The sequence below is a fragment of the Pseudomonas sp. NPDC096950 genome (assembly GCF_044762525.1).
Lineage (GTDB): Bacteria > Pseudomonadota > Gammaproteobacteria > Pseudomonadales > Pseudomonadaceae > Aquipseudomonas.
Window position 1 is genome coordinate 46162 of record NZ_JBIWEL010000006.1, and the last position, 57395, is coordinate 103556.

42 protein-coding genes and 1 pseudogene are annotated in these 57395 nt (G+C 60.1%); 22 read left to right on the forward strand and 21 right to left on the reverse strand.

Annotated features, from left to right (window positions below; translation table 11 throughout):
- Window positions 1–1748 (reverse strand): hypothetical protein (locus tag ACIQY3_RS12640; RefSeq protein ID WP_403019743.1); only part of this gene is annotated, 1748 nt, incomplete at its 3' end.
- 455 nt (window positions 1749–2203) lie between these two features.
- Here ACIQY3_RS12640 and ACIQY3_RS12645 point away from each other — a divergent pair.
- Complete coding sequence (locus ACIQY3_RS12645) at window positions 2204–2569, forward strand: DUF6124 family protein (protein ID WP_403019744.1); 366 nt, start codon at window positions 2204–2206, stop codon at window positions 2567–2569.
- Window positions 2570–2684: 115 nt separating this feature from the next.
- Here the strand turns inward: ACIQY3_RS12645 and ACIQY3_RS12650 are convergent, their stop codons facing one another.
- Window positions 2685–3044, reverse strand: a complete 360-nt coding sequence (locus tag ACIQY3_RS12650) for a PilZ domain-containing protein (protein ID WP_403019746.1) — start codon at window positions 3042–3044, stop codon at window positions 2685–2687.
- A gap of 256 nt (window positions 3045–3300) precedes the next feature.
- Window positions 3301–3687 (reverse strand): tol-pal system YbgF family protein, encoded by a 387-nt coding sequence (locus ACIQY3_RS12655; RefSeq protein ID WP_403019748.1) that lies wholly within the window; start codon window positions 3685–3687, stop codon window positions 3301–3303.
- Window positions 3688–3844: 157 nt separating this feature from the next.
- On the opposite strand from ACIQY3_RS12655, the gene pyk reads away from it, so the two are divergent.
- Window positions 3845–5296, forward strand: a complete 1452-nt coding sequence (pyk, locus tag ACIQY3_RS12660; protein WP_403019750.1) for a pyruvate kinase — start codon at window positions 3845–3847, stop codon at window positions 5294–5296.
- A 154-nt stretch (window positions 5297–5450) separates the two neighbouring features.
- Entirely contained in the window at window positions 5451–6743 is a 1293-nt protein-coding gene (locus ACIQY3_RS12665; RefSeq protein WP_403019751.1) for a delta-60 repeat domain-containing protein, read from the forward strand.
- Between the two features lie 121 nt (window positions 6744–6864).
- On the opposite strand, the gene ACIQY3_RS12670 is transcribed toward ACIQY3_RS12665, so the two are convergent.
- Genes ACIQY3_RS12670 through ACIQY3_RS12680 form a run of 3 tightly spaced genes read right to left on the reverse strand, consistent with a single transcriptional unit; the run spans window position 6865 to window position 9680 of the window.
- Entirely contained in the window at window positions 6865–7614 is a 750-nt protein-coding gene (locus ACIQY3_RS12670; RefSeq protein WP_403019753.1) for an enoyl-CoA hydratase-related protein, read from the reverse strand.
- Between the two features lie 31 nt (window positions 7615–7645).
- On the reverse strand, window positions 7646–8581 hold the full coding sequence (locus ACIQY3_RS12675) for an iron-sulfur-binding ferredoxin reductase (RefSeq protein WP_403019755.1): 936 nt from the start codon (window positions 8579–8581) through the stop codon (window positions 7646–7648).
- Window positions 8574–9680: a GGDEF domain-containing protein gene (locus ACIQY3_RS12680; protein ID WP_403019756.1), complete on the reverse strand. Its 1107-nt coding sequence runs from the start codon at window positions 9678–9680 to the stop codon at window positions 8574–8576. Before ACIQY3_RS12680 ends, ACIQY3_RS12675 begins: the two co-directional genes overlap by 8 nt.
- 447 nt (window positions 9681–10127) lie before the next feature.
- Between ACIQY3_RS12680 and ACIQY3_RS12685 the strand changes: the two genes are divergently transcribed.
- From ACIQY3_RS12685 to ACIQY3_RS12730, 10 genes are all read left to right on the forward strand, one after another.
- Window positions 10128–11651 carry a fumarate hydratase gene (locus ACIQY3_RS12685; RefSeq protein ID WP_403019758.1) on the forward strand — a complete coding sequence of 508 codons (1524 nt, stop codon included), beginning with the start codon at window positions 10128–10130 and terminating at the stop codon, window positions 11649–11651.
- A gap of 229 nt (window positions 11652–11880) precedes the next feature.
- A complete protein-coding gene (locus ACIQY3_RS12690) occupies window positions 11881–15294 on the forward strand; it encodes a Tc toxin subunit A (RefSeq protein ID WP_403019761.1) in 3414 nt (1137 codons plus the stop codon).
- A 181-nt stretch (window positions 15295–15475) separates the two neighbouring features.
- Window positions 15476–20344, forward strand: coding sequence for a neuraminidase-like domain-containing protein (locus ACIQY3_RS12695; protein ID WP_403019763.1), 4869 nt, complete (start codon window positions 15476–15478; stop codon window positions 20342–20344).
- A complete protein-coding gene (locus tag ACIQY3_RS12700) occupies window positions 20341–24978 on the forward strand; it encodes a SpvB/TcaC N-terminal domain-containing protein (protein WP_403019764.1) in 4638 nt (1545 codons plus the stop codon). Before ACIQY3_RS12695 ends, ACIQY3_RS12700 begins: the two co-directional genes overlap by 4 nt.
- Window positions 24975–27851, forward strand: a complete 2877-nt coding sequence (locus tag ACIQY3_RS12705) for an RHS repeat-associated core domain-containing protein (protein ID WP_403019765.1) — start codon at window positions 24975–24977, stop codon at window positions 27849–27851. Before ACIQY3_RS12700 ends, ACIQY3_RS12705 begins: the two co-directional genes overlap by 4 nt.
- Before the next feature lie 75 nt (window positions 27852–27926).
- Entirely contained in the window at window positions 27927–29687 is a 1761-nt protein-coding gene (locus ACIQY3_RS12710) for an ATP-binding protein (protein WP_403019767.1), read from the forward strand.
- The gene (locus ACIQY3_RS12715) at window positions 29687–31021 is read left to right on the forward strand and encodes a sigma-54-dependent transcriptional regulator (protein WP_403019769.1); all 1335 of its coding nucleotides are present in this window, start codon (window positions 29687–29689) and stop codon (window positions 31019–31021) included. The genes ACIQY3_RS12710 and ACIQY3_RS12715 overlap by 1 nt, the downstream gene beginning before the upstream one ends.
- A gap of 300 nt (window positions 31022–31321) precedes the next feature.
- Window positions 31322–32644 (forward strand): MFS transporter, encoded by a 1323-nt coding sequence (locus ACIQY3_RS12720; protein WP_054045084.1) that lies wholly within the window; start codon window positions 31322–31324, stop codon window positions 32642–32644.
- A 440-nt stretch (window positions 32645–33084) separates the two neighbouring features.
- The gene (locus ACIQY3_RS12725; RefSeq protein WP_403019772.1) at window positions 33085–33318 is read left to right on the forward strand and encodes a hypothetical protein; all 234 of its coding nucleotides are present in this window, start codon (window positions 33085–33087) and stop codon (window positions 33316–33318) included.
- A gap of 254 nt (window positions 33319–33572) precedes the next feature.
- Window positions 33573–34202 carry a flavin reductase family protein gene (locus tag ACIQY3_RS12730; protein ID WP_403019774.1) on the forward strand — a complete coding sequence of 210 codons (630 nt, stop codon included), beginning with the start codon at window positions 33573–33575 and terminating at the stop codon, window positions 34200–34202.
- Here ACIQY3_RS12730 and ACIQY3_RS12735 read toward each other — a convergent pair whose 3' ends face one another.
- Together ACIQY3_RS12735 and ACIQY3_RS12740 are read right to left on the reverse strand one after the other, a co-directional pair.
- Window positions 34203–34433, reverse strand: a complete 231-nt coding sequence (locus ACIQY3_RS12735) for a hypothetical protein (RefSeq protein ID WP_403019775.1) — start codon at window positions 34431–34433, stop codon at window positions 34203–34205.
- A gap of 41 nt (window positions 34434–34474) precedes the next feature.
- On the reverse strand, window positions 34475–34828 hold the full coding sequence (locus ACIQY3_RS12740; RefSeq protein ID WP_054045091.1) for a putative quinol monooxygenase: 354 nt from the start codon (window positions 34826–34828) through the stop codon (window positions 34475–34477).
- A 335-nt stretch (window positions 34829–35163) separates the two neighbouring features.
- Between ACIQY3_RS12740 and ACIQY3_RS12745 the strand changes: the two genes are divergently transcribed.
- Window positions 35164–36093: an AraC family transcriptional regulator gene (locus ACIQY3_RS12745; protein WP_054045094.1), complete on the forward strand. Its 930-nt coding sequence runs from the start codon at window positions 35164–35166 to the stop codon at window positions 36091–36093.
- A 210-nt stretch (window positions 36094–36303) separates the two neighbouring features.
- Here ACIQY3_RS12745 and ACIQY3_RS12750 read toward each other — a convergent pair whose 3' ends face one another.
- The 6 genes from ACIQY3_RS12750 to ACIQY3_RS12775 form a co-directional block, all read right to left on the reverse strand.
- Window positions 36304–37359, reverse strand: coding sequence for an ABC transporter ATP-binding protein (locus ACIQY3_RS12750; protein WP_403019776.1), 1056 nt, complete (start codon window positions 37357–37359; stop codon window positions 36304–36306).
- Window positions 37360–37375: 16 nt separating this feature from the next.
- Window positions 37376–38224, reverse strand: a complete 849-nt coding sequence (locus tag ACIQY3_RS12755) for an ABC transporter permease (protein WP_054045098.1) — start codon at window positions 38222–38224, stop codon at window positions 37376–37378.
- Window positions 38221–39132, reverse strand: coding sequence for an ABC transporter permease (locus tag ACIQY3_RS12760; RefSeq protein ID WP_403019777.1), 912 nt, complete (start codon window positions 39130–39132; stop codon window positions 38221–38223). Before ACIQY3_RS12760 ends, ACIQY3_RS12755 begins: the two co-directional genes overlap by 4 nt.
- 195 nt (window positions 39133–39327) lie before the next feature.
- Window positions 39328–40431: an ABC transporter substrate-binding protein gene (locus ACIQY3_RS12765; RefSeq protein WP_054045101.1), complete on the reverse strand. Its 1104-nt coding sequence runs from the start codon at window positions 40429–40431 to the stop codon at window positions 39328–39330.
- A 217-nt stretch (window positions 40432–40648) separates the two neighbouring features.
- Window positions 40649–42097, reverse strand: a complete 1449-nt coding sequence (locus tag ACIQY3_RS12770; protein ID WP_403019778.1) for an aldehyde dehydrogenase family protein — start codon at window positions 42095–42097, stop codon at window positions 40649–40651.
- Entirely contained in the window at window positions 42094–43731 is a 1638-nt protein-coding gene (locus ACIQY3_RS12775; protein WP_403019779.1) for a 5-guanidino-2-oxopentanoate decarboxylase, read from the reverse strand. The genes ACIQY3_RS12770 and ACIQY3_RS12775 overlap by 4 nt, the downstream gene beginning before the upstream one ends.
- A 159-nt stretch (window positions 43732–43890) precedes the next feature.
- Between ACIQY3_RS12775 and ACIQY3_RS12780 the strand changes: the two genes are divergently transcribed.
- Window positions 43891–44772, forward strand: a complete 882-nt coding sequence (locus tag ACIQY3_RS12780; protein WP_054045108.1) for a LysR substrate-binding domain-containing protein — start codon at window positions 43891–43893, stop codon at window positions 44770–44772.
- Window positions 44773–44857: 85 nt separating this feature from the next.
- On the opposite strand, the gene ACIQY3_RS12785 is transcribed toward ACIQY3_RS12780, so the two are convergent.
- Together ACIQY3_RS12785 and ACIQY3_RS12790 are read right to left on the reverse strand one after the other, a co-directional pair.
- Window positions 44858–45472: an NAD(P)-dependent oxidoreductase gene (locus ACIQY3_RS12785; protein WP_403019782.1), complete on the reverse strand. Its 615-nt coding sequence runs from the start codon at window positions 45470–45472 to the stop codon at window positions 44858–44860.
- 184 nt (window positions 45473–45656) lie between these two features.
- On the reverse strand, window positions 45657–46538 hold the full coding sequence (locus tag ACIQY3_RS12790) for an MBL fold metallo-hydrolase (RefSeq protein WP_403019783.1): 882 nt from the start codon (window positions 46536–46538) through the stop codon (window positions 45657–45659).
- Between the two features lie 115 nt (window positions 46539–46653).
- Here ACIQY3_RS12790 and ACIQY3_RS12795 point away from each other — a divergent pair, with 115 nt between their 5' ends.
- Both ACIQY3_RS12795 and ACIQY3_RS12800 read left to right on the forward strand, forming a co-directional pair.
- The gene (locus tag ACIQY3_RS12795; RefSeq protein ID WP_403019784.1) at window positions 46654–47559 is read left to right on the forward strand and encodes a LysR family transcriptional regulator; all 906 of its coding nucleotides are present in this window, start codon (window positions 46654–46656) and stop codon (window positions 47557–47559) included.
- 238 nt (window positions 47560–47797) lie between these two features.
- Window positions 47798–47974: a hypothetical protein gene (locus ACIQY3_RS12800; RefSeq protein WP_185058301.1), complete on the forward strand. Its 177-nt coding sequence runs from the start codon at window positions 47798–47800 to the stop codon at window positions 47972–47974.
- 9 nt (window positions 47975–47983) lie between these two features.
- On the opposite strand, the gene ACIQY3_RS12805 is transcribed toward ACIQY3_RS12800, so the two are convergent.
- On the reverse strand, window positions 47984–48880 hold the full coding sequence (locus tag ACIQY3_RS12805; RefSeq protein ID WP_403019786.1) for a helix-turn-helix domain-containing protein: 897 nt from the start codon (window positions 48878–48880) through the stop codon (window positions 47984–47986).
- 188 nt (window positions 48881–49068) lie between these two features.
- Here ACIQY3_RS12805 and pobA point away from each other — a divergent pair, with 188 nt between their 5' ends.
- Together pobA and ACIQY3_RS12815 are read left to right on the forward strand one after the other, a co-directional pair.
- Window positions 49069–50253: a 4-hydroxybenzoate 3-monooxygenase gene (pobA, locus tag ACIQY3_RS12810; protein WP_403019976.1), complete on the forward strand. Its 1185-nt coding sequence runs from the start codon at window positions 49069–49071 to the stop codon at window positions 50251–50253.
- A gap of 78 nt (window positions 50254–50331) precedes the next feature.
- On the forward strand, window positions 50332–51849 hold the full coding sequence (locus ACIQY3_RS12815; RefSeq protein WP_403019788.1) for an MDR family MFS transporter: 1518 nt from the start codon (window positions 50332–50334) through the stop codon (window positions 51847–51849).
- A gap of 120 nt (window positions 51850–51969) precedes the next feature.
- On the opposite strand, the gene ACIQY3_RS12820 is transcribed toward ACIQY3_RS12815, so the two are convergent.
- The 4 genes from ACIQY3_RS12820 to ACIQY3_RS12835 form a co-directional block, all read right to left on the reverse strand.
- Complete coding sequence (locus ACIQY3_RS12820) at window positions 51970–52818, reverse strand: cache domain-containing protein (protein WP_403019790.1); 849 nt, start codon at window positions 52816–52818, stop codon at window positions 51970–51972.
- A 260-nt stretch (window positions 52819–53078) separates the two neighbouring features.
- Entirely contained in the window at window positions 53079–53918 is an 840-nt protein-coding gene (locus tag ACIQY3_RS12825; RefSeq protein WP_403019792.1) for an ATPase, read from the reverse strand.
- A 119-nt stretch (window positions 53919–54037) separates the two neighbouring features.
- A complete protein-coding gene (locus ACIQY3_RS12830) occupies window positions 54038–55030 on the reverse strand; it encodes an NAD-dependent epimerase/dehydratase family protein (protein WP_403019793.1) in 993 nt (330 codons plus the stop codon).
- A 54-nt stretch (window positions 55031–55084) separates the two neighbouring features.
- Entirely contained in the window at window positions 55085–55978 is an 894-nt protein-coding gene (locus ACIQY3_RS12835; protein WP_403019794.1) for a LysR family transcriptional regulator ArgP, read from the reverse strand.
- A gap of 96 nt (window positions 55979–56074) precedes the next feature.
- Between ACIQY3_RS12835 and ACIQY3_RS12840 the strand changes: the two genes are divergently transcribed.
- The 3 genes and pseudogenes from ACIQY3_RS12840 to ACIQY3_RS12850 all read left to right on the forward strand — a co-directional run.
- A complete protein-coding gene (locus tag ACIQY3_RS12840; RefSeq protein WP_403019796.1) occupies window positions 56075–56476 on the forward strand; it encodes an ACT domain-containing protein in 402 nt (133 codons plus the stop codon).
- A 6-nt stretch (window positions 56477–56482) separates the two neighbouring features.
- On the forward strand, window positions 56483–57085 hold the full coding sequence (locus ACIQY3_RS12845) for a LysE/ArgO family amino acid transporter (protein WP_111451963.1): 603 nt from the start codon (window positions 56483–56485) through the stop codon (window positions 57083–57085).
- Window positions 57086–57262: 177 nt separating this feature from the next.
- A pseudogene (locus ACIQY3_RS12850) lies at window positions 57263–57395 on the forward strand (hypothetical protein); the annotation flags it as partial.

Consider the following 57395-nt stretch of genomic DNA (forward strand, 5'->3'; position numbering starts at 1 on the left):
ACCAGGGTGATAGCGGGTTTGCCAGGCTTCACTTTCAACGTGACCAGATCGCTGGCGTCCGACGCCACGCCGCCCACCGTTTGCACGACCTTGACCATCTGCTCGCCCGGTGGCGTCCAGGAGGCTGTCGGTGTGAAGGTGCGCGTGGTTCCACTTCCCGAAAAAGTGCCGGCCACCGCCCCACCAGCCCCCGTCTGCAGGGTCAACGTGACGGTGCCCGCGGCTACGCCCGTGATCGTCAGCGCATGACGCCCTTCTATCGGCTGGGTAATCGGAGTAATGGCAGGTTTGGGCGGCTTTACTTTCAACGTCACCACATCGCTGGGGTCCGAAGACACTCCGTTAACCGCTTGCACAACCTTGACCGTCTGCGCGCCTGGAGGCCAAGCCTCAGTGGGCGTAAAGGTGTAACCGCCACCCGATACCGGGCTATAGGCCCCGTCTATTCTTACCCCCGCGCCTGTCTGCATCATCAGGTTGACAACCCCCGGCAGCGCGCCGGTAATCGTCAGCGCATGACGCCCCTCTATCGGCTGGGCAATCGGGGTGATGGCAGGTTTGGGCGGCTTTACTTTCAACGTCACCACATCGCTAGGGTCCGAAGGCACTCCGCCAACCGTTTGTACGACCTTGACCTTCTTCTCTCCCGGTGGCGTCCAGGCCGCGGTCGGTGTAAAAGTGCGCGACGCCCCACTTCCCGTAAAGGTGCCGGCCACTACCCCACCGGCATCTGTCAGCATCGTCAAGGTGACGGTGCCCGCGGCTACACCTGTGATCGTCAGCGCATGACGCCCTTCGATGGGCTGGGCAATCGGAGTGATGGCGGGTTTGGGAGGCTTCGGGTCGATGATGGTGAACGACAAATTGTCTGACCAGTCGGAGTCACTTCCGCTGACCGGTGCAATCTGCCGGGTCGTAATGGTGTACTGGCCCACTAACCAATCACTGGTGGACGCAACTTGCCAGGTGCCATTGCTCATGACAGTGGCAGCCATTAGAACACCACCCCCGCCACCGGCATTCCAGACTTCAATCCTCGCCCCTGCCAATCCGCCCGCGCCAACCACAGTGGGTTTCAACCCGGCCATCACGACATTGGCGATAACCGGTTTGAACAGCACCGGTACCCGAACTTCCTTAGTCCACTTAAGTTCGCCGTTAAGTGAATGGAGGGCAACAAATGTAAATGGATCAGCTTGCCATAGTGGATTTATAAAACTGGTGAACTTCCACAAACCCAACGTATTGACGGTGCCATCCCCCAACGGCAAGTGCCCCATGTTCGCGTGATACAAGGTAACCTTGGCCCCAGGTGAGCCGCGCCCCCAGAATTCGTGAAGCTTGGTGCGCACGATCCCGTCTATCGCAGGATCGACGATTTCAGGAGTGGGCATGGTAAGCACACGCGTCTCGTTCCAATTGCTCCATCCACCGTTCGAGAGAAAGTAGCGAAAAGCGAATTGAAAGGTACCTAAGCCAATGGCGCCTTCTGGAACATCAAATCTGACTGAGTCCCCCGCGCCGAACGTTTTATTAATATTGGCGCTCCCCCAGAACTTCAGCTCCCATTGCAGCGCGCCTGCATATCCAGGCATCACTTCCGCTCTGACATAGAAATTGGTCGGTCGGATCGTTGCCCGCCAAATAATCCTCGGCCAATAATTCGCCGTCACAGATCCACGACTGAAACTCTCAAGCGCATCTTCTAATTCATTGTCTTCATCTTCTAACTCATGGTCTTCGGACATGATGTTCTGACTCCACGCAGCTCGACCGTTATAAGGGACTCTGACTACAGTTCTACCCCACTCGAAACGCTGCGAACTACCTGTAATAACTGACAGTTCAGACGAGCGGTCCTACGGACTTTTCCCACGTTTTTTGAGGCCTACGCAGTCTTGCGCCATTGCCTACAAGTCCGCCAGAATCGGCCGGCTTGTGCACTTTTGGCCTGCCCCGTAATTTGATCCGTGTCGCTGATAGGCAGCGATCGGGTTTAGTCGCCCGGGGGTAGAAATAATGTGCACTGCGCTCCAGACGGTTGGGTTGTCCCTATCCCCCTTCCTAAACGTTATGGTGGCTGTGCGCAGGGCGCCCTCGGGCGCGCCGGTTTTATTTCTCCCCCGGTCGACTAACCTGCGTACAGCCGCCACCCATCGTTTAGTCGCGAGTCGGTGGTAGCTCCTTACTGGGAGAAATAAATATGTTCAAAGCAACACCCAATCCGCCGAAAACGGACTCGTTTTCGGCCACCCTCGATGCAAAGAAATTCCGCGAGGCCGCCGACCGCGCCCTCGATCACTACCTCAAACCCAACGCCCACCACTTGCACGCGCCAAAGGATCGAGCCATGCAGATGTTCACCGTCTCCCCTGAAGCCAATCTCAAGGCCATTACCATCCAGACCTATGAAACCTTTTCTTCGGTCAACATCCTGCTGCTCGACCTGGCCGAAAGCCTGGACGACAAGCCACGACACCTGGCGATGGCGATTTATCAGTTGAGTGAGATGGGGATGTTGCTGGTGGAGAAGTCGCTGGAGAGTGAGGCGGCGGTGACTGGGGTCTAGCCTTTAGATTTCGGCTGGCTATGTTGACGCTTTCGCGAGCAGGCTCGCTCCCACAGTTGGAATGCGTTCCCCTGTGGGAGCGAGCCTGCTCGCGAAGCTTTTAGCGGTTCAAAAGTCACGCCGAAGCAGGCAATGGCTGAAAACTGAAGTACTGGCGCAACGCACTTACCAGTTGCCCATATTCCGGCGGTGCCCGTTGCAGGCTGAACCCGGCGTCATAGTGGTGGGGAGTGGCGTCTTCATGGCACCACAGACAACTGGCCCGCAAGTCGATGACCTGCATGCACCCTTCGCTGGCGGGGATTTTCAGACGCAAGTCAAAGTCCGCGCCAATCATCATCGGCAACTGGCTGATGAGCATCATCCCGTCTTCTGAAACATTGCCCAGAAAGCCGATGGGTTTGTCCGTAATACTGTTGAACACTTTCAGAAAATACGGCAGTTGATGCCGCTCGATCCGGCGGTCAGTAAACATGCTGAATTCGCTACGCAAGGCCCTTAAGCAGAGCCGCACTAATGCTTCGGAACGGGCCTTCTTCTGTTCTCTGTCTCTATATAGAAAGAAGTGACACGCTCTCCCCGCTTCCGGTGTGACAGTCCATGCAAATCGCTGCCACTTCTACCGCTGCCAGTCGCAGGTGTTGCGTCAGCTTGAAGGCAAGGCTCCAAGCCGATTTATTCGACTATAGCTCAACCTATACAACCGGCCAGGCTTTGTATGAGATCTATCATCAGAAGCGAGTCGGCCGCACCACCGCCGCTGCACTGCGAGTCGGGTAGTGGCCAAGGGACTCCAGGGTTTCCAGCCGCGCGCGGGCACGGTAGGCGTATTCACTTTGCGGATACGCGGCAATGATGTACTGGTAGGTCTGGGCCGCGTCGATAAACAGCTTCTGCCGTTCCAGGCACTGGCCGCGCATCATCGACACTTCCGGTCGCACATAAGGCCGGGCGCGGCTGGCGCGATCGACCTTGGACAGTTCGAGCATCACCTGCTCGCAATTGCCCCGGTCATAGGCGCTGTAGGCATTATTCAAATGATGGTTCATCGACCAACGGGTGCAGCCCGTGACGCTGAGGGCACCAAGGGCAAGGACGGCAATGAGCGCAAATCGCATGAGGGTTCTCCTGTCTTGAGCTCTGTATCGACCCGTTGGCGGAAATCTTCAGGAATGTTCGTTTAAAGATAAAAGCGAATAAGTAGTGCACATGAACAATGACTACAACCAGAGAGCATAGTAGCCTCACTCAGCGCTTGAACTCAGGAGTCTATGCATGTCCGTCCGTCGCACCAAAATCGTCGCTACCCTTGGCCCGGCCAGTAACTCGCCGGAAGTTCTCGAACAGCTGATTCTGGCTGGCCTGGACGTCGCCCGCCTGAACTTCTCCCACGGCACCCCCGACGAGCACAAGGCTCGCGCGAAGCTGGTGCGTGACCTCGCCGCCAAGCACGGCCGCTTCGTTGCCCTGCTGGGTGACCTGCAAGGCCCGAAAATCCGTATCGCCAAATTCGCCGGCAAGAAGATCGAGCTGAAGATCGGTGACCAGTTCACCTTCTCCACCAGCCATCCGCTGACCGAAGGCAACCAGCAAGTGGTCGGCATCGACTACCCGGACCTGGTCAAGGACTGCGGCGTGGGCGACGAGCTGCTGCTCGACGACGGCCGCGTGGTGATGCGCGTCGATACCGCCACCGCCACCGAACTGAATTGCACCGTGCTGATCGGCGGTCCGCTGTCGGACCACAAAGGCATCAACCGTCGCGGCGGTGGCCTGACCGCGCCAGCCCTGACTGAAAAAGACAAGGCCGACATCAAGCTCGCCGCCGAGATGGAAGTCGACTACCTCGCCGTGTCCTTCCCGCGCGACGCCGCCGACATGGAATACGCCCGTCAACTGCGCGACGAGGCCGGCGGTACTGCCTGGCTGGTGGCGAAGATCGAACGCGCCGAAGCCGTGGCCGACGACGAGACCCTCGATGCGCTGATCAAAGCGTCCGACGCCGTCATGGTTGCCCGTGGTGACCTGGGCGTGGAAATCGGCGACGCCGAGCTGGTGGGCATCCAGAAGAAAATCATTCTGCACGCACGCCGCCACAACAAGGCAGTGATCGTCGCGACCCAGATGATGGAGTCGATGATCCAGAACCCGATGCCGACCCGCGCCGAAGTGTCCGACGTGGCCAACGCCGTGCTCGACTACACCGACGCCGTGATGCTCTCGGCCGAAAGTGCTGCCGGTTTGTACCCGCTGGAAGCCGTGCAAGCCATGGCGCGCATCTGCGTCGGCGCTGAAAAGCACCCGACCAGCAAGACCTCCAGCCACCGCATCGGCAAGGTCTTCGAAAGCTGCGACCAGTCCATCGCCCTGGCGGCCATGTACACCGCCAACCACTTCCCGGGCGTGAAGGCGATCATCGCTTTGACCGAAAGTGGCTACACCCCGCTGATCATGTCGCGCATCCGTTCCTCGGTGCCGATCTACGCGTTCTCCCCGCACCGCGAAACCCAGGCCCGCGCGGCCATGTTCCGTGGCGTCTACACCGTACCGTTCGACCCGGCCTCGCTGCCGCCTGAGCAAGTCAGCCAGGCTGCGGTGGACGAGTTGCTCAAGCGCGGCGTGGTCGAGCAAGGCGACTGGGTCATCCTGACCAAGGGCGACAGCTACCACACCATCGGCGGCACCAACGGGATGAAAATCCTGCACGTTGGCGATCCGATGGTCTGAGTGACCGGTTGCTGAAAGTCAAAAGCCCCGCCATGTGAATGGCGGGGCTTTTTTGTGTCTGAGGACCATCCGTCTGAACTGTTATTTCTAACAGCTACCCCCTCGCCCACCTCCCTGAAAGACTTGTCCCTCCACTTAATGAGAAGGGACCGCCATGAACCCGACAATCGATATTCCAAGTCACCCCGGCAAGCTTGATCCAAGCTTTGGTGATGCGGGGGAAGTCATTTTTAAACCGCCTGTCGATGGGCATTTCGATCCCGCTTACATGGCCCTTACTCCCGCAGGCCAAAGCTTGATTTGCGGCACACTGGTCACTCAAAACAACCCTCTTTACGCCTGCATCGCCCTGAAACCCAATGGTAAGGTCGATACCGGATTTGGGGATAACGGCTGGGTGTTCGGTCTTTACAAAAACGAGCCCACTCCCTTCTTTAACAGTTCCCATGCAGAAAACGTCGCTGTTCTGCCAGACGGCAAAATCCTGCTCAGCGGTAACTGCTTCTTCGCTGAAAACCCTCTTGCCTACTATGGCGTAGCGCGCCTGAACGCTGACGGCTCCTTGGACAAGAGCTTCGGAAAGAACGGCACCGTCATCGTGGATCAACCCGGTCATTCCCGAAAGGGCAGGCGCCCACGGTTTGCTCCATCGGCCTCCCTGACTTTGTCCAGCACCGCCGGTGGTCGAAGAATGTGCGTGCTGGCCGATGGTCGAATCGTACTGCTCATAGAATTCGAATCCACCTTGCCGATCATCTATGGCCTGGCATGCCTCATGCCCGACGGTAGCCTGGATAAGCAATTCAATGACACGGGGTATGCGCAGATCGACAATGCCGGGCTCGAGCAGGTTTTGTATGAAGGTGTGATTGCTGCGCATGACGATACAATCTCCGTCTGTGGCAGCGGTTTGGGCGACGGTTATTACACGGCCATCCTGAATAAATTCACTGGCAAAGGCGTACTGGATAAGTCATTTGCCAACAATGGCGTATTACTGTTCCCAGACTCCAAACCGGAATCCGACTTCCTCTTCATGGGAATGGCCGTTCAACCTAACAAGCGCCTGTTGGTAGCCGGCCTCAATGGCGAAGCGCAAGCGTTGTTGCTTAGCCTTGAGCCTGATGGCAAGGCAAATATTCAGTTCAATAGAGGTCAACCCCTGCAAGCCAGGATCGACGACGCCCCCTCGATGTGGTCATGGGCAATGGTCAGCCAGCCTGAGGCCAGGATTTTTGTGGTGGGTGCAACGATGGATAACTATGACTTCACGCTCACTCGCCTCCTCAGTGACGGCAAGCCTGATGAATCGTTCAGCAATGGCAAGGCGGCATTACGTTACAACGTCCGCAATTACAAAGCTGTGGCGCCCGTGCAAATCCAAGGCAATCGGGTCTACTTCATATCCCGCCCCAATTTGTACTGTGGGCTGCTGCCTGGAGTCTGAGTGAGCGGACCTCTGAAAACCAAAAGCCCCGCCATGTGAATGGCGGGGCTTTTTGGTTTCTGACCCTGGGGATGCGTTGTCTGAGCTGCCGCCTTCGCGGGCAAGCCGCATCACCGCACAATCAATGCCGGTTGATAAACCCCGACAACGCAGCCATCGCTTCCGGCGAGCGCAGCCGCTGGGTGAACAACGCGCCCTCTTCTTCGATCACTTTGCGGAGCAATTCACGATCCGGGGCTTTCATCAATTGCTTGCTGATGCGTACCGCTTCGGTTGGCAGCGATTCAAAGCGCAACGCCATCTCCCGCGCCTTGGCTAATGCCGCTTCGCCACTGCCCAGCGCTTCGGTGGCAATGCCCCACGTGGCGGCTTGCTCGCCTGTGAAACCTTCGCCGAGCAACAGCAACTCTGCCGCTTTCGCTTGGCCGAGCAAACGCGGCAGGATCAGGCTGGAGCCAAATTCCGGGCATAACCCGAGGTTGACGAACGGCATGCGCAACCGCGCATCGCGGCTGATGTAGACCAGATCGCAATGCAGCAACAGCGTGGTGCCGATGCCCACCGCCGCGCCGGCCACGGCCGCGATCACCGGTTTGCTGAATTCGAGCAGGTTGAGCATGAAATGAAACACCGGGCTGTCGAGGCTGCTCGGTGGTTGCTGGATGAAGTCGGCGATGTCGTTGCCGGCGGTGAAGCATTCGCTGCTGCCGGTGATCACCACGGCATTGATTTCCGGATCGCTGTCGGCCTGTTTCAGGGCTTCGGCCAAGCGGCTGTACATCGCGCGGGTCAGGGCGTTTTTCTTGTCCGGGCGGTTGAGGCGCAATGTCAGCAGACCGCGCTCGCGTTCAAGTTGGATGGCATCGGGCATGGCAAGTCTCGCGTCGTTAAACGGTCAGCGCTCAACCACGGGGCAGGAAGACGTCGGCCAGCAGTTGATTGCGCGGCAGTCCCGCCAGGTACAGGCGCCGGGCAAAGGCGTCGACGCTGTCGGGGCCACCGCAGAGTAAGGCCAGGGTTTGCCGGGAAACAGGCCGCAGTTGCGCCAACGCCTGCGGCAACTCGGCCGGGGTCCAGAGTTCGACCGTGAGGTTGTCCCGGCCAACGGCCATGGCTTGCAGGGGTTTGGCGAGGTAATGCTCGCTGGCGTCATGGGCCAGGTGAATGACGCGGATGGCGCCCTGGTGATCCTGGCGCAAGGCTTCGCGCAACACGCCGAACAACGGGCCCAGGCCGGTGCCGGCCGCCAACAGCCACAGCGGTCGAGTGTGCCAGTCGGCGTCGTAATGCAGGGCACCGCCGCGCAGTTCGCCGAGGCGGATCCCATCACCGATCTGCAACTGGCGCGCCCCATCGCTGAATTCGCCGGGCTGGCGACAATCGAGGTGAAATTCCAGGAAGCGGTCTTCATCCGGCAGGCTGGCCAGGGAATACGGGCGCGCCACGTTGCCGGCCCACAACACCAGGTGCTGGCCGGCGCCGTAGCGCAGTGGGCGTTGGGTGATCAGGCGCAGGCGCAGCACGTTAGCGCTGAGCCAATCGACGGCGGAGACCTCGGCTGGGCTGCCGTCCCGTTGCGGGTCGAAGGTGTGCACCTGCAAGTCTTCGACCACCGAACACTGACACGCCAGGCGCCAGCCTTGCTGACGCTGGTCGGCGCTCAAGGCATCGGGGCGGCTGTCGTTGGGCAGGCCTTGCACGCATTGAACGAGGCACGCATGGCAACTGCCGGCGCGGCAACTGTAAGGCACCGACACACCGTTCTGATTCAAGGCATCGAGCAGGTTGCTGCCCGCCGCCACCGACCACTGGCGTTCGCCGACTCGCAACTCAGGCATCGACGTTCTCCCAGGCCGCCGCGCAACGATTGCGACCGTCGCGCTTGGCGCGGTACAGCGCCTGGTCGGCCCGTTGCAGGGCGTCGTCGAGGTCGTCGCCCAGTTCCAGGAGTGTCATGCCGGCGGAGAGGCTGAGGTTGCTCACGCTCAGGCCGAACAATTCGACATCGGTAAAGGCAATGCGCAAACGCTCGCAACAGGAGGTCAACCGCTCGGCATCACAGTAAGGCAGCAACACTACGAATTCTTCGCCGCCATAACGGGCCAGCACATCGCCCTCGCGCAGGCAGGCCGTGGCCACCCCGGCGAAGGCTTGCAGCACCTGATCGCCGGCGGCGTGGCCGTGTACATCGTTGATGCGTTTGAAGTGATCGAGGTCGATCAGCGCCAGGCCATGTACCACGCCCGGTTCCATGGCGTTGAGCTCACGAGAGGCCAGGCGCAGGAAGTGGCGGCGGTTGAACAGGCCGGTGAGTTCGTCGGTGGCGACCAGGTCTTCAAGCTGGCGCATCATCCCGCGCAGGGTGTCCTGATGTGCCTGCAACGCGAAGCGACGCTGGCGCATGAGCTGGCGCGAGGCCTGGACGTAACGGGCGTAGAGCACCAGCCACACCAGCACGATAAACAGCACGCACACCTGCAACAACGCCAGGGCCGGGTCGGGCAATTGAAAGTGGTAACCCTCCCACAGCGTAATGGCACTGAAACTGAAGAACACCAGCAACGAGCAGCGCACAAAGGCGCGGCGTGAGAGGTGGAACAGGCCGAACAGCAGAATCAGGATATAGAAGACCAGGAACGCGCCACGCGCCTCGTCCAGATGAAAGATCAGCCAGGTTTGCCAGCCCAGGCCCAGCAATACCTGGACTTCGGTCAGGCTGGGGTCGGCAAAGCGCAGGTTGCAGCCGCTGTAGAACACCGCGAACAACGCCGCCTGACAGATGACCACCAACGCACTGCCAATCGCGACACTGGCCAGCGGCGCCGCGTAGTGACCGGTGAAAAACGCCAGCCACAGCAGCAGTAATGCCAGGGCATAGGTGCCGGCCGCAAGGGCAAATCGTTTGAGCAACAGGCGCTGGATGGCGTTATGGGTCAATCGATGACTCACCGAAGGAAAAGAGGCTGAAAGAGAATCCTACTCTACAGGCCGATTGCCACTTTAGTGGCGCGACCGATAAATGACCATTCAATTTTGGGAGCGGAAAAATGACGTCAAAAGCATGGCCCACGATATAAAAATGTTGCACACAACCCTGTGGGAGCGGGCTTGCTCGCGAAGAGGCCGTATCAGTCGATATCCATGTTGAATGACACACTGCCTTCGCGAGCAAGCCCGCTCCCACCCAAAGCAGTCCGCGCCCTATACGACCAACGATTGACTGCCGGCGCGTGTACCCGCCAGCGAGGCGCGTTATACTGCCGCGCCTTTTTAGCGTCGCGCCAGCAGCCCCGGCGTGCCTTGTAAAGGTGCTTGCAACCGACCGATGCACCCAAGCTGCAAGCACCTTATTGAATGTTCCCGTCTTTTAGAGGAGCGCGACTCATGACCGTGATCAAGCAAGACGACCTGATTCAGAGCGTTGCCGACGCCCTGCAGTTCATTTCTTATTACCACCCCGTTGATTTCATCCAGGCGATGCACGAAGCCTACCTGCGCGAAGAATCGCCAGCGGCCCGTGACTCGATGGCGCAAATCCTGATCAACTCGCGCATGTGCGCCACCGGCCACCGCCCGATCTGCCAGGATACCGGCATCGTCACCGTGTTCGTCCGTGTGGGCATGGACGTGCGTTGGGATGGCGCCACCATGAGCCTGGACGACATGATCAACCAAGGCGTGCGCCAGGCTTACAACCTGCCGGAAAACGTCCTGCGTGCCTCGATTCTCGCCGACCCGGCGGGCGCTCGTAAAAACACCAAGGACAACACCCCGGCCGTCATCCACTACTCCATCGTTCCGGGTAACACCGTGGAAGTGGACGTGGCGGCCAAGGGCGGCGGTTCCGAGAACAAGTCGAAAATGGCCATGCTCAACCCGTCCGACTCGATCGTCGACTGGGTGCTGAAGACCGTTCCGACCATGGGCGCCGGCTGGTGCCCACCGGGCATGCTCGGCATCGGCATCGGCGGTACCGCCGAGAAAGCCGCGGTCATGGCCAAGGAAGTGTTGATGGAATCCATCGACATCCACGAGCTGAAAAAGCGCGGCCCGTCCAACCGTATCGAAGAGATGCGCCTGGAGCTGTTCGAGAAGGTCAACCAACTGGGCATCGGCGCCCAGGGCCTGGGTGGCCTGACCACCGTGCTCGACGTGAAGATCATGGATTACCCGACCCACGCCGCTTCGTTGCCGGTGTGCATGATCCCGAACTGCGCCGCCACCCGTCACGCGCACTTCGTGCTCGACGGTTCTGGCCCGGCCTCGCTGGAAGCGCCACCGCTGGACGCCTACCCGGAAATCGTCTGGGAAGCCGGCCCGTCGGCCCGTCGCGTCAACCTCGACACCCTGACCCCGGAAGATGTGCAGAGCTGGAAGCCGGGCGAAACCGTCCTGCTCAACGGCAAGATGCTCACCGGTCGCGACGCTGCGCACAAGCGCATGGTCGAGATGCTGAACAAGGGTGAAACCCTGCCGGTGGACCTGAAAGGTCGCTTCATCTACTACGTCGGCCCGGTTGATCCGGTGCGCGAAGAAGTGGTTGGCCCGGCCGGCCCGACAACGGCCACGCGGATGGACAAGTTCACCCGCCAGATCCTCGAGCAAACCGGCCTGCTGGGCATGATCGGCAAATCCGAGCGCGGCCCGACCGCGATCGACGCGATCAAGGACCACAAAGCCGTGTACCTGATGGCTGTCGGCGGCGCGGCTTACCTGGTGGCGCAAGCGATCAAGAAATCCCGCGTCGTGGCCTTCGCCGAGCTGGGGATGGAAGCCATCTACGAGTTCGACGTGAAAGACATGCCAGTGACCGTTGCCGTTGATAGCAAGGGCGAGTCGGTACACATCACCGGTCCTGCCATCTGGCAGAAAAAGATCAGTGAAAGCCTGGCGGTAGAAGTGCAGTAAGCGCTTCGCCAACTGGCAATAACAAAAGGCGACCCGATGTTCGGGTCGCCTTTTTATTTCAAGCGTTATTGCAGACAGGCATAAACGGCCGTTTTCGTCAGCACTTTAAATCTAAAAAAGCCCCACTGAACTGTCATATCTGACAGGTTACGTCAGCTTATTTAATCGCTAGTTTAATCCTGCCGGGCAAACCCCTTTCGCCCTCTCCCCAGGCAGGAGTCCTCTTTAAATGGACGAGCACACTCAGCCTTCACTGGCCTCGCTTATCGACATCAACGCTACCGCCAAAAAGGGTCGCGTGACGTTCAAGACTGCCATGCAGCAGATGGGTTTGACGTCGGTCTTCGACATCATCCGTTTGCCCAAAGCGGTGTTCGCCCGTCAACTCGGGGCCTTGAGCGACGCTGATGGCCGACTGGCGTATGACAATGCCCTGTCTTATGCCGTGCAGATCGCGCGCTTGTATCGGGAGCACCAGACGTCGTCAGGACTAATGGGCACCGATAATCGAACCGGCGTGCGCTCGCTGGTCAGCCTTGGGGCTACCTATCAGAACCTGTTCAAGGAAAACTGGGATGACTTCTGTTCGGTGGGCGCGATTGCCGCCATTGATTCGCCGGTGGCGTATGCCAGCCGGTTGTACAACTTCATCGGGGAAATCGAACAGCTGACGAATCCGGGGAGCGGCACGACGGATACCCGGGCGTTATTGGACAAACGCCGCCCCGACCTCAAGAACCTGGTGATCGACGAACAGAGCACGTTCACGCCCAGACCGATGCTGGATATCGTGATCGAGGTCCTGACCAATAGCGTTCGCACTTATCTGAACACCCTCCCGGAAGACGGAACTAAACCGCTCTACGAAGTCATGGCTGAGCGGCGTTATCCGTTCGAGTTCCCGTACAACTTTTATCACCAGCAATGTTTGCTGGGCCTGGCGCCGCCCAAGCCAGGGCTGGGGGAGTTGAACTACCGCATCAGCCGGTTATTGCCGTTGTTTCAGAGCCCGGACAATCGCTATGGCAAGGTTTCGGCTAACAGCGCACAGGCCCAGCGTCTGTTATCGGGGTTGAGTCCGCAGCAACAACAACTGTTGACCGCGCCCGCGTTGTTTACGACGTTCTACCTCACCAGAAATGAAATCTCGCAGCAGCGCAGGAAAAGTATTGGCACTGCAACAGTGCGACCAGACAAAGCCTTTCGGACGGCTTACGTTATTCCGGAGCAACCGTCTGTGGTTGAAGTGACACCAGCCGCCAATGCGCTCAAAACGGCTTCATCAGCGGGCACTAACATCGCTACGTTCAAATTTAATAAAGTCGATGCCGCGGACATCACGCTAAATCTGGAGATCAACAGCAGTACTCTTATATCCAGTTCTGTCTGGCTACTGAATTACCTGCATGCCACTACTAGTGTCTACCTGTCTGCCACTGTTGGGCATTTCACAGCGAGTAACGGTAACCAACCTTTACCCACTACCGAAGGCTACAGCACCCGTTTCTACCTGCTTGTCGCGACCAATCTTGATGCGAACAACATCATCCCCTTGGGTCTTTCCAAACTCAGCTATACGCTCACCCTGGACGAGCACTACACCTTCACACCTGAGCAGCAAACCTTCTTTCAGCAGCATTACGGTCGCTTGGTAACCTCCCCCGAAAAAATGGCCCTGGCCGAGGTCACGACCTTCATGCAGCACACCGGCCTGAATGCGCTACAGGTGGAAACGCTGCTATCCCAGCGCAGCCAGTTTCCGCGCCTGTCGGCCAATGTGCCCAGCACCAACCCGCACAGGGAAGGCATCACCATTGATAACAAAAAGGTCCTGCCCTACCCGCACTCTTCCCACTACGGGGCCTGCTACGTCAACGGTAATGGCTCGGGGAACTACGACAGCCTCGATATACCCACCGTAGCGTCGATTCAAAAAGACCAGTTCGACAACGCCATGACCCTGGAACCCTACAAGTCCGGTGAACTGGATGGCTGGCGCATCACCAAGACCTCGCCGGACCGCTTCGACCGTCTGCAACGAATGGTCCGCCTGCAACGCTGGACGGGCATTCCGTTCGCCGAACTGGACACGTTGATCACCGCCGCCATCCGCGCCGAAGGCGAAACCAACGTGGGGATGGAGTTGAACCTCAACACCTTGCGCACCCTTGGTGTGTATCAATACCTCAACCGCCAATACACCCTCGGTGCCGAAGAGTTTGCGGCCTGCCTGCATTACCTGAGCCCCTATGCCACGGGCAAGCGCCTGCCGTTGTTCGATCAAGTGTTTAACCAGGTGCAATTGTTCGACACACCGTTGATCCTCGATCAAACCGCCTTCACGGTGGACAACCCCAACCCCGCTGCACAACGCACCCTGTTGCAACTGTGCGCCGGCCTGGGGCTGCAACCCAGCGAGGATTCGCTATTGCTGCTGGCCCGCCAAACCCTCAAACACCTGGGTGCGTTGTCTCGTGACTTGACCACCGTGTCATCGATTTACCGCCAGGCCCGGATCGCCCGGATGTTCGGATTGTCCGTCAGCGACACCCTGGATCTGGCCGGCCTGCTGGGCGGCGAGACGTATCAGCGGCACCTGTGCACCGGCAAACTGACGGCCCACGGCGACACGACGGACGATGCACCTGACCTCCTTGATGTGTTGATGCAAATGGATTGGGCCGTGGCGTGGCTCAAGGACAGTGAATTGACCGTCGGGCAATTGCAGCGCTTGCTCGGGGTGACCGTCGACAAATCACCGATGCCGCCGCTTGTGCTTGAGCGACTGCTTCGCTTGATGACGGAAAGCGCTGCCAGTGTTGTGACCGAGCAACAACTCAGTGCGCTTGGCCTGCCAGCCAAGGAAGATGATCAGGCCGTCATCGATTGGTTCAAGGTGTTGCTGGACGAAAAAGGAGCCGCCGCCAAGCAACCGCTGATTGATGCAGCAGGCCTGGTATTACCCTTGTCACTGGACGAAACCAGCGACGCGACATCAGCCTTTCAGAGTCGGCTGACAGTCGTCGTCGAGCGTTTGAAATTGCAGGCTCCCGGCCTCAAGCAACAAGTGGTGGAAACACTCCAGGGCCAGATGCTGAGCGCACAGGATCGTCAAGCGTTGCTCATCAGTGGTTTGCTTCACGACACCGTCAAACTGCAAAAAGAACGGGGGGCGGCGGTGCTCGCGTGGGCCGGCACATCGGTTTACGCCTTCCTGAGTGAAGCCCTCAAGGTCGCCGATGCACCTTCTCCGGTCCTGATCACGCTTTACCAAACGGTGGCCCGTTACGCCGAGGCCGCGCAGACACTGCGCATCAGTAATACGTCCCTGACGCTGTTCCTGCTCAACCCTGAGTGGCTGAGTGCTGAAGACTACGTGCCCGCGACGCCCCTTCTTGCCGGTTTCTACCTGCTGGAGCGCTTCAGTCACTGGCACCGCGGCCAGAGCCAGCCCGAAGAAAACCTGTTGGGTTACTTCAACCTCGCCAACCCCTCCGCCGCGCAGCTGAAGAACAAAGCGTTGCGCCTGATCGCCGGCGACAACGCCAATGCCGCGCTCGCTCAACTGCTGGATTGGGATGAACAACAAGTGGCTTCGCTGACAGCGACATTACCGGACAACCGCGCCACGACTCTGGCGTAAGTGGACTGGGTGCGACGCTGTCAGGCCGCTTGCCTGGCCAGCGGACTGTCCGCCAACAGCCTGTTGCAGGTCACTGCGCTAAATACGACCAGCACCTTCGCCAACTGGAAAACAGCCGGGGAATCTGTCGTGGCAGCGAGCCGGTCTTTCGAATCAGCGCCTGTGTAAACGAGGAGCGATCATGTCCACTTCCATCGAAAAACAACTCAATGAATCCCGGCGTGACGCCCTGTTGGCGATGTACCTGCACGAGGTCGTCCCCCAGGACGAGACACTGAGAGAGCTGGACCTCAGCAACCGGATCGAAACAGCCAACGATGTCTACGAATACCTGCTGCTGGACGTGCTGGTCAGCCAGGACGTGCCGACCAGCCCTGTCGCGTGCGCCATTGCCAGCATGCAGCAATACATCCACGGCATTTTGCTGGGCATGGAGCCTGGGCAAACGGTTTTTGACCTGTCCGATGAGCAGTTGAGTCAGTGGAAGCTGGAAATGAATCAGTACCCGTTATGGGCGGCGGTGCAACAACTGCATTACTTTCCGTCGATCTACATGGACCCGACATTGCGCCTGACCAAGACCGACAACTTCGAGCAGTTCGAAAACGATATCAACCAGAACCAGATCCAGCCCGACACGGTGCAGACTGCCGTATTGGCCTACCTGGCACGCTTCGAGGAAATCGCCAATCTACGCGTCGTGAACGGGTACATCGATGGCGAAGACTTTGCCAATAGCACTTACTACTTTGTCGGCAAATCACCGGCGGAAAATGCCTATTACTGGCGCACGCTGGACATGGCCCGGCGTCCGGCCATCGGGCCGGCTCCAGACCCGGCGAAACCGCCCCACAAATATGACAAGCCACTGCCCGACGCCTGGACTGACTGGAAAAAAGCCACCGTGCCGATTTCCACCAAGGCCCTCGAACACACGATTCGGCCGGTGTGGTTCAACAAACGCCTGTTTGTATTCTGGGCAGAAGTCACGACCACCGACAGCGACGCCATGCCACCCGCCTCGCCTCCCCCGGAAGGCCAGCAACCGCCACCCAACACCCAAACCAACCCGATGTTCAGGCTGTACGGTTCGTATAAAAAATACGACGACACCTGGAGCACGCCGCAGGTGTACATCGAGAACTACAGCACCACCCGGGAATTGCGTGAGATGGACCCGCACCTGCTCGAGCAGGGCACCGATACCATCGCAGTCTTCGACCACTCGACCACACCGGAGTCGTTGTTCCTGGCGATCTATGCCAACCACCACCATGGTGGTGCAGACAACGGTACCCAGGACAGCTACAGCTTGTTGAGAACGGTGCGTATCGACAAGAACTTCCTCATCACGCCCTTGTTTCCTTCCGTGGGCTATGTTGAAGGCACCAAAGCGCAAGCGCCCGGGATCAGCAACATCGAAGAAGGCCATGTGCGGATGGTCTGCCATCTCTTTGCCCATGAAGCGGCGGGGAAAGGCCGATTCCAGTATTGGCTGCCGACCGGGAGTCATGAGTTTGGAAACGTGACCGCGGCATCGCCCACGACTGAAAAAGACACTTGGAACTTCATGGATTGGCAACCGTTAATCAAGGACTCGAACAGTTCGACTGTTTCTTATGATCGAAGCAGTTCTAGAATCTCTATTACTTCGTGGCTGACGGATAACTTTCCATCCACTACAAAAATAACGATTTCGCTTAGAGACTCGATTAAGGAATTGATAGAAATAATCCTGGTGGTGCATGCCTATGAAACAGGCAAATGGATAAAACTGCTTGACGGGTCTCAAATCAAAGCCACAGACACCGAATTCCTTAACAATAACTCTCCGGAGACCACATTTATAGGCAGTCCGAATAACGTCAAATGTCTAATCGTTGACGAAGATAAAAAGGAAACCTTTTACCACGACCCTATCAATACAGGACAAATCGGACTCATCTCAGGAAAGTTCATATTAAAAGAATTACTCGACACCATTATCAATGAGCCCAGCAGCATACAAATTGACACCCTATTTAAATACTCTTCTGGTCACACACCTCCAAAAACGCTGAGCATTGCATCTACAGCGATCACCCTCGACGGCCCGTATTACTTCAGGCATGTCATCCTGCATCCAATGGATGTCACCACCACGCCAGTTTCTTTCACCCAAATGCGTGTGTTGCATGAGTCGGCCATAACGCCATTCATCAACAGCCAGAATACGTTGACCTTTGAAATCCCGATCAACCAGAAAACCCTGCGCCCTGATACCTGGCCAGTCACATGGCCCGGTGAAGACGTCCACGTATCGATTCCTTTGATCCATGGCATAACGGTTTATAAAAGAACTCCCGGCGTGGTTATCGGCACCTACTATTACGTAGGCAGTGCACTCAAAACAGTTTCAGTCGGCTGGATAGAAAACCCGGATGTCACGCCGCAAATTGCCCCCTGGATCGATCACATGGAAAGCCCGACCCTGGGCAACGCCGAGTTCATCGATTTTTACGGTTCATCCATCAGTAACAACGATGCGGATAATGAAGAACGTGCGCCGATCCGCATGAATACCACCTTCGCCCGCAACCTGATTCAGCGCGCCGAAGCCGGGATTGACGTACTGCTCGACTGGGATACCCAGCACCTCAGCGAACCGCCCATGGCTCCTCACTTGAGTGAAGAGCCCATGGACTTCAGTGGCGCCTATTACCTGTATTTCCTCGAGCTGTTTCTGTACATGCCGTGGCTGGTGTCGTACCGGTTGAATCAGGAACAGCAATATAACGAAGCAGAGCGCTGGCTGGCCTACCTGTTCGACCCGATGCGCCAGAAAGGCGAAAAGGGTCATCCGCCCTATTGGAATGTCGTGCCGATTGCCCCTGAAGAGGCAAGCACCACCGGGGTTGAAATGAGCCATGCCACCCTGTGGCCGAATGATCCACACCAGATCGGCCTGAGCCATCCGGTGCATATCCGTAAGGCGCTGTACTTACTGCTCCTCGATATCAAGCTCAACCGGGCAGACCACGCTTACCTGCAACTGACCCCCGACAGCTTGAGCGAGGCCAAGCTGCAATACGTTCAAGTGCTGGATTACCTGGGGCCACGGCCAGATGTGCGGCAGGTCGATTCGTGGGAGCCGATCACCCTGCAAGCCCTCAGCACCACCAAAAATACCGGGTTTAGGGTATTTGAAGATCGCTTGCTGACGTTCAACCAGCAACAAATCGACGATCCGTTGCCGGACTTCGGCGGCCCTCATCCCGAGGCAGTGCCTCTACTGTGCTTGCGTCCTTTTGCCGAAGACCCGTCCTTGCCGACGGTCGACAATCCCTATCTGCGCCTGCCCTTCAACCCTGAATTGATCATGCGTTGGGACCATGCGGAAGGTCGCCTGTACAACTTGCGGCACAACCTCGACCCCGCTGGCAAACCGCTGCACCTGCCCTTGTTCGCCCCACCGTTGGACCCACGCGCCCTGCTGGCGGCTTATAACCAGGGACTCTCTGGCGCGGGCCTGAACCAACTGCTGAACCCGCAAATTCCACCGTACCGTTTCAGCGTGATGTATGCCCACGCTCTGAATTTGACTCAACAGGTGATCGAGTTTGGCACCACCCTGCTGTCGCTGATCGAACGCAAGGAACAGGCGCAATACCTGGAGTTGCAGCAACAACACGCCTGGACCCTGGCGCAAGACGCCCTCAATGTGCAGCGTCAGGCATTGCAAGTGGACGAGAAGAATCGGGCGGCACTCATGGCCAGTCGACGTGTCGTGCGAGGACGCCTGGACTATTACAGCCAACTGGCTGATGAATTCATGAGCCCACTGGAACTGACCGCCAGCTATTTGCCATTGAGCGCGCGCGTACTGGCGGGCGTGGCAGGTGTTGCCCTGTCAGCCGCTTCAGCCACCAAAACGGCGCCCAATGTGGGTGGTCTATTTGCCGCCGCCGGAGTTGGATTTGCCACAGGGGCAGTATTCGGCGGGGGTCAACGCCTGGAGGGTCCGCAAGAGTCAGCGGGTACTGCGAATCTGAGCCTGTCTGACGTGACCAACTCGGTCAGTCAGAGTCTGCATCAAACCGCAATTTACCAACGCCGCCAACAGGAGTGGACCCAGGCGCGCAATCAAGCCGAACTGGAACTGGCGCAAATCGACGCACAGCTCGATGTTTATACCGAGCAACACAAAGCCACGCTGCTGCAGGTCTCCATGGCCCAGACCTCGCTGAACCAGGCCCGGAAAACCTACGAGTTCCTCACCCGCAGCGACCGTTTCAGCAAGGCCCAGACTTACGACTGGCTCAACGGTCAGTTCGCGACGTTCTACTTCAACGCGTATTCCTCAGCCCTGTCGTTGTGCCAGGCCGCCGAAGCGTGCTGGCGTTACGAAGAGGCGGATTACCATCGGCCGCCGGCGTTTACCGGCGGCACCTGGAATGCCACCTATCGAGGGCTGGGTGCCGGGGAATCGCTCAAGCAAGGGTTGCTCAAATTGCAGGCCGACCACCTGTTGCAGGATGTGCGCGAACTGGAGATCCGCAAAACCGTTTCACTCGGTCAATTGAAAGGCAAGGACCCGAGTTCGACCCTCAACAAGGATTGGACGGGTATTCAAAAAGACCTGACGGACAACGGTGCCTGCGAGTTCGAACTGACGCAAAAAATGTTCGATGACGATTACCCCGTGCACTACCGGCGTCGCATCAAGAGCATCAGTTTGACCCTACCGGTGACCGTCGGCCCCTATGAGGACATCCGGGCGATCCTGAGCCAGACCTATAGCCGGGTAGAAATGTCGCCGACTCCCGGTCAGACGCCCAAGGACAATTTGCGCTCCAGCCAGCAGATCGCCCTGTCCACCGGTGTCGATGATTCAGGCATGTTCATCCTCAACTTCCAGGATGACCGTTACCTGCCGTTCGAGTACACCGGCGCCGTGTCGAAGTGGCAGTTGCGGTTTCCCAATCACAACAACCAGGCGCACATCATTGAATCCGCCACGGACATCATCTTGCATGTGTCGTACACCGCGGTGGACGGAGGGTCGCTATGAACGAGCAAGCCTCCGGCACCCTCGACATCGCCGCCCCCTCCCTGCCCAAGGGTGGCGGTGCCATTCAGAGCATCGGCAAGGGCTCGGCCGGCGTCGGGTTCACGGGTTCCTTAGCGGAAGGTTTGGCCCTGCCAATCAGCAAGGCCCCCAACCGTGAATGGGTCCCGCCGCTGGGCTTGAGCTACAGCAGCGACGTGGGCAACAGTCCCTTTGGCATCGGCTGGAAACTGACCACCAATGCCATCACCCTGCGCACCAGCAAGGGCGTGCCGACCTATGACGGCAGCGACCAGATCGTGGGCCCCGGCGGCGATGTGTGGATGCCCGAAAAAAGTGACGATGGCCAGATCATCTCCAGAGAGGTGGCCAAGTACAGAACCGTCGATATTGCCCGGCATCGTGTGGTGCGTTACTGGCCGCGGGTCGAAGGCGCCTTTGATTTGATCGAGCATTGGACCCTGGTCGAGCAGCCGCAGAATCCGCAAGACCCAACCTACAACCCGGCCGGTTTCTGGTTGATCCACGGCGCCGACGGTAGCTTGCACCTGTACGGTAAATCACCGAACGCGCGCCGGGCTGATTCAAACGACAAGACCCGCGTCGGTGTATGGATGATCGATGAAAGCCTCAACCTTCGCGGCGAACACATCGTGTACGAATACATCGCGGAAACCGACGCGCCCACCGCGCCGCAATTTCGTGATTACCGCGCCCAGCGCTACCTGTCGCGGGTGCTTTACGGCAACCAGAGGCCCGAGGCGAATCTCTATGCCTGGAGCGCCACAGGCTGGACACCCGAGCACTTCTTCTTCCATTTGCGGTTCGACTACGGCGAGCGCAGCACCGACCTGACACAAACGCCAACTTATGGCGGGGAAGACGAATGGACGGTACGCTCGGACCCGTTCTGGAACTACGCCTACGGTTTCGAACTGGGCACCCGGCGCCTGTGCAAACAAGTGCTGATGTTCCACCACTTCCCCGCCGAATTGGGGCCCAACCCGGTACTGGTCCAGCGCCTGTTGCTGGAACACCGCCAAAGCCCGTTGGGCTTCAACCACCTGACGGCGGCGCACATTCAGGCCTGGGACAATCAGGGCCAGGTCGAAAACCGTCCCCCCGTGGAATTAGCCTACAACCCGTTCGAGCTGGATCCCGGCCATCCGGGGTATAGCAAATTCCCGGACATGCCCGGTCTCAACGATGGCCAGCAGTATCAATTGACCGACCTGTACGGCGAAGGCATGCCCGGCGTGCTGTTTCGCAGTGACAAGGCCTGGTACTACCGCGAACCCGAGCGGGGCGAAAACGGCGCTGATCATGTGCGCTATGGCGACTGGCACCTGTTGCCGCACATTCCCGTGGCGGACAGCCGCATGCCCCTGCGCCAGTCCCTCAGCGACCTGACCGGCGACGGCAAGCTCGACTGGGTGATCGCCCAGCCGGGGCTCAGCGGGTTCTTCACGCTGAACCCGGACCGCAGTTGGTCCAACTTCGTGCCGTACAGCGCTTTTCCCAACGAGTTTTTCCACCCTTCGGCGCAATTGGCCAACCTGGTGGGCGACGGCCTGAGCGACCTGGCGCTGATCGGCCCGCGTAGCGTGCGGTTGTACGCCAACCGTCGCGAAAGCGGATTTGCCGCTGGCGATGATGTGCCCCACGATGACGATGCGCTGCCGTTATTGAGCAACAGCAAAACCGAACTGGTGGCCTTCAGCGACGTGCTAGGCAGTGGTCAGCAGCACTTGATCCGCATCCGTCATAACGAAGTCAAATGCTGGCCGAACCTGGGACGCGGACGATTCGGCAAAGGCTTTGTGCTGTGTGCCCTGCCTTTCGACTACGCCACGTTCAACGCCTCGCAAGTCCTGATGGCGGATCTCGACGGCTCCGGCGCCACGGACTTGATCTACCTGGAATCCGACCGTCTGCGGGTCTTCATGAATCGCGCCGGCAACGGCTATGCCGCCGAGTCGCAAGACTTGCCGTGGCCCCCGGGTGTGCGCTATGACCGGCTCTGCCAGGTGAGCACCGCCGACTTGCAAGGGCTGGGTTGCTCCAGCCTGATCCTGACCGTGCCACACATGTCACCGCGCCACTGGCGCTACGATTTTGTGCAGGCCAAGCCTTATCTGTTGAACGCCAGCAGCAACAACATGGGCGCCGTCAGCGGGGTGACCTATCGCAGTTCGGCCCAGGAATGGCTGGACGAAAAAGTCGAGTTGCTCGCGGCCGGCAAAGCCCCGGTGTCCAGCCTTCCGCTCACCCTGCACCTGGTCAGGCAAAAGACCAGCCTCGATGAAATCACCGGCACTTGCCTGACCGAAGGTTACCGCTACCGCCAGGGCTTCTACGATGGCGTCGAGCGCGAGTTCCGTGGCTTTGGCCTGCTATTGCGCACCGACACCGAAGCGACGGCCGTCGAGCGCGCCAGCCTTGGGTTCACGGCGCCGATCCTCAGCAAAACCTGGTTCCACACCGGCAAAGCCGTGGACATGCGTGACGAGGGTTATTACAACCGTGACCCGTTAGCCGTCCCGCTGGGCACCACCTTGCTGCACGAATACCACCTCAATGACGGGGTGGGCCGTGCGGTGGTTCCCGACGAGGATCTGGCCCGGGAGATGGCCCGCGCCCTCAGTGGCTCGGTGTTGCGCACGGAGGTGTTTGCCGCCGATGACGACCCGGACACTGCCGTGCCTTACTCGGTGCAGGAAAGCCGCTTCCTGGTGCGCGAACTCAAGCCCAAGGGCAACCACCAACCCTATGCGGTCCTGCAACCGCTGGCCCTGGAAAGCATCGCCTACCAGTACGAACCGCAAGTCCCCGACGACCCGCTGTGCCAGCACACCCTCAACTTGCAGTGGAACAAATATGGCGTGCTGACCCATGGGTTCACCGTTCACTACGCCAGACGCCGCGAGCCCGGTGTCGGTGACCCGCCGTTCATCGTCTGCGAAGCCGGTGACGACCGTGATGAATGCCATGAAAACACGTGGTGGGCAGACGCCCACGATCCGGCCCAGCAGAAGTGGTACCTGAACCAGGCCAAGGCGCAGGTCTATGATCTCGAAACGCCGCAAGAATGGCGTCTGGGCTTGCCTTATCGTCAACGCGGCAATGCGCTGGTCCTGGAAAAAGCTGAACTCAAGCCCCAGGACATCAACTACGAACACTTCCTGGAACGGAGCGATGACAAGGGCCCATGGGCGGCGAAAGCCGTGCTGACCGGGCTGTCCTTGCAGCGGTATCAGAATCCCGCCAACGGCGAGCTGTTGGACCCGGCCCCCGAGAAGAATGCCATCGTCTTCGAAGCGCTCCCCGACTACCTGGAAACCGCCGAACTGGACGCCACCGCCCTGAGCGCCTACGACAAACTCAAGGACGCCCAGGGCAACATGCCGTTCAATCTGAAGGAAAAACTCGAATCCCCCGAGGTGGGTTACCACATCATGGACGAGTTCCTGCCGAACGCTGAACCCGGCGAACCGACCGACCCTTCGGACGCGAAAAACTACCTGTGGTCGCTGCGCAAAGGGTTTCCCACCTACCACACGCTGGCAGGCTTCTTTAACGTCAAGGCGTTCCGCCAGACCCAGAGTCACGGCATCACCGAGGTCACTTACGACGAACCTTACTGGTGCCTGTCCACGGCGGTGAAATTGCCGGACGGCTGCATCACCCGCACCCTGAACACCGACTATCGTTCGTTCCTGCCGGCGGCCATCGAAGACCCCAACCAGAACATTCAGGAAGGTCGCTACAACGCCTTTGGCGAAGTGTTGGTCACCAGTTTTCACGGAACGGAGCTGGGCGAAAAAGTCGGTTTCAAGGCACTGACCGATTACCGTCCGCCCGCCGACCGCAGCCCTGACGCCGCGATCGCCGGCCCCAATGCGGCCATCGGCGACTACGCCACGGCCACCTTCAGCGCGCCTTTCAGCTGGATGGGCCGGGTTTCACAGACGACGCCCCCCGGCGCGCCCTGGCTGGCGTGGGCGCGGGATAACGGTTATGTGCTGCCCGGCGGTCACCTGTGTACCCGCGCCCGGTGGCACCTCCAGGATCTGGAAACACCATCAGCGGACGAGCAACTGCTGAAAAAGTATGTCGATGAAGCCCATCGCGAACCGGTGCATGTCGCCACGTTGCAAGCGGATCGCTACCCCGGCGACCCGGACCTGCAAATCCGGATCGCCATCGCCTGTTGGGACGGATTCGGCCGACCCCTGCAAGCCAAGCAATTGGTCGAGCCGGGAAAAGCCTGGGTGGCCGGGGAGCACGGCGAGTTGCAGCTCAATCCCGACGGCACGCCGAAAGAAGAGCATGCCGAGCAGCGCTGGCGAGTCAGTGAACCGGTCATGTACAACAACAAGGGCGAGACGGTATTGATCTGCCGGCCGTACTTTTGCAATTCATACCGGCGCATCAACGACCGGGCGATGTTCAAGTTCGGCTACTGCGACCAGCAGTTTTATGACCCGCCCGGCCGGCCCACCCGCACTCTGCTGGCGAAAAAGCCTCTGCGCCGGGAAGTGTGGTATCGCACTTGGTACACCATCGCCTTCGATGAAAATGACACCTATGAACAAGCCATGGCCGAGATGCGGGCGTCGCAGCAGGCGGAGCAATGAGCACAACCATTGATCGACGCACTCCGACGCTGACGGTCAGTGACAGTCGTGGGCTGGCGGTGCGGCAAGTGGCTTATTACCGAGGCAATGTCAGCGCCAGTGCGCAGCCGCGCATCAACGCTCAGACCTACGACGCGGCCGGGCGCCTGGTGGCCAATCGTGATCCTCGACTGCAGCAAACGCCGGCCGCGCGGGCCAACCTGCTGACGATCTACAGCCTGTCCGGGGCAGTCTTGAGCAGCGACAGTGTGGACGCCGGATGGCGCCTGAGTTTGTCCGGTGAGGCGCAACAAGCGCTGGAAAACTGGGATGGCCGGGGCAGTCACCAGCGCAGTGAATACGACGTGCATCTGCGCCCGGTCGCACGGTACGAATCGCTGTCCGGGGAACCGGCACGTACCGTTGAACGCTTGAGCTACGCCAATAACACCGCCGAGTTCGCGGCGCGTAACCAGTGTGGTCAATTGCTGCGCCATGACGACCCGGCCGGCACGTTGCTGTTCAATCAACAGGCCCTGACCGGTGAAGTCATCAGCCAGACCCGGCGCTTCCTGCCCGATGAACAAGCTGCCGACTGGCCGCTGGACATCGCCGCACGCGATACCCTGCTCGAACCCGACAAACGCTACACCACCCTTCAGCGCTACAGCCCCGTGGGCGAATGGATTGTCCAGACGGATGCCGGTGAGCACCAACAACGTCGGTTCGTCGATTGCGCCGGTCAGCTCAAGGGCGTTGCGTTGACCCTCAAGGGCAAGCCGTTCCAGCCACTGCTGACCGCCACGCAGTACAACGCCGAAGGCCAGCTGCTCAGCCAGACCGCCGGCAATGGTGTGGTGACCACGGCGACGTTCGAAGCCAGTACCGGTCGGTTGACGCGCCTCAACGCTGCGGCCCCTGGCAAAGGTGTACTGCAAGACCTGAGTTACGAATACGACCCGGTGGGCAATATTTCCCGGTTGCAGGATCACACGCAAGCGGTGCGTTTTTTCGCCAATCAACGGGTCGTGCCGGAAAACACCTACACCTACGACAGCCTTTACCAACTGATCAGCGCCACCGGCCAGGAAGCCGTCGGGGCAAGCATCCGCCCCGGCCTGCCGGACCTGATCAGCCCCATCGACTCCAACCTGTTGCTCAACTACACCGAGGAATACGAGTACGACGCGGGCGGCAATTTCGCCGAATTGCGCCACCGTCGCGAAGGCAACAACTACACCCGCACGATGCGCGTAGCCCAAGGCAGCAACCGCGCCTTGCCCGGAGAAACCGACGGCCCGGCACCGGAATTCGAGCGCCAGTTCGACGCCAATGGCAACCTGCAAACCCTGGTGCCCGGCGCACAGCCGATGGTGTGGGACGGGCGCAACCAGTTGCAAAAACTGACGACCGTCAACCGTGCCGACACGGCCAGTGATGGTGATGGTGAGTACTACCGCTATGACAGTGGCGGTGCACGGGTGCGCAAGGTCAGTTTGGCCCAGGCTAGAACCGTGGCCCATCAGCGGGAAGTGCGTTACCTGCCGGGCCTGGAAATCCGCACGCTGGATGCCAGCGAAGAACTGCAAGTCATCAGCGTGGCGCTGGGGCGTGGCAGTGTCCGCTGCCTGCACTGGGTGACCGGAAAACCGGCCGACATCGAAGCGGATCAAACCCGCTATAGCCTCGATGATCACCTGGGTTCGTGCAGCCTGGAACTGGATAAAACCGCCGGCGTCATCAGCCATGAAGGCTATTACCCCTATGGCGGTACGGCGTGGTGGGCCGCGCGTTCGAAGGTAGAAGCGGACTATAAAACCATTCGGTATTCAGGCAAGGAGCAGGACGCCAGTGGATTGGTGTATTACGGGTTGCGATACCTGGCGCCGTGGTTGGGGCGGTGGGTGAATCCGGATCCGTTGGGGGCGGTGGACGGGTTGAATTTTTATCGGATGGTGCGCAATAACCCGATAGGGTTTGTGGATGACACGGGGGGGATGCCGACAGAAACCACTGTAAATATCGGAACTCCACCGCCATCCCCTACGACGTCAGCGCGAGCATCAGCATCAGCATTAACCAGCTCATTTCGCAGAGAGGAAACAACATTCTCAGTCATCGAGAACCCCCAGTTCCGCAAAGACCACAGGTTTCCCCCGCCAATGCCTGACAGCTGGGAGGTCTGGCGTAGCAACTGGGCGAGTACCGAAGTCAGTTGGAATAGCTTCAAGTCAGGAATGAAGAACATCCTCTTGCCAATAGTTGATTCCCGTGTCGGGTTAATCGCATTCCCTACCGGGGGCGCAAGTCCAGCCGCATCGGCAATAGCATCGTTTATTGGAGTGGCTTTAAGCCCGCTCCTTACAAACGAACTTCATCCTAACCCCGCCGCGACGCCTTACATGCATATTCCTGGCATGCCAACAGACTCAGAGGGCATATTCCAACGCACCCAAGAGATCCATCAAATACATAACAGATACGTCATTGCCGCAACTGCGGCGGGAGCGTCACTTGGGCCATTGAGCATGGTCATCAACAGCTATGTTGACGAACTCAGAGGCACGAAGGCAAAAGTAGAGAAAAAAGCCGAGGCGGCAGATCTGATGACTAACTTGAGCAAAGTAATCCTCGACCTGAAAATGCGACCAGCCGGCACAGTATCAGCGCACGAGCAAAACACGCTGATCCAGCAGATCCTCAGAATGGAGGGTTTGAGTGCGATCTCGCCAAGGTCAGTGAGAATGCTTGAGGACACGCGAGCGCTAGGACCTCTCTATGGGTATTCGCAAGATGAAACGGATCCCGACGTGACGGTCTCGCACTCTGAATGGACTACCCCACCCCCACCTGAACAAGCACCAGTAGCCCGCAGGAGAATCACTCACCGTTAGAGAGCTATGACGGTCTCCCCCGGCGGGCCCACCATGCTATGGTGCCCGCCCGACTTCCGACCTGTTTGCGCCCGCATGCTGCCGACTTCCCGTACCTTGCGTTTGTCGTTGTACACCCTGTTGATCCTTGCCGGCGCAGTTCTGGCGGCGGGTCTGGCCATGCGCCACGCCGAACGCCAGGCCCTGGAAGACGACGCCGCCCGCGCCAATCAACAACTGGCGCTGTACGCCAATTCCCTGCACACCCTGATCGACCGTTACCGCGCCCTGCCCGCCGTGCTGGCGCTGGACCCGGAATTGCGCTCGGCCCTCGACGGTGCGGTCAGTCCTGAACAGCAGGACTTGCTCAACCGCAAACTGGAAAAGATCAACGGTGCCGCGCAGTCCTCGACCCTGGAATTGCTCGACCACACCGGCCTGGCCGTGGCCGCCAGCAACTGGCGTTTGCCCAGCAGTTACGTCGGGCACAATTACGGCTTTCGCCCCTACTTCAGCCAGACCCGCACCCAGGGCACCGGGCGTTTTTATGCGGTGGGGGTCACCAGCGGGATTCCCGGTTATTTCCTGTCCAGCGCGGTGACCCGGGACAACGGCGAGTTCCTCGGCGCCATGGTGGTGAAACTTGAATTCCCGGAACTGGAGCGCGAGTGGAGCCAGGGCACCGACACCCTGCTGGTCAGTGATGCACGCGGGATTATCTTCATCGCCAATCAGCCGGGCTGGCGTTATCGGCAGTTGAAACCGCTGAGTGACAGCGACCACGCCGAACTCAAGGCCACCCGCCAATACGACAAGCAACCGCTGACGCCGCTGAAGTACCAATCGGTGCGGCGCTTCGACGACAACAGCGATCTGGCCCGGGTCGATGGCCCCGACGGCACGGCGGATTACCTGTGGGAATCCCTGCCGCTGCCCGCCGAAGGCTGGACCCTGCACCTGTTGCGGCGTCCGCAAATCGCTTTCGAAGACAGCCGCAACGCCGGCCTCGCCGCCGCCGGGTCGTGGCTGGCACTGGTGTTTCTGTTGTTGTTCCTCAACCAGCGCTGGCGCCTGGCGAAAATGCGCCAGCGCAGCCGCGAAGAACTCGAACAACTGGTGGAAGAACGCACCCGCGACCTGCGCACCGCCCAGGACGGTCTGGTGCAATCGGCCAAACTCGCGGCGCTCGGGCAGATGTCGGCGGCTCTGGCGCATGAAATCAACCAGCCGCTGACCGCGCAACGCATGCAACTTGCAACGCTACGCCTGCTGCTCGATCACGGCCGCATCGATGACGCCTACAAAGCGCTGAAACCGGTGGACGACATGCTGACGCGCATGGCGGCGCTGACCGGCCACCTGAAAACCTTCGCCCGCAAAAGCCCCAGCGGCCTGCGCGAACGCCTGGACCTGGCGGCAGTGGTCGATCAATCCTTGCAGTTGCTCGACGCACGCCTGCGGGACGAAAACGTCAGCACCGTGCTGCATCTGACGCGCCCGGCGTGGGTGCGTGGCGATGCGATCCGCCTGGAACAAGTGCTGATCAACCTGCTGCGCAACGCCCTCGACGCGGTGCACGACAAACCCTGCAAACGCCTCGAAATCCGCCTCGAAGCCGATGAGCAATTGTGGCGCCTGAGCGTTTCCGACAACGGCGGCGGTATTGCCGAAGAACACTTGCCGAACGTGTTTGATCCATTCTTCACCACCAAACCGGTGGGCGATGGTTTGGGCCTGGGGCTGGCGGTATCGTTTGCCATCGCCCACGAAGCGGGTGGACGCCTGTCGGCCGACAACCACGATAATGGCGCGGTGTTTACCCTGACCTTGCCGATCGATCTGGAGGTGCCTGTCTGATGCTGAATTCGGTGATCGTGGTCGACGACGAAAGCAGCATTCGCAGCGCCGTCGAACAGTGGCTGAGCCTGTCGGGTTTCGAGGTGCAGTTGTTCAGCCGCGCCGATGAATGCCTGGCGCAACTGCCGGCGCATTTCCCCGGGGTGATCCTCAGCGACGTGCGCATGCCCGGCATGACTGGCCTGGAGCTGTTGGCCGAAGTACAGCGCCGGGATCCCGACTTGCCGGTGATTTTGCTCACGGGTCACGGTGATGTGCCGATGGCCGTCGAAGCCATGCGCGACGGCGCCTACGACTTTCTGGAAAAACCCTTCAGTCCGGAAACCTTGCTTGGCAGCCTGCGTCGGGCGTTGGAAAAGCGCCGGTTGGTCCTGGAAAACCGGGCGCTGCATGTCCAAGCCGACAACCGCGCCAAACTCGACGCCACCCTGCTCGGCGTGTCCCGAGGCTTGCAGACGTTGCGTCGGCAAGTGCTGGATTTGGCGACGTTGCCGGTCAACGTGTTGATCCGTGGCGAAACCGGCAGCGGCAAAGAGTTGGTCGCCCGTTGCCTGCACGATTTCGGCCTGCGTGCGGACAAGCCGTTCGTGGCGTTGAACTGTGCGGCGATTCCCGAACAGTTGTTCGAGGCCGAGTTGTTCGGGCATGAGAGCGGCGCGTTCACCGGCGCGTCGGGCAAGCGCATTGGCAAGCTTGAGTACGCCGATGGCGGCACGCTGTTTCTCGATGAAATCGAAAGCATGCCCCTGGCCCAGCAGGTCAAGTTGTTGCGGGTGTTGCAGGAACAGAAGCTGGAACGGCTGGGGTCGAACCAGAGCATTCGCGTGGACTTGCGGATCATCGCCGCGACCAAACCGGATCTGCTCGACGAAGCCCGGGCCGGGCGCTTTCGTGAGGACTTGGCCTATCGCTTGAACGTCGCTGAGTTGCGCCTGCCACCGTTGCGCGAGCGGCGCGAAGACATTCCGTTGTTGTTCGAAACCTTTGCCCAGAACGCCGCCGAACGCCTGGGCCGGACCTTCCCGCCGTTGAGCGGCCCGCAACTGAGCCATCTGCTGAGTCATGACTGGCCAGGCAATGTGCGGGAACTGGCGAACGTGGCCGAGCGCCAGGTGTTGGGGCTGGGTGAGCCGGAACCGGTGGGGATTGATCCTGGCCAGTCGTTGGCGGCGCAGCAGGAAGCGTTTGAAGCCCATTGCCTGCGCGCGGCGTTGACGCGGCATAAGGGTGATGTGAAATCGGTGCTTGAAGAGCTGCAACTGCCGAGGCGCACGTTTAATGAAAAGCTGCAGCGGCATGGGCTGACTCGCGAGATGTTTTTGCAGGACAGCTGATTGTTGTAGTGACTGCACTGGCCCCTTCGCGAGCAAGCCCGCTCCCACAATGGATCGGCGTACACAGGCCAAATGTGGGAGCGGGCTTGCTCGCGAAGAGGCCGGAACAGACAAAGCAATTGCCTACTTGGATGAGCAATTATCCGCTCACCCGCCGCATGCAATAAGCGGATTTCCGCTCATTAAATGCCGCTACCCCCTCTAAACCGGCCCTCCTCCCCTTGGCACACCTCCTGCTATAGCCCCTGCAGGCTGCGTTAACTCGCGCTCCACAAAAACAATTAAACGAAGGATCCTTCAATGGATAACTCCAACGCCCTGCCCCTCGGGTCGGCCGTCGCGCCTGCCAAAGAAAGAACCACCGCCAGCCGGATCAAATCGATCTTCAGCGGCTCGGTCGGCAACATGGTCGAGTGGTACGACTGGTACGTCTACGCCGCGTTCTCCCTGTACTTCGCCAAATCGTTTTTCCCCGCCGGCTCCTCCACCGCGCAACTGATGAACACCGCCGCGATCTTCGCCGTGGGCTTCCTGATGCGTCCGATCGGTGGCTGGTTGATGGGTCTCTACGCCGACCGCGCCGGTCGTAAACGCGCGCTGATGGCCTCGGTGTACCTGATGTGCTTTGGCTCGCTGCTGATTGCCCTGAGCCCCAACTACGAAACCATCGGCATCGGCGCGCCGATCCTTCTAGTGTTCGCCCGCTTGCTGCAAGGTCTGTCGGTCGGTGGCGAGTACGGCACCTCGGCAACCTACCTCAGCGAGATGGCGACCAAGGAACGTCGCGGCTTCTACTCCAGCTTCCAGTACGTCACGCTGATCTCCGGTCAGCTCATCGCGTTGGCGGTGCTGATTGTGCTGCAACAGGTGCTGACCACCGAACAGCTGTATGCCTGGGGCTGGCGCATCCCGTTCGCCATCGGCGCGCTGTGTGCGGTCGTGGCGCTCTACCTGCGTCGTGGCATGGAAGAGACCGAGTCGTTCAACAAGGTCAAGAAAGAGAAGAAAGAAAGCGCCATGCGCACGTTGATGCGCCATCCCAAAGAGCTGATGACCGTGGTCGGCCTGACCATGGGCGGCACCCTGGCGTTCTACACCTACACCACCTACATGCAGAAATACCTGGTGAACACCGTCGGCATGAGCATCACCGACTCCACCAGCATTTCGGCGGCGACGCTGTTCCTGTTCATGTGCCTGCAACCGATCATCGGCGGCTTGTCGGATAAGGTCGGTCGCCGGCCGATCCTGATCGCCTTCGGCGTGCTCGGTACGCTGTTCACCGTGCCGATCCTGACCACCCTGCACACGATCCAGACCTGGTGGGGCGCGTTCTTCCTGATCATGGCGGCGCTGATCATCGTCAGCGGCTACACCTCGATCAACGCGGTGGTCAAAGCCGAACTGTTCCCGACCGAAATCCGTGCACTGGGCGTTGGCTTGCCATATGCGCTGACCGTGTCGATCTTCGGCGGCACCGCCGAATACATCGCGCTGTGGTTCAAGAGCATTGGCATGGAAACCGGTTACTACTGGTATGTCACCGCGTGCATTGCCGTGTCGTTGCTGGTGTACGTGACCATGAAAGACACCCGCAAGCATTCGCGGATTGAGACAGACTGACCGCAAGATTTGTATTGGCTGTACTGGCCTCTTCGCGAGCAAGCCCGCTCCCACATTTGAACGGTTTACGCCGATCCACTGTGGGAGCGGGCTTGCTCGCGAAGGCCGCACCTCGGTCTCAAACCAGTCCCTCCCCCCGCTAAATCCCCTCCAGCAAAAATCTTTCGCCACCCGGCGCATCCATCTCCCCGTGCCACCCGTATATCCATTGCAGCCCCCAAAACCACCAACGCCTGGGGACATGAAAAAACTGTTATCCGGGATTAATCACCGGTTAATGCTCGAAACACATCCTGACCCTGTCTGATCGATTAACCGCGATTCGCCCGCTCAAGCCCTGAAAGCGCGAACATTTGGCGGCCTTAACATCTAATTAATCGATGCTTTTTAGCTTGAAGTTGTAGTTTTAAATCAACTTTAACGAATTTGGAGTCATTATCATGAAAACCAAACTGTTCCTCGCCCTGGCCCTGACCGTACTGGCAGCCAACACCTATGCTGCGGATGGTTCCGACAAAACCGGCACGGCGGACTTCATCTCCGGCGCCACGGCTGCCGTCGAGCACACCCACTCGACCGCTGTCGCCTCGGATGGTTTTGACCACACCGGCACCGCTGGCGCGATCGCTTCTGACGGCTTTGATAAAACCGGCACCGCGGGTGCTATCGGTTAACACCTTGAGGGATTGAATAGCTCGGCTTCGGCCGGGCTTAGTCGTTTTTGGGGATTAAGAAAGTCTGAAGGCATGTGAAGAACCTGTGGGAGCGAGCCTGCTCGCGAAGACGGCAGCACATTCAACATCAATGCGACAGATAGACCGCTTTCGCGAGCAGGCTCGCTCCCACAGGGATCTTCGTCCGACTGGAAATTACCGGCGTGCCCTTGCACTATGACTGCCACCCGAACACCGCCCCAGGAACCCCAGACATGCCCGACGACATCCACTACTACGAACCCGCCAACGGCCACGGCCTGCCCCACGACCCGTTCAATGCCATCGTCGGCCCGCGTCCCATCGGCTGGATTTCCTCGCAAGACGCCAACGGCCACCTGAACCTGGCGCCCTACAGCTTCTTCAACGCGTTCAACTACATTCCGCCAATCATTGGGTTTTCCAGCGTCGGGCGCAAAGACAGTCTGAACAACATCGAGCAGACCGGTGAGTTCGCCTGGAACCTCGCAACCCGCCCCCTGGCCGAGCAGATGAACCAGAGCTGCGCCATGGTCCCGCCCGACACCAACGAATTCGAGCTGGCCGGGTTGACGCCCGCCGCGTCGAAAATCATTCAGGTGCCACGGGTCGCCGAAAGCCCGGTGTCCTTCGAATGCAAGGTCACGCAGATCATTCAGTTGCAGCGCGCGGATGGGGATGTGGTGCCGAGCTGGCTGATTCTCGGCGAAGTGGTCGCCGTGCATATCGCCAAGTGGCTGTTGAAGGATGGGGTGTACGACACCGCCGCGGCAGAACCGATTCTGCGCGGCGGCGGGCCGGCGGATTACTTTCAGCTGGGACCAGAGGCATTGTTCAAGATGTATCGCCCAGGGGCGAAAAAATAACTACCAGAGCAGGTCAGCGTCTTCTTTGACGTCTTTTAGGCGGGTCAGCTCTTTGGCGGCGGCCAGGTCGGCTTCGTTGGCCGTCTTGAAGACCTGATCTTCAAGCACTTTGTGAAAGCGTGGCGCGCCGGTGCCACCGATGGCTTTGACGGCGATCGCGGCGTGGTAACCACCCTCGCCCGGTACTACAGCGGAAACAGCTTCGAAATGATCAAAGGCTTTGCGTGCCATGTCGCACATCCTGGTTAATTGAGAATGCAGCCATTAAACCCTCAACCGACCAGTTTGTGCACCTGTGCTTTGGTCTGACCCAACGCCTGGGCCGCCGAGACGTCCTTGAAGGTGTGGAAATCCAGGCTGTTGACCACCAGGTCTTGCACCAGATCGGCGAAAACCTGCATGGCGGGGGTGCTGAAGTACGCGGTCATGGCCTGTTGATGGGTCCAGAAGCCGGACACCAGCCACAAGTCGGGATCGCATTGCGAGTGTTGCAGGGCAAAGCTCAGGCAGCCGCTGGCGGAACGGGATGGCTCGATCAGTGCGCTCAGGCGTGCACCGAGTTCCGCCGAACGCCCGGCGCGGGCACGAACGAAGGCCATATGGCTGACGGGAATCTGCGTAGACATGTTCAACCCTCCCAAGGAGTTGCGAGGCAGCCAGGGACGGGCTGCGACAGGATCCAAGGTTAGGCGGCGCGACGGGCTGGCCGTTAGTCGATTCCTGCCAGCTTGTTGCACAATCCTGCGAGGATGCCCGAATAGCTCTGAAACATCGGTTTACATATGTCTCAGCGATGACACAGCGATTTCAAGCAAGTTTTCCCCCGTCGATGCTGCTAGTGCAACGCCGCGAAACAACCCAGTGCAGAATCAGGCAAGCATCAGGCAGGATGTGTCTACCGCTCTCGATTGCACAAACTTAAGCTCTGCCCATCCACAACGCCTCAACGAGGAGTCCCCGCATGTCGTCGTTCGATCACTTTGAAGCCCCGCTGGACGCCGACATGGAGAAACAGCGCGAGGAACTGGCCGCGATCATCCGCCGCAACACGACGGAGGATGGCAATTATGCGACTGCCGTCGGCTCGCTGTTCATGTCGCGCTACAGCCAGACCCACCAGTTTTCTCCGGGACTGGCGCAACCGGCGCTGTGCATCATGGCTCAGGGGCGCAAGGAAGTTCGGCTGGTCGACGAGGTCTTCACCTACGACCCGCTCAATTACCTGGTGGTCTCGGTGTCGATGCCGGTCAGCGGGCGCGTGGTAACCATTACCTCCGAAGAGCCAATCCTCGCCGTACGCCTGGACATCGACCCGGCGGAAATCACCGCGCTGATCGCCGACGCCGGCCCCATGGGTGTGCCGACCCGCCCCACCGGGCGCGGCTTGTACGTTGAACGGCTGGACGCCGCGATGCTCGACGCGGTGCTGCGCCTGGCCCGTTTGCTCGACACCCCGAAAGACATCGCCATGCTCGCGCCGTTGATTCGCCGGGAGATTCTTTATCGCCTGCTGCGCAGCCAGCAGGGCCATCGCCTGTATGAAATCGCCATCGCCAATAGCCAGAGCCATCGCATCAGCCAGGCGATCAAATGGCTCAACGGCCACTATGAACAGCCGCTGCGCATCGATGATCTGGCGAAGGAAGTGAACCTGAGCGTGTCGACCCTGCATCACCGCTTCAAGGCGATGACGGCGATGAGTCCGTTGCAGTATCAGAAGCAACTGCGCTTGCAGGAAGCCCGGCGCTTGATGCTCGCCGAAGGGCTGGAAGCGTCGGCGGCGGGGTATCGGGTGGGGTATGAAAGTCCGTCGCAGTTCAGCCGGGAGTACAGCCGGTTGTTCGGGGCGCCACCGTTAAGGGATTTGGCGCGGTTGCGGTTGACGGTTTGAGTTTTGGGTTGGTATCAAGAGCCACCCCTCACCCCAACCCTCTCCCCAGAGGGGAGAGGGGGAAAGGGAGCAGATCTTCATGCTTTTCAAGACCTGAGTTCGACTCGACTTTTCAGGTCGATGTAGCTCCAAGAACAACTCGGTCAGCCCCCTCGCCCCTCTGGGGAGAGGGTTGGGGTGAGGGGTGGATCGAAAGGCAGAAACCCGATATCAGGCGCTCAGGACTCGGCAAGCCTCCGCCGGCAGCGTCACCGAAACCGGATTCCCGATACTCAACCCAAACCCCTGACAAGGCGTGCTCAACGCGGTAAACGACACCCCGGAACACTCCACCGTCGTCTCGATCGTCGCGCCGATGTCCCGCACAAATGTCACCTTGCCCAACAACCGATTCCCCGCCGTGGCCTGCGGATGCGACAGTTGCAGGTCTTCCGGGCGAATCAGCATCTTGATCTTCTCGCCGACCACAATGCTGCTGCAGATCGGCACTTCCAGCGCGTCGCCACCCGGCAATCCAACCTTGCCATTGCCCAACGCGGTGGCCGGGAAGATGTTGCCGGAACCGATAAAGTCCGCGACAAATTCATTGGCCGGGTGCCGGTAGATTTCAATCGGCGTGCCCACTTGCTGCACCTTGTGCTCACCCAACACGACGACGATATCCGCCATGGTCATGGCTTCACGCTGATCGTGGGTCACCATGATCGTGGTGATGTTCAGGCGCTGTTGCAGCTGACGGATTTCCACCTGCATCGATTCGCGCAACTTCGCATCCAGCGCCGAAAGAGGTTCGTCCAGCAGAAGGATTTTCGGCCGCGAGGCGATCGCCCGGGCAATCGCCACGCGCTGGCGCTGACCGCCGGAGAGTTTCGCCACCGGGCGATCAATCATTTCCTTCAGTTGAATCAGCTCCAGCAACTCCACCACCCGCGCCTGCTGATCGGCCTTGCTGACGCCGCGCAGCTTCAGCGGATAGGCGATGTTCTCCCCCACCGTCATGTGCGGGAACAGCGCCAGGGACTGGAACACCATGCCGAAGTTACGCAAGTGCGCCGGGGTGTGGCCGATGTCCTCGCCGTCCAGGCGAATCTCGCCGCCGGACAGGGTTTCCAGGCCGGCGATCATCCGCAGCAGCGTGGTTTTGCCGCAGCCCGACGGGCCGAGGAAACACACCAGTTTGCCCTCGGGCAAATGCAGGTTTACATCCTTTACCGCGCAGGCCGAGCCGTAATGTTTCTCGACGTTTTCCAGAATCAGACCAGACATAAATCACCTCAAGAAATCAGAACGAAACGCCACCTTCACCGACCAACTTTTCGAGCGCCCAAATCAGGACGAAGTCGATCAGCACGATCAGCACGGCAAACGAGAAAACGGTAGGGTCGAGGGATGACACGGTGCGGCTGTACATCCAGATCGGCACGGTCATGACGTCGATGGTGTAGAGGAAATAGGTCACGGTGAATTCGTTGAACGAGACGATGAACGCCAGCAGCATCCCCGCCAGAATCCCCGACTTCATCAGCGGCACCACCACATCGACAATCGCCCGGGTCGGCGAGGCGCCGAGCATTTGCGCGGCCTCTTCGACTTCGCTGCCGATGGAAAGCATCGCCGCCGTGCAGTTTTTCACCACAAACGGCAACGCCAGGATCACATGGGCAATCACCAGCCGCGACGTGGTGATCTGGAACGGCAGGCTGTCGAACACCAGCAACAACGCCAGGCCCAACACCACCATCGGGAACACTAGTGGCAACGACATCAATTGCAGGGCAACGGCTTTACCACGGAACTCACAACGGGTCAGCGCGTAAGCCGCCGGCACTGCGATGATCGTGGCGAAGACCATGGTCAGGCACGCCACCATCAGGCTGGTGGTCATGGCTTTGCCGAGGCTAAGCACATCGCTGGCGTCCGGCGAAACAAAGGTGTGCCAGGCCGCGCGATACCATTGCAGGCTATAGCTGCTAGGCGGGAAGTCGAGGTTCGACGCGCCGCTGAACGACATCACGATCATCGTCAGGATCGGCAACACCGCCAGCAGCAGGATGAAGCCTGAGAGGATGCCGGCGAACTTGCCGGTTTCGCCCGGCAGCAGGCCATAACGTTTCTTGGTCAACGTACTCATTGCGAAGCCTCCAGCATGCGCCGACGACGGCCCGTGATGTATTCGGACAAAGTCATGATCGCCAGCGTCGTGACAATCAGCACCACACCGGCAGCGGACGCGGCGGGCCAGTTCATCAGCGGGGCGATCTGGTCATGCACCATCACCGCCAGCATCGGCACGCGACGGCCACCGAGCAGCAACGGCACCACGAAGCTACTGGCGTTGTAGGCGAACACCAACGTCGCGCCGGTGATGATCCCCGGCAAACTCATCGGCAACACCACTTGGCGAAACACCTGGAAGCGACTGGCACCGAGGGTCGCGGCGGCTTCTTCATAGGTCCGCGCGACGCCGCGCATGGCGCTGGCAATCGGCAACACGGCCAATGGGAACGCGGTTTGCACCAGGCCCATCAATACGCCGTTCTGGTTGTACAGCAGCATGATCGGTCGCTTGATCAGGCCCAGGCCCAACAACGCCTGATTGAGCATCCCGGCCGGGCCGAGAATCACCAGCCAGCCGTAGCTTTGCAGCAGCAGGTTGACCAGCAACGGCAGCAACACCGCCGCGAGGAAAATCCGTCGCACGAAAGGCGAGGTCAGCCGCGACATGGTGTAGGCCACCGGGATCGCCAACAACACCGCGATCACCGCACTGAACAGCGCCAGGCGCAGGGTCAGCATCAGGGATTTGAGGTAGTAGGGTTCCAGTAACTGCGCGTAACTGGCCAGGCTGAACCCGGTCCACTCCGCGCCCTTGGTGCCGACGCTCATGCGCAGCACCAGCAGGCTCGCGGCAATCAGCACGCCGAGAAACAGCATCGACGGCGACAGGAAAAGCCAGGCGCGGGTGGTCGGCGACACACCCCGGCGCGAAGGCGCTGGCGCGGCGGCGACCGGATGAGTCAGATGTGGTTGGTGTTCCATAGCAAGGGTCTCGTCAATGGAAAGCAGCTGGCAAACACAGCCCTTGAATCCACCTCCATCTCCTTGTGGGAGCGGGCTTGCTCGCGAAAGCGGTGGGTCAGTCAATATCCATGGCGACTGACAGATTGCATTCGCGAGCAAGCCCGCTCCCACAGGGGATCTTCAGTGGATGAAGGACCTGCGTTCACCACTCGATCAGGAAGAAAAGATTTCCGTGTAACGACGAATCCATTGGTCATGCACGGTGGCCAGGAAGGCGTTGTCGTGCATGATCGCCTTGTCGGCAATCTGCTCTGGCGTAAGGATGAACGGGCTCTTGCGCGCTTCGGCGGAGATGATTGCCTTGGCGTTGACCGGGCCGTTGTAGATGTCTTCGGCCATCTTGCCCTGCACCAGCGGGTCCAGGGAGTGGTTGATGAAGGCGTAGGCCAGGTCGGTGTCGCCCGGACGATTCTTCGGCATTACCGAGAGCATCAGGTCGGTGTAGAAGCCTTCTTTCATGCCGAAGGTGGCGCCGAGGCCGTAGTTCGGGTCGCGGATCTGTTTCGGGAAAAACGCCGGGGCGTAGAGGCCACCCATGTCCAGGGAACCGGTGCGGAACAGCTCGGCAATCTGGTTCGGGTTTTCGCCCAACGTGACGACGCGATCTTTGAGCTCAGCGAGTTTCTTGAAGCCCGGTTCGATGTTGTGTTCGTCACCACCGGCCAGTTTGGCGGCGATGATGATCAGGTCCATCGCCTCGGTCCAGTTCGGCGGCGGCAGGAAGATGTTCGGTGCCAGTTCGGCATCCCACAGCGCGGCGTAGCTGGTTGGCGCTTCGGTCTGGGTGCGAGTGCTGTAGACCAGGCTGTTGCACCACAACAGGTAACCGATGCCGTGACCGTTGGCGCCGGTGCGGTATTTCTCCGGCACGTCCACCAGATTGGGGATGCGGTTGAGGTCGGGTTTTTCCAGCAGGTCGGCAGCGGCCAAACCTTCGGCGCCGACGCCCGCCAGGGTGATGATGTCGTACTGCGGACGATCACCGCCTGCCTTGAGTTTGGCGACCATTTCCGAGGTGCTGCCGGTGCGGTCAGCGATGACCTTGCAGCCGTACTTGGCTTCGAAAGTCGCCGCGATGTTACGCAGCGCCGCCAGCCCGGTGTCATCGGACCAGGTCAGCAAGCGCAGGGTCTTGCCCTGGAAGCGTGTGTCGCTGGCGTTGGCCTTGACGAAGGGCAAGCTCATGGCCGCCGCTGCCACCGAGGCCACACCCACGGTTTTGATGAATTGACGTCTGTTCAGATCATGCTCGCCCATTACGGACTCCCTTTGTTTTTGTAGGTATAAGGCAGGTCGAAACTGTTGCATCCGCGCGGCCGGATCAGCGTTATCCCTCGTATTTTCGGGGGCTTGGCAGAACCAGCGAGTTCATCCTGAGGTCGTGCAAAACACCTGACTATCGATAAAAACTCATCGAAGCCATGACACCAGTGCATGCCTCGATACGAGGCATGCACTCACCTTTTTCGTGCCTTCAGACGGCGCGAATGACGTGTTTGATTTCCTGGAAAGCCTGCAAGCCCCACGGCCCCAATTCGCGGCCGATGCTGCTCTGTTTGTAGCCACCCCAGGCGGTCTGCGGGAAGATCACTTGCGGCGCGTTGATCCACACAAGGCCCGCCTGCAGGGCGTTGGCGACCCGATCCGCGGCTTCGGCGTCACGGCTGACCACGCTGGCCACCAGGCCGAACTGGCTGTCGTTGGCCAGGGCAATCGCCTCGGCTTCGGAGGCAAAACTGCGCACGCAAATCACTGGCCCGAAAATCTCTTCACACCACAGCGCACTGTCGAGGGGCACTTCGGTGAAGATCGTCGGCTGCAAAAAATATCCGCGCGGCAGATCCGCCGGACGATTGCCGCCGCAAATCAGCTTGGCGCCAATGCTCAAGCCACGATCGATGTGGCCAAGCACGCGCTGGTATTGCGCCTGATTGACCAGCGCACCCATTTCCACGTTCGGGTCGAACGGATCGGCCACGCGAATCGCTTCGGCGCGGGCCTGCAAACGGATCAGGAATTCATCCGCCAGTTCATCGGCGACCAGCACGCGGCTGGTGGCGGAACACATCTGCCCGGCGTTGAAGAAACCACCGCCGCACGCGACTTCAACGGCCAGTTCGATATCAGCGTCCTTGAGCACCAGCAACGAGGATTTGCCGCCGAGCTCCAGGCTCACGCCCTTCACGGTTTCGGCGGCGCGCTGCATCACCTGGACACCTACTGCGTTACTGCCGGTGAAGGAAATCTTGGCGATGCGCGGGTCCGACGACAGCGGCGCACCGACCGCCAGCCCAGTGCCGCAGACCAGGTTGAACACGCCCTTGGGCAGTCCGGCCTCGGCAATGATCGCGGCCAGTTCCAGCTCCGGCAGCGGCGTGACTTCCGACGGCTTGAGCACAACGCAGCACCCGGCAGCCAGGGCCGGGGCGAGTTTCCAGGCGGTGGTGACCATCGGGAAATTCCACGGCACGATCAGGCCCACGACGCCGCAAGGTTCCCGGCGCAGGCGTGCGCTGAAGTCGTCGCTCGGCAGCTCAACGCTGCTGTCCTGCTTGGCATCCAGCCCTTCGGCCAGACCGGCGTAGTATTCGAACGTGGCGATCACGTCGTCGACGTCGATGGCCGCTTCGAACAGTGGCTTGCCGTTGTTGCTCGATTGCAAATGCATCAGTTGCTCGCGACCCGCCGCCACACCAGCGGCGATGCGTCGCAGGATCGCGCCGCGCTCGCTGCCGGAGGTTTTCGACCAGTCCTTGAAGGCAAGGGTCGCGGCGTTGACGGCTTGATCGACAGCTTGTTCATCGCCGCCATTTACGGTGGTCAACAGGGCTTCGGTGGCCGGGTTGATCACGCGCAAGTGTTCGTTGCCGGCGGACCATTGGCCGTCGATGTACAGACCGTCCAGCGTGGTTGGGAAACTCATTTCGACACCGCCTTCATCCACTGGGTCTGATCGATTTCAATCAGGGTCGGGCCCTGGCGATCCGTGGCGGCACGCAAGGCGCTGCGCAGTTGCTCGACGCCGTTGACCGCTTCGGCCGCACAGCCCAAAGCCTTGGCCACACCGATGAAGTCCGGGGTGTAGATGTCCACGCCGACCGGTTCGATGGCGCGGTTGACCATGTATTTCTTGATCTCTTCGTAGCCCTGGTTATTCCACAGCAGGACGATCACCGGCGTGCGCGCTTCCACGGCGCTGGCGAGTTCCGGCAGGGTGAATTGCAGGCCGCCGTCGCCGATCAGGCACACCACCGGAGGACGCGAACCGCCCTCGACGCTGCCACCGAGCCACGCGCCAATCGCTGCCGGCAAGGCGTAACCCAAGGTGCCGTAACCGGTGGACGAGTTGAACCAGCGACGTGGACGCTCGGGGTTGAAGGTCAGGTTGCCGGTGTACACCGGTTGGGTCGAGTCGCCGACAAATACCGCGTTTGGCAATTCGTGCAGCACGGTTTCAAGGAAACGGGTCTGGGCCAAAGTCGGCGCATCCCACGACGCGGCCAGTTCTTCACGCAGACGCGCGGCACGCACCTGGCCCCAATCGTTGCGGCGCTCGGCCAGGGATTTGTGGGACAACGCACTGAGCAAAGCTTGCGCGGCATTGCGCGAGTCGGACACCAGCGCCACGTGCGGCGGGTAGTTGCGCACGGTCTGGTCCGGGTCGATGTCGATGCGCAGCAGTTTGCCGGGGATTTCAAAACCGCCGGCGAAGGTTACGTCGTAATCGGTTTCGGCCAGTTCGGTGCCGATGGCCAACACCACGTCGGCTTCGGCCACCAGGGCGCGGGTGGCGACCAGGCTTTGGGTCGAACCGATCAACAGTGGGTGATTGGATTCCAGCATGCCTTTGGCATTGATGGTCAGTGCGACCGGTGCGTCGAGCAATTCAGCCAGTTCCGTCAGCTCAGCGGCGGCGTCGATGGCGCCGCCACCGGCCAGGATCAACGGGCGTTTGGCACCGGCCAGCAGTTCGGTCATGCGCGAAACGGCGGTCGGCGCGGCACCGGCACGGTCGATGTGGACCGGGACGCTGGTGAGCAAGTCGTCGGCTTCTTCGACCAGTACGTCCAACGGGATTTCGATGTGCACTGGGCGCGGACGACCGGCCTGGAACAGCGCGAACGCACGGGCCAACACGCCCGGCAATTCCGACGCCGACATCAGGGTGTGGGAGAACGCTGCGACGCCGCCGACCAATGCACTTTGGTTCGGCAGCTCATGCAGCTTGCCGCGACCGCCGCCCAATTGGTTGCGGGTCTGTACGCTGGAGATCACCAGCATCGGGATCGAATCGGCATACGCCTGGCCCATCGCCGTGGTGATGTTGGTCATGCCCGGGCCGGTGATGATGAAACACACACCGGGTTTGCCGCTGGTGCGCGCATAGCCGTCGGCCATGAAGCCGGCGCCCTGTTCGTGACGCGGCGTAACGTGGTTGATGCTAGAACGGGCCAGCCCGCGGTACAGCTCAACGGTATGCACCCCCGGAATGCCGAACACCTGCTCGACCCCGTAGTCTTCGAGTAACTTGACCAATACTTCGCCGCACGTCGCCATGTCTTTGCCCTTCTTGTTCGTTTGAGACGCCGGGCCTGCGCAGTGTTTATGATGCGAAGGCAAGCCCAGGGATGGCCTCATTGGAACGGGCGACACGTAGCCGCAACAATGGATAAAAAGTCATACTAGCCATGTCCTCACGTCATACCTTGGATCCTCATGAAACGACTGCCTCCCCTGCCCGCCCTGCACACTTTTCTGATCACGGCACAGTGCTGCAACTTCACCCGGGCCGCCGAGCAGTTGCACATTACCCAGGGCGCGGTGAGCCGACAGATCGCCGGACTGGAAGATCACCTCGGTTATGAGTTGTTTATCCGCCAGGCCCGAGGCCTCGATTTAACCGCCGAAGGTCGGGAATGGCTGCCACGGGTGCAGCAGATTTTCGGTCTGATCGGCGAGGCGGTGGAACAGATCGGCGCCAAGCGCGAAACCCTGCAACTCAAGGCCCCGACCTGCGTCATGCGCTGGTTGTTGCCGCGCCTGATGCAATGGCAAAAGGAACGCCCGGATGTGCCGGTGGAGCTGACCACCACCGTGCGCCATGGCGTGGATTTCCATCGCGAACAGTTCGATGCGGCGGTGATCTACGGCGTACCACCAGAGACTTCACTGGCGTCCCATCGATTGTTCGATGAGCAACTGACGCCGGTATGTTCCAAACCCTATCTAGAAGGACCGGTGCCGTTGCAGGCGCCGGAAGATCTGGAACAGCACATGCTGCTGCACCCAACCCGCGACGAACGGGACTGGAAAGCCTGGCTGGCCAGCGCCGATGTGCACTTGAACAATGTCAGCAAGGGTCAGCACTTCGAGACGCTGGATCTGGCGATGTCGATGGCGTCCCAAGGGACGGGTGTGGCGATTGGGGATTGGTCGTTGATCGGCGACGATTTGAGCGCCGGGCGGCTGGTCATGCCGTTTGAATTGAAGGTGAAAACCGGGTTGGGGTATTACCTGGTATTGCCGCAGAAACCGGCACCTTCGCCGAAGTTGCAGGAATTGTTGGGGTGGTTGGTGGAGCAGGCTCAAGCCCGCTAAAAACTTCGCGAGCAGGCTCGCTCCCACATTGGAATGCATTTCCCTGTGGGAGCGAGCCTGCTCGCGAATGATTTCAGCCGCGCTATCAATACCCCACAGCAAACCGCTGCCGCGAATGCTTCGGCGCTTCCACTTCATCCAGCAGCGCAATTGCATAATCGGCGAACGTGATCCAGCTGCGCCCTTGCGCACTCACCAGCAAATCATCCTTGCCGATCCGGAATTTGCCGGTGCGTTCACCCTCGACAAACTCCGCCGATGGCGACACAAACGTCCAGTCCAATTCCTTCTCCTGACGCAGATTCTCCAGGAACACAGCACCGGCACCGGCCTCAGCCTTGTACTCCTCCGGGAAGCCTTCGCTGTCGATCACGCGACCGCCATTGGGCAGCAACAACGAACCGGCACCACCCACCACCAACAGACGTTTGACCCCAGCCTTCTTCACCGGCCCGATCACAGCGCTGGCCGGCAGGGTCGAGAAGTGTGCAGCGCTGATCACCACATCATGATCAGCGACCGCAGCTTGCAGCGCTTCGGCATCCAGAGCATCGACATTCTTGCTGACCACACCGGCGCGCTGGCCGATTTTCGAGGTGTCGCGGGCGATGGCGGTAACGCTGTGACCGCGACGCAGGGCTTCTTCCAACAATTGGCTACCGGCACGACCGGTGGCACCGATGATTGCGATTTTGCTCATGACGTTCTCCAGTTGGGATGGGTGTAGCTGTAGTCATTGATCTTTCCCACGCTCTGCGTGGGAATGCAGCCCGGGACGCTCCGCGTCCCATCAACAGCCGAACGCAGAGCGTCCGTTGAGGCATTCCCACGCGGAGCTTGGGAACGATCAAAACGAGATCAAGCGCGTTACGTGAAGCTGCGGGTTACCACTTCATCTCACCCTTAGCGACCTTGGCACTCAGCTCCAGCGAGCTTTCTTCGCCCAGGGTCGGGTAGCGTTTTTTCATCGCTGCGATCAGTTCAGCAGAGTTTTTCGCCTTGGCGGTTTCTTCGTCGAAGGCCTTGATGTACTCAGCAGTGAACTGCACAGCGGCCACGGACCGAGCGCTCTCACCCAGGTAGTGACCCGGCACGATGGTTTTCGGTTTCAGGGTTTCGATCGAATGCAGCGTCGTCAGCCAATCGGTGTGGGACTGCGGGGTTTGGGTATCGGCCATCCACACATGGATGTTTTCCGCGACAACCACGCCACCGACCACAGCCTTGATCGACGGGATCCACACAAAGCTGCGATCCGGCTGCTTGCCCTCCAGGCCGATCACCTGCAATTTCTGCCCTTCGAGCAGCAGGCTGTCGCCCTTGAGCACGCCCGGCACGATGGTTTTGGCCGGCACGTCAGCGCCCATTTTCGGCCCCCAGAACGCCAGTTTGCCGTCGACGGTTTGCTTGATGTGATCCACGGTCGGTTGCGAGGCCAGCACTTTGGCGTTCGGGAATGCAGCGGTCAGGGTGTCGAGGCCGAAGTAGTAATCCGGGTCACCGTGGCTGATGTAGATGGTGGTCAGTTGCTTGCCGCTGGCGCGGATCTTCTGCACCACTTGCTCGGCCTGGGATTTGCCGAATTGCGCGTCCACCAGGATCGCGTCTTTCTCGCCGCTGACCAGCACCGAGGTCACCGGGAAGATCGCCTTGTCGCCCGGATTGTAGACATCCAGGGTCAAGGTCGAAGCCGCTGCGGCGTGGGCCGCGAAGCCGAGGGTGGCGGTTGCCAGGAGAATGCGCTTGAGTGTGGTGAAACCGATCATCTGTTGCTCCGTTGTCCAAATGCCGTGCTTGGCGATGGGCACAGAGCTTAGTTGCCAAACTCAGTACAAAAAATGCGATGCTGGAACATAGTTTGTTTCTAAAAGTGGGCAAATCATGGATCGGCTTCAAGCAATGCAAGTGTTTGTCGCGGTGGTGGACCTCGGCAGCCAGTCGGCGGCGGCCGATCACCTGGACCTGTCACGGCCGGTAGTGTCGCGCTATCTGGCGGAACTGGAAGATTGGGTCGGCGCCCGGCTGATGCATCGCACCACGCGCAAGCTGAGCCTGACGGCGGCGGGCAGCGAAATCCTGCCGCGCTGTCGGCAGATGCTCGATCTGTCCACGGACATGCAAGCCGCCATCAGCGAACCGGACGAAGCGCCCCGTGGCCTCCTGCGGATCAGCGTCAGCACTTCGTTCGGCCAGGCCCAACTGGCGGACGCCATGGCCGATTACGTCAAGCGTTACCCCGGCGTCAGCATCGACATGCAGATGATCGATCGCACGGTGAACCTGGTGGACGAACGCATCGACCTGGCGATCCGCACCAGCAACGACCTGGACCCGAACCTGATCGCCCGCCGACTGACGGTGTGCCGCTCGATCATTTGCGCCTCTCCGGCTTATCTGGAAGAACACCCGACGCCGGAGCGGGTCGAGGATTTGAGCCAGCACAATTGCCTGACCCACTCCTACTTTGGCAAAAGCCTGTGGCATTTCGAACAGGACGGCGAGCAGGTGTCGGTGCCGGTGCAGGGCAACATCAGCGCCAACGAGGCCAGCACCCTGCTGCGCGCCACCATGGCCGGCGCCGGGGTGGCGATGCTGCCCAGCTATCAGGCCGGCGTGTACATCCACAGCGGCGAACTCATCCGCCTGCTGCCCCACGCCGAACCCCGGCAGATGAACATGTACGCGGTCTACGCCTCCCGCAAGCACATGCCGGCGACAATGCGCAGCATGCTCGACTTCCTGGTGCTCAGATTCCCTGAAGAACCAGCCTGGGATGCGGGCCTGTAAATACCATCCCCCTAAACACACAGATCCCCTGTGGGAGCGGGCTTGCTCGCGAAGGCGTTGTGTCAGTCGATATCAATGTTGCCTGACACACCGTTTTCGCGAGCAAGCCCGCTCCCACAGGGGGTTATCAGTGTTTTGAATATTGGGTGACATGCGAAAGCCACATCAGTGGCAACTCATGAGCGCTGACCTATGCTGAATGTAAGTACCCAAGGGTATTCGTTCAGAGGTCAACGCCATGAACATCAAAACAAGAAGATACCTCGCCATTTTCGTCACCTGCGCGGCGACGCTGGCGCTGTATGGCACCGCGGCGTGGCGGGTCGAGCAGTTGCGGCAACTGCCCCGTGAATACGCGAGCTGCAACTACGAGCGCTGCATTCCCCACAACGCGACCCTCAACGCCCTGCGCTAACGCCGCGTGTCAGGCCTCGCTGTCCTGATCGGCCTTCAAACGGTCGCGAAACGCCTTGGGCGAGATCCCCACCCTTCGTCGGAAAAGCCGCGTGAAGTTGGTCGGATCGGAAAACCCCAACACGTCGGACATTTCATAAATCGTCATGCTGGTATAGGTGAGCAGGCGCTTGGCTTCCAGCAATTGCCGCTCGTGCATGATTTGCAACGCCGGTTGCCCCGCCAATTCACGGCACGTGCCGTTGAGGTGGGACACGGAAATCCCCAGCCGATGGGCCAGGTCCTCGACCTTGACGTGCTGGCGGTAAGTCTCTTCCACCAGTTGAATAAAGCCGTTGAGGTATTCCCGGGCACGCTGCGGGCGCTGACTGGCGCTGCGGCGCTGGATCACCTGGCGGCTGACCCAGACCATGATCACGCTGACCAGGGAATGCATGAGCATTTCCCGGGCCGGTTGATGGCCGGTGTATTCGCTTTGCAACGCGGTAAACAGGCTGTTGAGGTACTCGCTGTCCTTGCCCGCCGGATAGCTTTCGGCCTGGGCCAGGGCATTCACCGAATTCCCCAGTTGTGACTGCAAATGCGCCACCAGCGGCGCGGCCAAGGTCACGACAAACCCTTCGACGTCCTCGGAAAAGCGATAACCGTGTATCGACAGCGGCGGCAGGATCAGCATCGCCGGCTCGGTCAGTTGTGTGCGTTTACCTTCGATTTCAAGCTCTGCCTGACCTTTGAAGACGAAGAGTAATTGGCACAGATCAGCGTGGCGGTGGGGTTTGATTTCCCATTGATGTTCGCGGCTGCGTTTGGAAATGGTTTCACAGTGCAGCAAGTCGGGGGTCGGCCAGTCCAGGCTTTCACCGTAGAGCTTGAACACCGGAATCGAAGGTAGGTCAGGCTTGTTCATCACTTCAATCCAGGCCTCGTGGTAGACGGGGCGATAATCGCACCGATTGGCAGAATGTACAGGTATCGGCTCAGTTTTCACCTTCAATTGACAGACTCGCGAGGGAAAAATGCAAGCACTCGATCCATAAAAATTATTCACCGGCTCTGGTCGTGTGAAGCTTGCGAGTCATAAAAACAATGAAAACGCTGAAAACCCAAATCGCCATCATCGGCGCAGGTCCATCCGGTTTATTGCTTGGTCAATTGCTGCACAACGCCGGCATCGACACTGTCATTCTCGAACGCCAGACACCCGATTATGTACTCGGCCGAATCCGCGCCGGCGTGCTTGAACAAGGCATGGTAGAGCTGCTGCGCCAGGCTGGCGTGGGCCAGCGCATGGACGCCGAAGGGTTGGTGCATGGCGGCTTCGACCTGGCCCTCGATGGCCGCCAGGTGCACATCGATCTGCAGGCCCTGACCGGCGGCAAAACCGTGATGATCTACGGCCAGACCGAAGTCACCCGCGACCTGATGGCCGCCCGTCGGGACGCTGGCGCGCAGACAATTTATCAAGCGAGCAACGTCGTCCCCCACGGCATGAAAACCGAAGAAACCTTTGTCACCTTCGACAAGGACGGCGAGACGTATCGCCTCGATTGCGACTACATCGCCGGCTGCGACGGTTTCCACGGCGTGGCGCGGCAGTCGATTCCCGCCGAGAGCCTGAAGGTGTTCGAACGGGTTTATCCATTCGGTTGGCTGGGCATTCTGGCTGACACTCCACCGGTCCACGAAGAACTGGTCTACGCCCGCCACGAACGGGGTTTTGCCCTGTGCAGCATGCGTTCGGCGACCCGCACCCGCTATTACCTGCAAGTACCGGCCGAGGCGCAGGTCGAGGATTGGTCGGATCAGCGTTTCTGGGATGAGCTTAAGTCCCGCCTGCCCCAGGCCTTGGCGGACAAACTGGTCACCGGGCCGTCCATCGAAAAAAGCATCGCGCCGCTGCGCAGTTTCGTGGTCGAGCCGATGCAATACGGGCGAATGTTCCTGGTCGGAGACGCGGCGCACATCGTCCCGCCCACCGGCGCCAAAGGCTTGAACCTGGCCGCCAGCGACGTCAGCACGTTGTTCAATATTCTGCTGAAGGTCTACCGCGAAGGACGCGTGGACTTGCTGGAGAAATACTCGGAAATCTGCCTGCGCCGGGTCTGGAAAGCCGAGCGGTTTTCCTGGTGGATGACCTCGATGCTGCACCGCTTCGACGAGCACGATGCGTTCAGCCAGCGCATCAGCGCCTCGGAGCTGGACTACTTCGTCAACTCCGAAGCCGGCCGGAAAACCATTGCAGAAAATTACGTCGGACTTCCATACGAGGCTATCGAATAGCCTGCTACCGACTTACACTGGCGAGCATCCCCGCTCGCCTTGCCACCTGCGGGTCCATCACCGCCCGCAGGTTTTACCGTGACCAATCTGAACCAGCCTGAAACGCCCAAACCGGCCATCCGCAGTGTGTTGATCGCCCTGATGCTGGCGATCTTTCTCGGCGCGCTGGACCAGACCATCGTCGCCGTGTCGATGCCGGCCATTTCCGCGCAGTTCAAGGACGTCAGCCTGCTGGCCTGGGTGATTTCCGGCTACATGGTGGCGATGACCGTGGCGGTGCCGATCTACGGCAAACTCGGCGACCTGTACGGTCGGCGCAAGTTGATGCTGTTCGGCATGGGGCTGTTCACCATTGCTTCGTTCTTTTGCGGCATGGCCCAGAGCATGGAACAACTGGTGCTGGCACGGATCATCCAGGGCATCGGCGCCGGCGGGATGATTTCGGTCAGCCAGGCGATCATCGGCGACATCGTCCCGCCCCGGGAGCGTGGTCGTTATCAGGGCTACTTCAGCAGCATGTACGCGGTGGCCAGCGTGGCCGGGCCGGTGCTCGGCGGTTACATGACCGAATACTTGTCGTGGCGCTGGGTGTTCTTGATCAACCTGCCGCTGGGCCTGGGCGCGTGGCTGGTGGCCAATCGCACGTTGGTCGGGCTGCCAGTGCCGCAGCGCAAACCGATCATCGATTACCTCGGCACGGTGCTGATGATCATTGGCTTGACCGCGCTGTTGCTCGGCATCACTCAGGTGGGTCAGGGCCATTCGTGGCGCAGCGCCGAAGTGCTCGGGTTGCTCGCTTGCGCGGTGTTGGTATTGGCGGTGTTCGTCTGGCATGAGCGGCGGGCGCGGGAACCGTTGCTGCCAATGCATCTGTTCGCCAACCGCAACGCGATCTTTTGCTGGTGCACGATTTTCTTCACCAGTTTCCAGGCGATTTCCCTGATCGTACTGATGCCGCTGCGCTTCCAGAGCGTCACCGGCGCCGGGGCCGACAGCGCTGCGTTGCACCTGTTGCCACTGGCGATTGGTTTGCCGATTGGCGCCTATTTCGCCGGGCGCCGCACCTCGGTGACCGGGCGCTACAAGCCGATGATCCTGACCGGTGCGCTGCTGATGCCAATCTCGATTCTCGGCATGGCCTTCAGTGCGCCCCAGGACTTGCTGATGAGCAGTTTGTTTATGTTGCTCAGCGGGATCGCCAGCGGCATGCAGTTCCCGACTTCGTTGGTAGGTACGCAGAATTCGGTGGAACAACGGGACATCGGCGTCGCCACCAGCACCACCAACCTGTTCCGCTCCCTGGGCGGTGCGGTGGGTGTGGCGTTGATGTCGGCGCTGTTGCTCGCGTTGCTGCAGGATTCGAGTTTCGCCCACCTGAGCGGCTCCGCGCTGATTGGCGAGGGGCACTCGGGAAATGTGTTGCTGGACGGTTTGAACGCCGCGCCGGGGGATGCGCAGAATGCCTTGCGTGCGGAGTTGCTGCTGACGTTCCGGCATCTGCTGATGGTCAGCGCGGCGGTGTCGTTGCTGGGGTTGGCGGCGGCGATCGCGATGCCGAACAAGGTGTTGCGCGGGCGCGAAGATAAGGTTCGGTAGCCCCCCGCCGATCGTTCCCACGCTCTGCGTGGGAATGCCTCAATGGACGCTCCGCGTCCGCTTTGGGACGCGGAGCGTCCCGGGCTGCATTCCCACGCAGAGCGTGGGAACGATCATCTATCAAGGGCTGTAATAACCGACCGCAACCAGAAAATGCCCCACCTTCTTCAGGTACGCATGCTTGTCCTCAACCTTCCCGGTCACCGGGTTCTTCCAGCGATAGGCGTACTCCCCCTGATCCTGCTTCGCGATCAACGCCAAAATCGGTTCGCCCACCGGTTTGCCTTCCGGGTCGTTGACCTTGCTGAAGTCGGTATTGATCAGCCGCAGGTTGGTGCCATGGGCGACGTAGCGCTGGTTATCCAGATCCACCACGAAGACGTATAGATCGTCCTGCAAGTAGCCGCCCTTCAGCGAGTTGATCGCCGTCAGCGTGCCCTTCTCGTCCTTGCCCAAGTCGATGGCGGCTTTGTTCAGCAAGGCCATCGCCTGCTCCGCCGACGCTCGGGGCACGTAGTAACCGACCGCCAGGATCCGCTGACCGATGCGCTGATAGAACACATGCTTGCGCTCGACCTTGCCATCGGCCCAGTTCTGCCAGCGGTATTCGGCCTGTTGGATGCCGTTGCCTTCCGGCACTTTCAAGGCGTCCTTGAAGGCTTTTTGCATATCCGGCGGCAGCATCTCGGACACATCACGCCCGATCAACGCCGAGGACGGCCCACCGCTGGCGAGCATCACGCCTTTGGTGTCGACCACAAAGACGTAACGGTCTTTGTCGACAAACTCGCCCTGACGGCTGAACGCCGCGAAGGCCTTGTCGCCGTTGTCGTGGTAGTACGCCAGGGCTTTTTCCAGCAAGGCCCGGGCGGCCTGACTGTCATCCTTCGGCGCGGTGGCCGCCTGAACCTGGCCCAGGCTCAGCCACAGCATCCCCACCAGCCAGGCCATCTTGTGCACAAACCCCATAGCGCATCCCTCGTTCTTGTTGATGTTTCAAGAGCGTAGACGGGTTGGGGATATGCATGGATATTCAGGAAGGTGTGGTTTGCGGGTAGTGCATCGGGCTTTTGTGGCGAGGGGGCTTGCCCCCGTTCGGCTGCGAAGCAGTCGTAAACCCTGAGAATGCGGTGTGCCTGACACACCGCTGGGGAGCGCTTCGCACTCCAACGGGGGTAAACCCCCTCGCCACAGGTAACTCCCCTAACCGCGGCTACTGGCTTGCCGGGCTAGCGTGCCCGGGCGTTGATCTGTTGTTGCAGGTTCTGGATCTGCGCTTGCAGGGTGTTGAGGTTGCGCGTGGTCTGGGCGCGGAAGGCGTCGAACTCGGCGGTGTTGGCCGCGCTTGGGGCGACGGCGGCCGGGCGGTTGTCCTGCTCGCTCTTGAGCACGACGATTTCCTGTTCCAGACGATCAATTGCGGCTGTCGGGTTGCCCTGTTTCTTCAGCGCCGCGATATCGGCATTGAGGTTTTTCAGCTCAGCGTCGACTTTGCTGGTGTCGGCCGGCGCGCTTTTCAGGGCAGTCAATTCATCGCTGAGGGTTTTGACCTGAGTCTGCAACTGCGTGTTGGCCGCGGTTTGCGCGGTGGTCTGCGCGGTCATTTGCGCCAGGCGTTTGTCCAGCTCGCTGGTCTGGCCAACCACGCCTTGCTGGGCCTGGCTCTGATCCTGGAGTTTGCTTTCCAGTTGCTTGATCTGCAGTTTCAACGCCTCGCTGTCGCTGCTGACGTTGGACTGGCTGGCGACGACCTTGCCGGAAATGTCCTGCAAGCGCCCCGCCGCTTCCTCGCTGATCCGCGCGAAACTTTCCTGGGTCGCCACCAGTTGCTGCTCCATCAGCGAGATCTGCTGGAAGCTCCACCACGCCAGGCCCGCGAAGGCGAAGAACAAGGCGCCAACCAATGCCCACAACGGGCCGGTGCTGGCGCTTTTGACTTTTACCGCCGGCACTGGCCGCGAATGCACGGTGGTGCGCACGGTCGGCGGGAAATCATCGTCATCGAGGGGGTCGGCACGCAGGCTCGGTACATCGTCGAAGTCGTCGTTGGCATCGTTACGCATGGACATTGAGGCAACCTTTGTGAAACGCGGTGATGGCTTGATGCGGCGAAGTATAACCCCCACTGCCGCACTGGTTGACCCTCAACCCTGCACTCGGTTCAGTGTCGGGACAGGTCCTACGCCACTTAGCGAATATCCTGAGCCTTCCACCAGCCGCAGAATTCATCGAGGGCGGTCCACAGGCTGACTTTCGGATCGTAGTCCAGATAATGCCGGGCGCGACTGATGTCCAACGTGAAATTTTTGTTCATCACTTGCATGCCCAAGCGCGACAAGGTCGGCTCGGGACGCCCCGGCCAAAGTTTGCACACCCCTTCATTGAGCGCCGCGACGCTGTAGGCCAGGCCGTAGGAACGGTAGCGAGTGACCTGTGGCACGTCCATTTTTCGCATCACGTAATTCACCACATCCCACAACGGCACCGGCGCGCCGTTACTAATGTTGTAGGCCTTGCCCAGCGCCGAACCGCTGGCCAGCAAGCTGCTGAGCAACGCTTCGTTGAGGTTCTGCATGCTGGTGAAATCGACCTTGTTCAAACCGTTGCCGACAATCGCCAGACGCCCCTTGCGCTGCATCTTCAGCAGGCGCGGGAAGATGCTCATGTCGCCAGCGCCGGTGACGAAACGCGGGCGCAGGGCGATGGTTTCGAGGCCGAACTCCTGGGCGCCGAAAACCTTTTGCTCGGCGAGGAATTTGGTCGCCGCGTAGTGATGTTTGAAGCGCTTGGGCACCTGTTCTTCGGTCAGGCCCAGATGATCGCGGCCATCGAAGTAAATCGACGGCGACGACAAATGCACCAAACGCCGGACCCGCTGCTTCAGGCAGGCCTCGACCACGTTTTCGGTGACCTGGACGTTGCCCAGGTGAAAGTCCTGATAGCGCCCCCACAACCCGACCGCACCGGCGCAATGCACCACCGCGTCGACGTCCGCGCACAGGTCGCGCACCAGTTCCGGGTCGCTCAAGTCACCCTGGATAAATTCGGCGCCTCGACGCACCAGGTGCTCGACACCCTCGGCCCGGCGACCGTTGACCCGCACGTCCAGGCCCTGCTCCAGGGCGAAACGCGCAAAGCGCCCGCCAATGAAGCCGCTTGCGCCGGTGACCAGAATTTTCATGTAAAGCTCCGATGTCTTTCGTTTTGCGTAATGCGTGAGTCTTGACGCTGCCCGTCAGTCCAACGGCACCAGCCATTGCTTCGACGAACGTACCAATTGGTCAGTGAGCAACCCCAACAACTGACCGCCATTGCGCCAATGATGCCAGTACAGCGGCACATCGATTGGCTTATCTGGCAAAAGCTCCACTAAAACACCCCGTTGCAGTTGTTCGCGCACCTGTAATTCCGGCACCAGTCCCCAGCCGAGCCCGGCTTCCGTGAGGCGGATAAAGCCTTCGGACGATGGGCATAAATGGTGCTCGAAACCGCCGTCCACGCCCAGGGACGCGAGGTAGCGATGCTGTAGGAAATCGTCCGGGCCAAACACCAGCGCGGGTGTGCGCGGCAATAATTCGGCGCGAACCCCGTTCGGAAAATGCCGGGCAATGAATGACGGACTGGCCAGCGCCCGGTAACGCATGGCGCCCAATAACACACTGCGAGCCCCGGCCACCGGGCGCTCGCTGGCACAGACACACGCCGCCACTTCCCCGGCGCGCATGCGTTTGAGGCCTACGGTCTGGTCTTCGACGACCAGATCCATCAGCAAATGTTGCTCGGCGCAAAAGTCCCCCACCGCCTCGGCCCACCACGTGGCGAGGCTGTCGGCGTTGAGGGCTATGCGCAGGCGTTCCGGCAGGCCTTCTTCATCCAGCGCCGGCACCAGAGTCAGCAAATCCCGCTCAAGCAAGCGCACCTGCTGCACATGGTTGAGCAATCGCCGACCGATTTCAGTTGGCGATGGCGGCGTCACCCGCACCAGCACCGGCTGGCCAATCCGCGCCTCCAGCAATTTGATGCGCTGGGAGATCGCCGATTGCGACAACCCCAACACCTGGGCGGCGCGTTCGAATCCGGCCTGCTCGACCACGGCGGCCAAGGCAGAAAGCAATTTATAGTCGAACATCAGTTTTCCTAATGAGCGATCAGCACTATTGGTTTTTCTTATACAGCTTCAGGCCGGAGAATGGCCAGCAAGAACTCTTGAACAAGGAAAACCGACATGGCTGGCGAAACTTCATTGGCAACTTTGCTGCGCAGCATGAGCCCGCATCTCAACGCCGGAGAATTCGTGTTCTGCACCCTGCCCGACGGCAAGTTGCCTACAGACCTTGAAATCATCGGCAGCTTTCGCGAGCAGGAAGGCCTGACGGTCATTCTGGAAAAATCCCACGCCGAGCAGGCCGGTTTCAGTTTCGACTACGTCGCCGCGTGGATCACCTTGAACGTGCATTCGGCCCTCGAAGCCGTCGGCCTGACCGCCGCGTTCGCCACGGCGCTGGGCAAGGCCGGGATCAGTTGCAACGTGATCGCCGGCTATTACCACGACCATTTGTTCGTCGGTCAGGCCGATGCCGAGCGCGCCATGCACGTGCTGCGGGACCTGGCAGCCAACGCGGAGTAGGCAATCATGTGGCAAAGCTATGTAAACGGCCTGTTGGTCGCGGCTGGGCTGATCATGGCGATCGGCACCCAGAACGCGTTTGTGCTGGCGCAAAGTCTGCGCCGAGAGCATCACTTGCCGGTCGCCGCACTCTGCGTCACCTGCGATGCGCTGTTGGTGGCCGCGGGTGTATTCGGCCTGGCGACGGTGCTGGCGCAAAATCCGACATTGCTGGCGGTGGCCCGTTGGGGTGGCGCGGTATTCCTGATTTGGTACGGCAGCCAGGCGTTGCGTCGTGCCTGCTCGAAACAGAGCCTGCAACAGGGCGAAAACCAGACCGTGCGTTCGCTGCGGGCGGTACTGCTCAGCGCCTTGGCGGTAACCTTGCTGAACCCGCATGTTTATCTGGATACGGTGCTGCTGATCGGTTCCCTCGGCGCACAACAGACCGAGCCGGGCGCCTATGTCGTCGGCGCGGCGAGTGCTTCTTTGTTGTGGTTTTTCACCCTGGCGCTGGGCGCGGCATGGTTGGCCCCGTGGCTCGCACGGCCAAGTACCTGGCGGATTCTCGACCTGTTGGTGGCCGTGATGATGTTCACCGTAGCAGCCCAACTAATCACCAGCGCGTGATTTATTCCAAAAGGCTCTGGAACCTCTATTCCACACAGTTGTTGCGTGGTTATGCCGCACCCCCGGTGCTATGATCCGGTTCGATGCGCCGCAAAGAGTACAAACTCCCCGGCGCTTGTCTGGCCGCCCGTGATCGGCCTTGCGCTCACCGCAACTGACCTGATTAGGAGAATCATCATGGCTTTCGAATTGCCGCCGCTGCCCTACGCACACGATGCCCTGCAGCCGCACATTTCCAATGAAACTCTGGTTTTCCACCTCGTCATGCTGGACTTGAGCTACGTGGTGTTGGTGTTGTTGGTGGTGTGTG

Coding starts and splice junctions, on each gene's coding strand:
- ACIQY3_RS12645 (WP_403019744.1), top strand. CDS start 2,204: ATGTTCAAAGCAACACCCAATCCGCCGAAAACGGACTCGTTTTCGGCC.
- ACIQY3_RS12650 (WP_403019746.1), bottom strand. CDS start 3,044: ATGTTTACTGACCGCCGGATCGAGCGGCATCAACTGCCGTATTTTCTG.
- ACIQY3_RS12655 (WP_403019748.1), bottom strand. CDS start 3,687: ATGCGATTTGCGCTCATTGCCGTCCTTGCCCTTGGTGCCCTCAGCGTC.
- pyk (WP_403019750.1), top strand. CDS start 3,845: ATGTCCGTCCGTCGCACCAAAATCGTCGCTACCCTTGGCCCGGCCAGT.
- ACIQY3_RS12665 (WP_403019751.1), top strand. CDS start 5,451: ATGAACCCGACAATCGATATTCCAAGTCACCCCGGCAAGCTTGATCCA.
- ACIQY3_RS12670 (WP_403019753.1), bottom strand. CDS start 7,614: ATGCCCGATGCCATCCAACTTGAACGCGAGCGCGGTCTGCTGACATTG.
- ACIQY3_RS12675 (WP_403019755.1), bottom strand. CDS start 8,581: ATGCCTGAGTTGCGAGTCGGCGAACGCCAGTGGTCGGTGGCGGCGGGC.
- ACIQY3_RS12685 (WP_403019758.1), top strand. CDS start 10,128: ATGACCGTGATCAAGCAAGACGACCTGATTCAGAGCGTTGCCGACGCC.
- ACIQY3_RS12690 (WP_403019761.1), top strand. CDS start 11,881: ATGGACGAGCACACTCAGCCTTCACTGGCCTCGCTTATCGACATCAAC.
- ACIQY3_RS12695 (WP_403019763.1), top strand. CDS start 15,476: ATGTCCACTTCCATCGAAAAACAACTCAATGAATCCCGGCGTGACGCC.
- ACIQY3_RS12700 (WP_403019764.1), top strand. CDS start 20,341: ATGAACGAGCAAGCCTCCGGCACCCTCGACATCGCCGCCCCCTCCCTG.
- ACIQY3_RS12705 (WP_403019765.1), top strand. CDS start 24,975: ATGAGCACAACCATTGATCGACGCACTCCGACGCTGACGGTCAGTGAC.
- ACIQY3_RS12710 (WP_403019767.1), top strand. CDS start 27,927: ATGCTGCCGACTTCCCGTACCTTGCGTTTGTCGTTGTACACCCTGTTG.
- ACIQY3_RS12715 (WP_403019769.1), top strand. CDS start 29,687: ATGCTGAATTCGGTGATCGTGGTCGACGACGAAAGCAGCATTCGCAGC.
- ACIQY3_RS12720 (WP_054045084.1), top strand. CDS start 31,322: ATGGATAACTCCAACGCCCTGCCCCTCGGGTCGGCCGTCGCGCCTGCC.
- ACIQY3_RS12725 (WP_403019772.1), top strand. CDS start 33,085: ATGAAAACCAAACTGTTCCTCGCCCTGGCCCTGACCGTACTGGCAGCC.
- ACIQY3_RS12730 (WP_403019774.1), top strand. CDS start 33,573: ATGCCCGACGACATCCACTACTACGAACCCGCCAACGGCCACGGCCTG.
- ACIQY3_RS12735 (WP_403019775.1), bottom strand. CDS start 34,433: ATGGCACGCAAAGCCTTTGATCATTTCGAAGCTGTTTCCGCTGTAGTA.
- ACIQY3_RS12740 (WP_054045091.1), bottom strand. CDS start 34,828: ATGTCTACGCAGATTCCCGTCAGCCATATGGCCTTCGTTCGTGCCCGC.
- ACIQY3_RS12745 (WP_054045094.1), top strand. CDS start 35,164: ATGTCGTCGTTCGATCACTTTGAAGCCCCGCTGGACGCCGACATGGAG.
- ACIQY3_RS12750 (WP_403019776.1), bottom strand. CDS start 37,359: ATGTCTGGTCTGATTCTGGAAAACGTCGAGAAACATTACGGCTCGGCC.
- ACIQY3_RS12755 (WP_054045098.1), bottom strand. CDS start 38,224: ATGAGTACGTTGACCAAGAAACGTTATGGCCTGCTGCCGGGCGAAACC.
- ACIQY3_RS12760 (WP_403019777.1), bottom strand. CDS start 39,132: ATGGAACACCAACCACATCTGACTCATCCGGTCGCCGCCGCGCCAGCG.
- ACIQY3_RS12765 (WP_054045101.1), bottom strand. CDS start 40,431: ATGGGCGAGCATGATCTGAACAGACGTCAATTCATCAAAACCGTGGGT.
- ACIQY3_RS12770 (WP_403019778.1), bottom strand. CDS start 42,097: ATGAGTTTCCCAACCACGCTGGACGGTCTGTACATCGACGGCCAATGG.
- ACIQY3_RS12775 (WP_403019779.1), bottom strand. CDS start 43,731: ATGGCGACGTGCGGCGAAGTATTGGTCAAGTTACTCGAAGACTACGGG.
- ACIQY3_RS12780 (WP_054045108.1), top strand. CDS start 43,891: ATGAAACGACTGCCTCCCCTGCCCGCCCTGCACACTTTTCTGATCACG.
- ACIQY3_RS12785 (WP_403019782.1), bottom strand. CDS start 45,472: ATGAGCAAAATCGCAATCATCGGTGCCACCGGTCGTGCCGGTAGCCAA.
- ACIQY3_RS12790 (WP_403019783.1), bottom strand. CDS start 46,538: ATGATCGGTTTCACCACACTCAAGCGCATTCTCCTGGCAACCGCCACC.
- ACIQY3_RS12795 (WP_403019784.1), top strand. CDS start 46,654: ATGGATCGGCTTCAAGCAATGCAAGTGTTTGTCGCGGTGGTGGACCTC.
- ACIQY3_RS12800 (WP_185058301.1), top strand. CDS start 47,798: ATGAACATCAAAACAAGAAGATACCTCGCCATTTTCGTCACCTGCGCG.
- ACIQY3_RS12805 (WP_403019786.1), bottom strand. CDS start 48,880: ATGAACAAGCCTGACCTACCTTCGATTCCGGTGTTCAAGCTCTACGGT.
- ACIQY3_RS12820 (WP_403019790.1), bottom strand. CDS start 52,818: ATGGGGTTTGTGCACAAGATGGCCTGGCTGGTGGGGATGCTGTGGCTG.
- ACIQY3_RS12825 (WP_403019792.1), bottom strand. CDS start 53,918: ATGTCCATGCGTAACGATGCCAACGACGACTTCGACGATGTACCGAGC.
- ACIQY3_RS12830 (WP_403019793.1), bottom strand. CDS start 55,030: ATGAAAATTCTGGTCACCGGCGCAAGCGGCTTCATTGGCGGGCGCTTT.
- ACIQY3_RS12835 (WP_403019794.1), bottom strand. CDS start 55,978: ATGTTCGACTATAAATTGCTTTCTGCCTTGGCCGCCGTGGTCGAGCAG.
- ACIQY3_RS12840 (WP_403019796.1), top strand. CDS start 56,075: ATGGCTGGCGAAACTTCATTGGCAACTTTGCTGCGCAGCATGAGCCCG.
- ACIQY3_RS12845 (WP_111451963.1), top strand. CDS start 56,483: ATGTGGCAAAGCTATGTAAACGGCCTGTTGGTCGCGGCTGGGCTGATC.